Annotated in this window: 43 protein-coding genes and 1 riboswitch; of the genes, 23 read left to right on the forward strand and 20 right to left on the reverse strand. The window is 60.5% G+C overall.

The features are described from left to right. Positions 1-338: 338 nt before the first annotated feature. The 9 genes from ABWU19_RS06190 to ABWU19_RS06230 form a co-directional block, all read right to left on the reverse strand. Positions 339-1,346 carry an isocitrate/isopropylmalate dehydrogenase family protein gene (locus ABWU19_RS06190; protein WP_435900849.1) on the reverse strand — a complete coding sequence of 336 codons (1,008 nt, stop codon included), beginning with the start codon at positions 1,344-1,346 and terminating at the stop codon, positions 339-341. A gap of 189 nt (positions 1,347-1,535) precedes the next feature. After that, complete coding sequence (locus ABWU19_RS06195) at positions 1,536-3,308, reverse strand: PP2C family protein-serine/threonine phosphatase (protein ID WP_435900850.1); 1,773 nt, start codon at positions 3,306-3,308, stop codon at positions 1,536-1,538. Between the two features lie 2 nt (positions 3,309-3,310). Then, complete coding sequence (locus ABWU19_RS06200) at positions 3,311-3,865, reverse strand: FHA domain-containing protein (RefSeq protein ID WP_435900851.1); 555 nt, start codon at positions 3,863-3,865, stop codon at positions 3,311-3,313. After that, complete coding sequence (locus tag ABWU19_RS06205) at positions 3,862-5,724, reverse strand: protein kinase domain-containing protein (RefSeq protein ID WP_435900852.1); 1,863 nt, start codon at positions 5,722-5,724, stop codon at positions 3,862-3,864. The genes ABWU19_RS06200 and ABWU19_RS06205 overlap by 4 nt, the downstream gene beginning before the upstream one ends. Before the next feature lie 2 nt (positions 5,725-5,726). Further along, complete coding sequence (locus ABWU19_RS06210; protein ID WP_435900853.1) at positions 5,727-7,112, reverse strand: vWA domain-containing protein; 1,386 nt, start codon at positions 7,110-7,112, stop codon at positions 5,727-5,729. Between the two features lie 149 nt (positions 7,113-7,261). Then, entirely contained in the window at positions 7,262-8,710 is a 1,449-nt protein-coding gene (locus ABWU19_RS06215) for an argininosuccinate lyase (RefSeq protein WP_435900854.1), read from the reverse strand. 111 nt (positions 8,711-8,821) lie between these two features. After that, the gene (locus ABWU19_RS06220) at positions 8,822-11,095 is read right to left on the reverse strand and encodes a diguanylate cyclase (protein ID WP_435900855.1); all 2,274 of its coding nucleotides are present in this window, start codon (positions 11,093-11,095) and stop codon (positions 8,822-8,824) included. A 183-nt stretch (positions 11,096-11,278) separates the two neighbouring features. Then, complete coding sequence (locus ABWU19_RS06225) at positions 11,279-11,992, reverse strand: type I CRISPR-associated protein Cas7 (protein WP_435900856.1); 714 nt, start codon at positions 11,990-11,992, stop codon at positions 11,279-11,281. 2 nt (positions 11,993-11,994) lie between these two features. Continuing rightward, complete coding sequence (locus ABWU19_RS06230; RefSeq protein WP_435900857.1) at positions 11,995-13,653, reverse strand: S8 family peptidase; 1,659 nt, start codon at positions 13,651-13,653, stop codon at positions 11,995-11,997. A 60-nt stretch (positions 13,654-13,713) separates the two neighbouring features. Continuing rightward, positions 13,714-13,799, reverse strand: a riboswitch (cyclic di-GMP riboswitch). A gap of 550 nt (positions 13,800-14,349) precedes the next feature. Between ABWU19_RS06230 and ABWU19_RS06235 the strand changes: the two genes are divergently transcribed. The 6 genes from ABWU19_RS06235 to ABWU19_RS06260 all read left to right on the forward strand — a co-directional run bounded on the left by ABWU19_RS06235 (position 14,350) and on the right by ABWU19_RS06260 (position 19,586). Next, on the forward strand, positions 14,350-15,390 hold the full coding sequence (locus tag ABWU19_RS06235; protein WP_435900858.1) for an HD domain-containing phosphohydrolase: 1,041 nt from the start codon (positions 14,350-14,352) through the stop codon (positions 15,388-15,390). Positions 15,391-15,556: 166 nt separating this feature from the next. Continuing rightward, positions 15,557-16,390, forward strand: a complete 834-nt coding sequence (locus ABWU19_RS06240; protein WP_435900859.1) for a carbohydrate ABC transporter permease — start codon at positions 15,557-15,559, stop codon at positions 16,388-16,390. A gap of 118 nt (positions 16,391-16,508) precedes the next feature. Continuing rightward, a complete protein-coding gene (locus ABWU19_RS06245) occupies positions 16,509-17,303 on the forward strand; it encodes a carbohydrate ABC transporter permease (protein ID WP_435900860.1) in 795 nt (264 codons plus the stop codon). 97 nt (positions 17,304-17,400) lie between these two features. Then, on the forward strand, positions 17,401-18,600 hold the full coding sequence (locus ABWU19_RS06250; RefSeq protein WP_435900861.1) for an ABC transporter substrate-binding protein: 1,200 nt from the start codon (positions 17,401-17,403) through the stop codon (positions 18,598-18,600). 607 nt (positions 18,601-19,207) lie between these two features. Next, complete coding sequence (locus tag ABWU19_RS06255; protein WP_435900889.1) at positions 19,208-19,324, forward strand: hypothetical protein; 117 nt, start codon at positions 19,208-19,210, stop codon at positions 19,322-19,324. Then, a complete protein-coding gene (locus ABWU19_RS06260) occupies positions 19,305-19,586 on the forward strand; it encodes a DUF2442 domain-containing protein (protein WP_435900862.1) in 282 nt (93 codons plus the stop codon). Before ABWU19_RS06255 ends, ABWU19_RS06260 begins: the two co-directional genes overlap by 20 nt. A 67-nt stretch (positions 19,587-19,653) precedes the next feature. Here the strand turns inward: ABWU19_RS06260 and ABWU19_RS06265 are convergent, their stop codons facing one another. Then, positions 19,654-20,427 (reverse strand): tRNA (adenine-N1)-methyltransferase, encoded by a 774-nt coding sequence (locus tag ABWU19_RS06265; RefSeq protein WP_435900863.1) that lies wholly within the window; start codon positions 20,425-20,427, stop codon positions 19,654-19,656. Between the two features lie 318 nt (positions 20,428-20,745). On the opposite strand from ABWU19_RS06265, the gene ABWU19_RS06270 reads away from it, so the two are divergent. The 10 genes from ABWU19_RS06270 to ABWU19_RS06315 all read left to right on the forward strand — a co-directional run bounded on the left by ABWU19_RS06270 (position 20,746) and on the right by ABWU19_RS06315 (position 29,707). Beyond that, complete coding sequence (locus ABWU19_RS06270; RefSeq protein WP_435900864.1) at positions 20,746-21,252, forward strand: GspH/FimT family pseudopilin; 507 nt, start codon at positions 20,746-20,748, stop codon at positions 21,250-21,252. Positions 21,253-21,260: 8 nt separating this feature from the next. Continuing rightward, on the forward strand, positions 21,261-21,695 hold the full coding sequence (locus ABWU19_RS06275; protein WP_435900865.1) for a type II secretion system protein: 435 nt from the start codon (positions 21,261-21,263) through the stop codon (positions 21,693-21,695). Positions 21,696-21,704: 9 nt separating this feature from the next. Continuing rightward, positions 21,705-22,382 (forward strand): PulJ/GspJ family protein, encoded by a 678-nt coding sequence (locus tag ABWU19_RS06280; protein WP_435900866.1) that lies wholly within the window; start codon positions 21,705-21,707, stop codon positions 22,380-22,382. Next, complete coding sequence (locus ABWU19_RS06285; protein WP_435900867.1) at positions 22,382-24,118, forward strand: pilus assembly PilX family protein; 1,737 nt, start codon at positions 22,382-22,384, stop codon at positions 24,116-24,118. The genes ABWU19_RS06280 and ABWU19_RS06285 overlap by 1 nt, the downstream gene beginning before the upstream one ends. 63 nt (positions 24,119-24,181) lie before the next feature. Beyond that, the gene (locus tag ABWU19_RS06290; protein ID WP_435900868.1) at positions 24,182-25,171 is read left to right on the forward strand and encodes a sensor histidine kinase; all 990 of its coding nucleotides are present in this window, start codon (positions 24,182-24,184) and stop codon (positions 25,169-25,171) included. 52 nt (positions 25,172-25,223) lie between these two features. Continuing rightward, complete coding sequence (locus ABWU19_RS06295; RefSeq protein ID WP_435900869.1) at positions 25,224-25,808, forward strand: response regulator; 585 nt, start codon at positions 25,224-25,226, stop codon at positions 25,806-25,808. 202 nt (positions 25,809-26,010) lie between these two features. After that, a complete protein-coding gene (locus ABWU19_RS06300; RefSeq protein ID WP_435900870.1) occupies positions 26,011-28,062 on the forward strand; it encodes a pilus assembly PilX N-terminal domain-containing protein in 2,052 nt (683 codons plus the stop codon). Beyond that, the gene (locus ABWU19_RS06305; RefSeq protein ID WP_435900871.1) at positions 28,059-28,514 is read left to right on the forward strand and encodes a pilus assembly FimT family protein; all 456 of its coding nucleotides are present in this window, start codon (positions 28,059-28,061) and stop codon (positions 28,512-28,514) included. Before ABWU19_RS06300 ends, ABWU19_RS06305 begins: the two co-directional genes overlap by 4 nt. Beyond that, on the forward strand, positions 28,504-28,878 hold the full coding sequence (locus ABWU19_RS06310) for a type IV pilus modification PilV family protein (RefSeq protein ID WP_435900872.1): 375 nt from the start codon (positions 28,504-28,506) through the stop codon (positions 28,876-28,878). The genes ABWU19_RS06305 and ABWU19_RS06310 overlap by 11 nt, the downstream gene beginning before the upstream one ends. A gap of 7 nt (positions 28,879-28,885) precedes the next feature. Then, positions 28,886-29,707, forward strand: a complete 822-nt coding sequence (locus ABWU19_RS06315) for a PilW family protein (RefSeq protein WP_435900873.1) — start codon at positions 28,886-28,888, stop codon at positions 29,705-29,707. Here the strand turns inward: ABWU19_RS06315 and lepA are convergent. Then, positions 29,704-31,503 (reverse strand): translation elongation factor 4, encoded by a 1,800-nt coding sequence (lepA, locus tag ABWU19_RS06320; RefSeq protein ID WP_435900874.1) that lies wholly within the window; start codon positions 31,501-31,503, stop codon positions 29,704-29,706. The two genes, ABWU19_RS06315 and lepA, sit on opposite strands and share 4 nt — an antisense overlap. A gap of 88 nt (positions 31,504-31,591) precedes the next feature. On the opposite strand from lepA, the gene ABWU19_RS06325 reads away from it, so the two are divergent. The 4 genes from ABWU19_RS06325 to ABWU19_RS06340 all read left to right on the forward strand — a co-directional run bounded on the left by ABWU19_RS06325 (position 31,592) and on the right by ABWU19_RS06340 (position 33,772). Then, positions 31,592-31,828, forward strand: coding sequence for a hypothetical protein (locus tag ABWU19_RS06325; RefSeq protein ID WP_435900875.1), 237 nt, complete (start codon positions 31,592-31,594; stop codon positions 31,826-31,828). After that, complete coding sequence (locus tag ABWU19_RS06330) at positions 31,822-32,169, forward strand: type II toxin-antitoxin system PemK/MazF family toxin (RefSeq protein ID WP_435900876.1); 348 nt, start codon at positions 31,822-31,824, stop codon at positions 32,167-32,169. The genes ABWU19_RS06325 and ABWU19_RS06330 overlap by 7 nt, the downstream gene beginning before the upstream one ends. A gap of 197 nt (positions 32,170-32,366) precedes the next feature. Further along, positions 32,367-33,206 carry an ABC transporter substrate-binding protein gene (locus tag ABWU19_RS06335; RefSeq protein WP_435900877.1) on the forward strand — a complete coding sequence of 280 codons (840 nt, stop codon included), beginning with the start codon at positions 32,367-32,369 and terminating at the stop codon, positions 33,204-33,206. 338 nt (positions 33,207-33,544) lie between these two features. Beyond that, on the forward strand, positions 33,545-33,772 hold the full coding sequence (locus ABWU19_RS06340; protein WP_027876425.1) for a cold-shock protein: 228 nt from the start codon (positions 33,545-33,547) through the stop codon (positions 33,770-33,772). Positions 33,773-34,091: 319 nt separating this feature from the next. On the opposite strand, the gene acpP is transcribed toward ABWU19_RS06340, so the two are convergent. The 7 genes from acpP to ABWU19_RS06375 form a co-directional block, all read right to left on the reverse strand. Further along, positions 34,092-34,325: an acyl carrier protein gene (gene acpP / locus ABWU19_RS06345; RefSeq protein WP_027876426.1), complete on the reverse strand. Its 234-nt coding sequence runs from the start codon at positions 34,323-34,325 to the stop codon at positions 34,092-34,094. Positions 34,326-34,393: 68 nt separating this feature from the next. Then, positions 34,394-35,131 carry a 3-oxoacyl-[acyl-carrier-protein] reductase gene (gene fabG, locus ABWU19_RS06350; RefSeq protein WP_435900878.1) on the reverse strand — a complete coding sequence of 246 codons (738 nt, stop codon included), beginning with the start codon at positions 35,129-35,131 and terminating at the stop codon, positions 34,394-34,396. A 14-nt stretch (positions 35,132-35,145) separates the two neighbouring features. After that, positions 35,146-36,066 (reverse strand): ACP S-malonyltransferase, encoded by a 921-nt coding sequence (fabD, locus tag ABWU19_RS06355; RefSeq protein ID WP_435900879.1) that lies wholly within the window; start codon positions 36,064-36,066, stop codon positions 35,146-35,148. Positions 36,067-36,221: 155 nt separating this feature from the next. After that, positions 36,222-37,199: a beta-ketoacyl-ACP synthase III gene (locus ABWU19_RS06360; RefSeq protein ID WP_435900880.1), complete on the reverse strand. Its 978-nt coding sequence runs from the start codon at positions 37,197-37,199 to the stop codon at positions 36,222-36,224. Between the two features lie 293 nt (positions 37,200-37,492). Next, on the reverse strand, positions 37,493-37,684 hold the full coding sequence (gene rpmF / locus ABWU19_RS06365; protein ID WP_435900881.1) for a 50S ribosomal protein L32: 192 nt from the start codon (positions 37,682-37,684) through the stop codon (positions 37,493-37,495). An 89-nt stretch (positions 37,685-37,773) separates the two neighbouring features. Continuing rightward, positions 37,774-38,535 (reverse strand): SAM hydrolase/SAM-dependent halogenase family protein, encoded by a 762-nt coding sequence (locus ABWU19_RS06370; protein WP_435900882.1) that lies wholly within the window; start codon positions 38,533-38,535, stop codon positions 37,774-37,776. A gap of 176 nt (positions 38,536-38,711) precedes the next feature. Next, positions 38,712-40,208, reverse strand: a complete 1,497-nt coding sequence (locus tag ABWU19_RS06375; RefSeq protein ID WP_435900883.1) for a tetratricopeptide repeat protein — start codon at positions 40,206-40,208, stop codon at positions 38,712-38,714. Positions 40,209-40,322: 114 nt separating this feature from the next. Between ABWU19_RS06375 and ABWU19_RS06380 the strand changes: the two genes are divergently transcribed. The 3 genes from ABWU19_RS06380 to queA all read left to right on the forward strand — a co-directional run bounded on the left by ABWU19_RS06380 (position 40,323) and on the right by queA (position 42,783). Next, positions 40,323-41,003, forward strand: a complete 681-nt coding sequence (locus ABWU19_RS06380; RefSeq protein WP_435900884.1) for a hypothetical protein — start codon at positions 40,323-40,325, stop codon at positions 41,001-41,003. Between the two features lie 103 nt (positions 41,004-41,106). Next, a complete protein-coding gene (locus tag ABWU19_RS06385; protein WP_435900885.1) occupies positions 41,107-41,682 on the forward strand; it encodes an NYN domain-containing protein in 576 nt (191 codons plus the stop codon). 90 nt (positions 41,683-41,772) lie between these two features. Next, positions 41,773-42,783, forward strand: coding sequence for a tRNA preQ1(34) S-adenosylmethionine ribosyltransferase-isomerase QueA (queA, locus tag ABWU19_RS06390; RefSeq protein WP_435900886.1), 1,011 nt, complete (start codon positions 41,773-41,775; stop codon positions 42,781-42,783). 11 nt (positions 42,784-42,794) lie between these two features. Here the strand turns inward: queA and cysE are convergent, their stop codons facing one another. Both cysE and ABWU19_RS06400 read right to left on the reverse strand, forming a co-directional pair. Continuing rightward, complete coding sequence (gene cysE / locus ABWU19_RS06395; RefSeq protein ID WP_435900887.1) at positions 42,795-43,343, reverse strand: serine O-acetyltransferase; 549 nt, start codon at positions 43,341-43,343, stop codon at positions 42,795-42,797. A gap of 177 nt (positions 43,344-43,520) precedes the next feature. Next, positions 43,521-44,255, reverse strand: a complete 735-nt coding sequence (locus ABWU19_RS06400; protein WP_435900888.1) for a YebC/PmpR family DNA-binding transcriptional regulator — start codon at positions 44,253-44,255, stop codon at positions 43,521-43,523. Positions 44,256-44,468 lie beyond the last annotated feature (213 nt).

Here is a 44,468-nt window from a genome sequence, read left to right on the forward strand (position 1 = left end):
TTTGCCCACAACTTCAAGCGTCTGGCCAGCGTTTTGTAGGTAGCAACTTGGGTTAAACTACGTGTCAGTATAACACGGTAAATCTGCGTAGCAGCGGTCATATTGCTACTCTAGTCCAGGTCTTAACCTTTAGACGGTGCATTTGCACATCCAGGCTTAATAAAATGCCAGGGGCCGCGATTTTTGGCAGAAGCCAGCGTGTTATTTTTGGCCGGGAATTGGCCTGGCCCATGCCAGGGGCTTCACTCTTGCTGCGCTTCCCATACGCTGAACGCCCCGGGGGCACAATTTACCCAGTACAACAAAAACGGTTGTGCTGGGTATTTGTGGGCACCCCCTTACAAAGCCCGGGCTACAGCCTCGGCAAACTGCAGGGTGGTGGCGTTGCCGCCCAGGTCGGGGGTACGGGGGCCCTCCTCGAGCACCCTGTCTACGGCGCGCTCTACCCGCTGGGCGATTTCATGCTCGCCGAGGTGCTCCAGCATCATCACCGCCGAGAGTATAGTGGCCGCTGGGTTGGCAATGCCTTTCCCGGCGATGTCTGGCGCGCTGCCGTGCACTGGCTCAAACACTGCGTGCTTTGTGCCGATGTTGCCGCTGGCCGCAATGCCCAGGCCCCCTACCAGACCAGCGGTGAGGTCAGAGATGATGTCTCCAAACAGGTTGGTGGTAACGATAACGTCGAAACGCTCGGGGTTGCGTACCAGCTGCATGGCGCAGTTATCGATGATGATGTCCTGGGTCTTGACCTGGGGGAAACGAGCGGCCTCGGCCAGCACGGTGTTCATGAAAAGGCCCTGGGTCATGGGCAGCACGTTGGCCTTGTGGGCCACATGGAGCTGTTGGCGGGGGCGGCTGGCGGCCAGCCGGGCGGCGTACTCACCGATGCGGGCGCTGGCTTTGCGGGTAATTACCGTATCGGCAATGGCAATTTCGCCATCGAGGTAGCTGCGCTCCTGTTCTACATAAAGGCCTTCGGTGTTTTCGCGCACCACCACCAGGTCTATTCCTGGCCTCGAGCCCGGTACCGGATGGTGCTTGGCTGGGCGCACGTTGGCGAACAGGTCCAGCTTGCGCCGCATGTAGCGAATGGCCCCAAAAAAGCCCGGTACCTTTTGGGTGGGGCTGGTGGCCGCGCCGAATAGGGTGGCGTCGGTATGGGTTACGGCCTCGAGGGTTTCCTCTGGCACCGAGATACCTATTCGCTCGAAGGTCTCCCAGCCTGCCTGGGCCTCAACAAACTCGAGCTTGAGCCCGGTGGCCTCCAGTACCAGCCTGGCTGCTGGAATCACTTCGTGTCCGATGCCGTCGCCTTCAATTAGACAGATCTTGTAGGTCTTGCTCACAGTATCACCCTGGCTATTTTATATCGCCTTCACAGAGATGCCCATCGAATGCTTAGAGGTGGCACATTCGATATGAACCCCACCTGAAGCTTTCTGTGTTAGTTCAGGTCAAAACCGACTGTGCTGTAATGCCAATGCCTGGCGCTGCTTTGGCTGGGGCCCCAGCCAAAAGAATGAATCAAGGACTTCCTACACCTGGCGCCTCACGATGAGCGCGGTGGCGTTGTCGGGTGCCCCGGCCTCGAGCGCCCGCTGCACCAGGGCTTCGGCGGCGGCCTGGGAACTTTCGGCCTGATTCAATATCTGGGCCATCTGGGCCTCGCGCACCTCGCCCCAGACCCCGTCGGAAACGAGCAGCAAAGCCTCGCCGACCTCGAGGGTAGCTGAAAGCTGGCCGGTGGTGGCCTCGAGGGTTTCCACGTAGCCTTCCTGGGGTTGGCGCAGGCTGCCCAGCGAGCGCAAGACCTGGTTGCGGTCGGGGTGGCGCATGGCCTCTTCGCGGGTGATCATCTGGCTGGCTACCAGGGCAGCGACCAGCGAATGGTCGCGGGTGAGCTGCCTGAGCTGCCCCTGGCGCCAGAGGTAGATGCGGGTATCGCCCACATGGGCCACGGTGTAGCGTGCGCCCCACAGAATCACCCCGCTCAGGGTGCAGCCACCCTCCTGCCCCGCCAGGGCCTCGAGCACGGCCTGGTTGGCAGCCCAGACCAGCCGCACCCCCCAGTCGGACTGGGCCTGGGGGTGGTCGAGGGGGTGGGGCAGGCTGCCCCCGATGAAGGTCTCGACCGCGGCCTGGCTGGCCCGCTCGCCCGCGGCCATGCCGCCCATGCCGTCGGAAACGCAAGCCCTGAGCAGCAGGGTGCGGCCAAACTCCGACTGGACGCGCTCGAGGCGGTATGCGTAGGCGTCCTGGTTGTAGTGGCGGCTGGGGTTAAGGCCCACGCTGGTGGCCTCGCCCAGCTCGAGCACCACCTCCACCTCGTTTGGACGCCAAAGCTTTTTGAGCAGGGCCAGGGCTTGCCTGGGAGTGACCCGCTCCTCCAGGGGGGCCAGCATCTGCGCGAGGGCCTGGGGAACCCCTGGCAGCGGAATACCCGCCAGCAAAAGCTCGCTGGGTCCTTCTACCGGCAGCGCCGTGCCGGTCAGCAGCTCGAACAACAAAGCCCCCAGCAGATAGACCCCGGTCTTGCCGCTGATGGGCGCTTCGGCCAGCACTTCGGGCGGGGTATAGCCCTGCCGCCAGACCTTAGGCGGTGACTCGCCCAGGCGGGCCAGGCGGGGGGGCAGGGCGAGCCGGGGGCCCTGGTTGGTCTGGCGCAAGGCCTGGGGCTCGAGGTCTACCAGGGCCAGCCCCTTGAGCTCGAGGAAGTAAACCAGCTGGGCCAGCGTCTGCACCACGGCCAAAGCTGCCGGCAGCGCAAGGGGCGGTTGGAGGGGCTGGCCGTCCAGGGCCTCGAGGGCCACTCCCTCGGGCCCGGTGTAGACCAGCCGGGGCAGCAGGCGGTGGTGGTCTAGCCCGGCCAGCAGGCTGGCATCGTACCCTGGCCTGACCAGCAAGGCCTCCTCTGCCCGCCGGGCGGTCATCCACCCCCCCCAGAAGGGGCTGCCCACCTCAAAGGTCAGGGGGCCCCAGGTGTGAGCCGAGCCCGGCGCCAGGGTGGCGTTTTCCACTGTGGGGGGCAAAACGGTTTCCTCCAGAAATTCCCCTTCGGAAGCGGCTTTGGATGTTTGAACGCCGGGGGGTGGCAGGCCCACGTCGGGGTGGGTCATGCCCTCGGCCTCGGCCTGCAAAATTTCCTGGATTTCCTCTTCGTTGGGGCCCTGATCCGGCTTGGATGCTTGAACGCCGGGGGGCGGCAGCTCCTCCTGCGGTGGCAGGCCCATGTCGGCGTGGGTCATGCCCTCGGCCTCGGCCTGCAAAATTTCCTGGATTTCCTCTTCGTCGGGGTTCTGGCCCGGCATGGCTAACCCTCCTGGAAGACCAACGTGACGTTGCCAAAGGCAATCTCGTCGCCGTCCCGGAGTTCGGCAGGCTCCACCAGGCGGGGGGAGTAGGCCTCCTCGCCGGCCCGCTTGATGAAGACCCCATTGGTGGAGCCCAGGTCGCGCACCTTCCAGACCCCCTCGAAAAACAGCTCGGCGTGGCGGCGCGAGATGTTTTCGGCCCCCGGCGCCCCGGTCAGGTCAATCTCCACCGGGCCGGTAGAGGCATCGAAACGCCCCACCACCAGGCGCGGACCTTGCAGGGGAATGCTCTCGTTGGTGAGGGCGCCAAAGCGCTTGAAGACCAGCCGGGCCGGGCGGAAGAAGGGGGCAGGGGGTGGGGCGGGGCTGGGTTCGGGGGCGCTCGGGAGGGCCTCCGGGTGAGGGGCGGGTTCAACCGGTGTTGATGGGGGTGTGGCCGGGATCTCGGTAATTACGGGCTCGGGAGCCTGGCCTGGGGTGAGTTCGACCCCACAGCTTTCGCAGTACTGGGTTCCATTGGGGTTCTCGCTTCCGCATACCTTGCACACAATCATGGGTTACGCTCCTTTCTGCCTCGTTCGCGGGTTATGCGAACGATACCACCTAAACATAGAATAAGCACCGCCACGGCCAGGCCGCCGGGCTCGAGGGTTTCTCCCTGCGTGGGGTCGGCCCAGCGAAAAGCTGCCACCAGGCCCAGCAGCACCGCCAGGGGGATACTCATGCGTTCCAGGAGCAATACCCCCAGGTACACCCCCCCCAGAATGGCTGCAGCCAGGGCCCCTTGCTCGAGCGTGATCCGTTTGTAGTAGTACAGCACGCCTGCGCCCCCCAGCACCAGCACCAGCAACAGCCAGCTAAGCCGCGTTACCAGGAGGCTCAGGATGTAAAAGACGCCCAGCGCGGTAGCGGTATAGAGCCCTGCCCGCAGCCAGGGGAAAATTTCGGGGTAACCAGGCACCCAGGTGTTGAAGTCGCGTTGCAGCCGGTCATCTAGGGGCTGCAGAAGGGTCTGAAGGGTGATTGGGCGCACCTCGTAGAGCAGATAAAACAGGGCTGCCGAGGCCGCTAGCGTCAACAAGTTGAGCCAGAGATCGTGACGAGCAGCCCTTTGGGGAGCGGGGTTTGGATTGGGTGCCGGACTGGGTGTGGGGTTGGGCGAGGGTCGGGGGGGTGGAACGGGCGTAGGGGTGGGCTGGGGTTGGGGCGCTGGGGCCGGACGCCGAACGGGGACCAGGGTAAAGCGGGCCTCGAGGCGCCGCCCGGCCTTGAGCTCTACCCTGACCTGCTGGGGCTGGTAGCCGGGTGCGTCGGCATACAGGGTGTAGCTGCCTAGGGGGAGTCCATCCAGGTCGGTGTCGCCCTGCACCACCCGCTGAAAGTTATTGGGGCCTTTCAGCCGCACTGCGGTCTGGGGCGGGCTGACCCGGATCGAAAGGCTGCCGGTAGCGGAGGTGGGGGTGGGGACGGGCTGGCGCTGGCCCAGCAGAATGGCCCGGAACTCGGCCACGCTCTGGGGCCGCCGGTCTACCCGAATCTCCAGGGCCCGGTTGACGGCCTGCTCGAGGCCGTCGGGGGTCTCGCGTGGCAGCCGCAGGGGCTGGTTGTGCTGCACCCGGTCGGTGGCGGCGGGGGGTACCACCCCCATCAGCGCGTGGTACAGCGTGGCCCCCAGGGCGTAGAGGTCGGTGTAGGGGCCAAACTTGCCCGCCGTACCGTACTGCTCCAAGGGCGCATAGCCGGGCGTGACCAGCCGGGTGTGTTTTTGGGTTTTGCCCTGGGCAAACTGCCGGGCCGAGCCAAAGTCGATCAGCACCACCCGGCCATCCTGGTGCAAGAAGACGTTGTCGGGCTTGATGTCGCGGTGCAGCATGCCCGCTTTGTGCACCACTTCCAGGGCGTCCAGCAGCTTGAGGGCGATATCCTGCACCTCGCGGGCGGGCAGTTTGCCCTGTTTCTCGATGCGCTTGCCCAGGGTCTGGCCCTTCAGGAACTCCATCACCAGATAGGCGGTGCCGTTTTCCTCAAAAATATCGAAGACCCGCACGATGCCGGGATGGTCGAACTTGCTCAGCACCCGGGCCTCGTCTTCGAACTTCTCCATGGTCTCGGCAAAACCAGCCCCCAAGAGGCTGGTGGGGGGCACCACCTGACGGGTCTGGGGCCTTCGGGTAGAGCCTTCGGGGAAGAGCTCCTTAATGGCTACAGGGCGGTTTTCCTGGGTATCGGCCCCCAGGTAGGTGATGCCGAACCCGCCCTGCCCCAGCACCTTGCCCAGGGTGTAGCGCCCCCCCTTGAGCCGGGTTCCCACCGGCAGGTGATGGGCCCCGTGCACGTCCACGCCCATGCCGCAGGCCGGACAGGTGGCCGCACCGGGGGGAATGGGTGAAGCACAGTAGGGGCAGCGTTCCATCCTCAGGCGCCGGTGATCTTGCGGATTTCTTCATCGGAGGGCAGGTCGCCCCCGCTGGGTTCTTGCTTGAGCACCTGGGTTTTGGCCCCAATCTTGATGGTCTTGGCGGTGCCGAGGCTAATGGTCTTGCTGCTCTTGAGCTCGCCCACGGCCTGATCGAGGGCGCGGGTCATGGCGGTGTTGCCCAGCTTGACGGTCAGGTTGCGGGCCAGCTCGAGGGTTTTGGCGGCTTTGCTGGGGTCGGTACGGGCTTCCACGGTGGCCTGCTTGATGAGCTGCTCGAGGTTGCGTTGCTGCACCCACTGCATCACCTCGGGGTCGATGCGGGCCGCCAGGGCCTCGTCGGTGGTGAACTCCACCACCACGTCCATGGGGGGTACTTCGCCCCGGTAGCCCTGGCCCGGTACCTGGTAGGTCAGGCCCAGCTGGGCCAGGCGGATGCGCGCAGGGGGGCGGGCCGGCAGGGTGAACTCGAGGATAAACACCGTCCAGTCGCCCTTGGCTGCGTTGCCCAGGGGGTAGGGCGTTTTTTGCTCCACCTCGGCCTGGGTGGGATAGACCCGCGTCACCCTATCCAGGGTGACGTCCTTAACTGTTCGGACGGTCAGGCCAATGTCGGTGATGACCTCGCTGGCCGCGCTTTCCAGCTCGCCCAGAATAGCCTGGGGCAGCTCGCTGGCCTTGAGGCTGGGGGGCATGGGGTTCTGGGTGTCTGGCACGATGTGGAAGGGCCTGCCCTGGGTGCGGTCGGTAATGGCCATCAGGAGGTCGTCGTTCCAGTCGTCGCCCACGCCGATGGCCGTTACCGGGATGTGGGCCTCGGCCAGTTGCGCTGCGGCCTCTTCCACCAGCGGCTCGTCGAAAGCCTGTCCGTCGGTCAGCAGAATCATGCGGCGACTGCCCGACTCTTTTTGCAGTTGCTTCATGCCTTCCAGCATGCCCGCGCCCATGTGGGTTCCGCCGGAAAACTGCGGCAGCTGCTTTACGGCTGTCATCAAGCGGGCTTTGTGGGCGGCGTCGGTAAAGGGCTGTACCACGCCGGCGTGGTCGTCGAACTTGATCAGGGCCAGGCGGTCGGTGGGCTCGAGCTGACGGCTATTGAGCAGGCTTTGCAGCGCCTCCACCACCAGGTCCATCTTGCTCTTGGCCCCGCGCACCACCTCGTACTCCCTGCCGTCTACCCGCACGCTCTGCCCGGTGCGCTGGGTGGGCTCGGTCACCACCTCGCGCATCGAGCCGGAGGTATCCACCACAAAGGCAATGGCGAGCTGGGGTCGGGCGCTGGCGGCCTGGGCCTCGGGGCGCACCTTGAGGGCTAAAAACATCTTCTGGCCGGGCATATGGGCCAGCAGGTATTCGCGGTGGGGTTGTAGACGGGTCTCGAGCATACGCCTCCTGTATACCTACACAGCAGCGGGTTCGTGCTTGATGGGTCGGTTGCGCTTCAATGCGAGCACACTCAAGATTGTAGCCCATCGGCCAGACCAGAAGCCGTCTCGATTGGTTTTGCCTTTGGGGAGATTCATGAATAAAGGCGCTAAGCGCTCGAGGTTTGGGCAGGCTGTGTCAGCAGGCTCAAAGGCTCCTGGGCCAGCGTCCGCAAGGCCTTACGACGCCGACGCTTAAGCTCTTTGAGTTCCAGGCGCTCGAGCTTTAATCGGTTCAGGGCGAAGTCCAGGTAGACCGCCTGGGCCTCGGGGGCGGCCCCGCCCAGCACCTTGCGCCGGGCCAGGAAGCGCTCGGGCTCTAAAGCCTGCAACAGCTCGGGGTCGCCAAACCCCAGGTGGCTTTGCAGGTCGTCCAGGCCCAGCTCGGCCACGCTGCGGCCTTTGCTGCTCAGCTCGCGCAGCATCCCCTGCACCTTGGGGTAGGCCTCGGCCAGCGATAAACGCTTGCGGGAAACCAGCACATCTACCAGCTCAGAGGCCAGCACGCTGCGGTCGTGCAGCCCCTGGGCCAGCACCTCGGGCACAAAGCGGCTCTCCTGCAAGGCCACCCGCAAAAGCGCCACGGCCCCCTCGGCGGCGTAGAACAGGCTGTGCAGGGGCTCGAGCACCGCCGGGCCGTGGTCGTTGACATCGCCAAAGGGGGTGCTGTAGTTGAGGTGGCCCAGGGTGGTGGGGCCGCCCATCAGCTCGGCCAGGAAGCCGCGCACGTGCTCCAAAACCACCGGGTTGACCTTCTGCGGCATGATCGAAGAGCCCTGGCTGATTTTTTCGGCTACCAGAAACCCCCCTTGCTCGGCCCAGAACAGAAGGTCGGCCACCAGGCGCGACAAACTGGTGGCCATGCCCGCCAGGGCATAGGCGATCTCTAAAGCCCAGTCGCCTGCGGCAATGGCGTCGTAGGTGTGCTCGAGGGTGCCGCCAAAACCCAGCCAGCGTGCCAGGGCCTTGCGGTCTACCGGGTAGGGGCTACCGGCCAGGGTCGAGGCCCCCAAAGGGCATTTGTCGGTGGTCAGGAAGGCCGAGCGCAGGCGCTGGAAATCGCGCGAGAGTAGGTTTTCTACCCCGGTCAGGTAGTGTCCCAGGGTGGTGGGCTGGGCCGGGCGGTGGTGGGTATAGGCGGTCAGCAGGGTCTGGCGGTGGGTCTGGCCCAGGCCCAGCAGCTCCCGCCGCAGGTCGGATAAGGCGGTCAAAATGCGCAAGAGCCGCTCGCAGGCATAGGCGCGGAACACCGTCAGGTCGAGGTCGTTGCGCGAGAGGCCGCGCCTTAGCGCACCGGCCACCTCGGAACCGAAGCGCTCGCGCAGGTGGAAGTCTATGGTGAAAAAAACGTCCTCGAGCTGCCCGCTAAATCCCGGAATGGGGTCTTTGCGCAACTCACTCAAGGCCCAGGCAGCCTCCTTGGCCTCGAGGATGCCGAGCTTGCCCAGGCCCAGGGCATAAGCTGTGAGGGCATCGAAAAAATAATCGCCCAGATACTCTTTTGCAAAGCGAAAGTGCCTTTGCAGCACCCAGCGGCTATACAGCTTGTGCCAGCGCATTGCTCTCACCCTTACTCAAGGCTACACCCAGCCCCGCTTTGGGAGTGTGACTGTTTTGGCTGTGCCGATGATGTGGTCTGCGCCCAACCGATGCAAGCCTGGATCGCAAACTCAACCTGGTGTATCGAGCAAAAAGCCGGGCTCCTGCAAAACACTGAGGCGTCGCTCTTTTGCCGCATACATGCACCCATCTGCCACCCGCAGCAAAGTTTCCTTGTCGGAGCCATCCAGGGGGTAGGTGGCCACGCCAATGTTTACCCCCAGGACACGGCCTCTGATGCTGATTTCCTGGATGGCTCTGGCGTAGCGCTGGGCAGCATGTACGGCCTGTTCTTTTGTGGCATAAGGCAATACGGCGGCAAACTCATCCCCGCCAAAGCGGAATAAGCCGTCCGATTCGCGGCATGTCCTTTTTAGAGCCTCGGCCACTCTTATCAGGGCTTCGTCGCCCAGGGCATGCCCTAGCTGGTCATTTATGGCTTTGAAACCTTGCAGATCCATCAGCAGCAGCGAAAATGAATGCCGGTACCGCTTTGCCAGAGCCAATTCCTCGTCGAAAAATGCATTGAAGGCCCGACGGTTGGCAAGGCCCGTCAAGGAATCGGTCAGGGCTGCTTCTGCCAGGCTTTGACGGGTGTGCGCCTGGTGAAGCAGCGTTGCCACAGGGGTAACAAAAAAGCGAGCGACCTCTAAAGAATCCTGACCAAATGCCCGTGTGTCGTGGAAGTTGTCCAGATTGAGCAGGGCCAGCACATGCCCTTGATAAAGCACCGGAATGGCCAGGTTGGACTGGATACGCCTGGTATAAGCGGCCAGGTCTGCCCCAGCCGAGGAGCTCTTGACACTGTGTGCCTCGATGGATGCCCATTCATTGGATAGGATGCGTGGTTCGCCCCTATACCACCCCTCGAGGTTATCTCCGTACCACTGCTGGTGGTCCTGCTCAGTAAAGGTGATGGTGATGTTTTTGAGGTGCTCGAGTTCGTAGCCCACCGCAGCCTTAAAGTGGAAGTGCTCCCCCCGGCGGACGAGCAGACTGCCTGCTTCTGCACCTGGAATGAGCTCCACTGCCGAATCCAACACCTGCTGATAGAGGCTCTCTGAGTTATCCAGGGCGGCCTGGTGCGATAGATCGAGCACGGTTTCCAGGCGTTGCCGGGCCAGGGCGCCCTCCAGCGCCAGGCTAATAGAGCGGCAGGCCAGGTTTAGCAGGTTTTGTTCAGAAGGTTTCCATCGGTGGGGCTGAGGGTGGGCCAGGCCCAGCAGTACGCGGGCTCGAGGCATGTTGGGCAAGGTAATGGGATGAACTGCGAGGCTTCCGTGATGGTCGGCTAGGGGGCTTCCCTCCTGGGCCAGGTTGTCCACAAAAACAGGCTGTCCGGTATGGTAAACCTTCCAGAACAGGCGCTCGCTGGCGGATGTGGGGGGACTCCAGGCTTCACCAGGGGTTTGCACTGCCTGGTATTGAGCTAAAGTGCGTAACTGTTTGCCCTGTTGCTGCAAGATGACGCCGTGTGGTGCGTTTAGGCCCGAGGCCAGCAGCACCAGCGCCCGCTCGGCAAGCTCCTCTACCGAACCAGCAGCGGCCAGTGAAATGGAAAGCTGGTGAAGAAGCCGGGCTTCTGCTTGCTCGGCAATCCAGGTAAGGCGGTTGCTTACGGTTTTGGCGAAGCGATCGAAGCAGACCTGTTCTCGAGGCTGAAAATCTCGGCGGCGCTTCAGGCATACCACAGCAGCAACCTCATCGTGCTCGAGGAGGGGAATGGCCATACAACGGCTGGGGGGTTGCCGGTCTGGTGAGGTTTGTCTACCTGGGCCGCGCATGGTTTTGGCAAGCACCCGCTGTAGCCAGCAAGGCCTGTGGGGGGTGCTTGGCATCTGCGAAAACCCTTCGGTTTCCTCCTCATACGCGATGGAACCCTGCACATAGGCCCGCTGAGCTACGGCCTGCTCGAGGGCGCTGACTGCCGACGGGGTGCTGGAACAATACAACTGCAATCGGTCTGTTTCGGGCAGCCATACCGTGATGTGCTCTGCTTGCTGCTCGAGCAATTCGGGCATAGCCCTGAGCACCTGCTCGCGACTGGTAAGGGTCGACAGCACCTGCAAGGCGTTGACCAGCAGGGCCAGCTGATTGGAGGTTTCCTTCTGGCCCCAAAGCAGCTGCTGCCAAACCTGCCTGCTCCTGTACGAGAGGAAAGCTGTACTGCCCAGCACCAGCCAGATCCACAGGGGCGAAGCCAGGAAGGAGTGGTGCCAGAGCAGTAGAATCGCTACCGCTGCCAGCAGCGATACGGCCAGTAGGCCCCCGCGCAGCATTTTTGCTAGATATGGCTGGGTTTTTCCAGAGAGGGGTTTGGCGTTGATAAGATCTCCAGGCTTCATAGGAGAACCTCTACAAAGCAGTTATCTACATGTCTGAGCTCCGTAAACCGAAATCGTCTGATTTGGGGTTCTGAATCTGTAGGCAGCCCGCTACCAAAACAACGCATATAGCCATCCCGAGCGTTAGCGGGCAAAAGCCTGAGCGAAACCATGGCTGAGCGAAGCCTGATGGGCATTGGAACCTCAGGCAAGCTGGGTTAGAAACACGCTGGGCATGGCCTCGAGCCTGCCCGGGGGAGGAGCCTGGATGGAATAGTCTTCAAATTTTTGGGCCTGACATTTTAGGGCTGGGGTTTGCACCAGGTTGAACAACTCCCTGGAGGGGATGGGCTCTTTGGCCTGGTGGGTAAAGACCCACAAGCCCCGCATGGATGCTTCGATAGGCCAGCTCGAGGTATCTGGTGTAAACACCCTGGACAGCCCTTTCCAGAGCAGCTCCAAATCCGACGCGCTTACACCGTTTTGCTTCCCGGCGGTGGGGGTGTAGTATCCGTGCATGCGGTAAAGCCCATAGGCCGCATTACGGCCCGAAGTGAGCGGGAAGATGGGATCAACCGAGCGGGCCAGCGAAAAGCGAACTGGGCCCGGAATCAGGGTGTGCCCTGCGGGGTGGACGAGGCCAAACATCCGCAGGTTGTAAAACCCTGCACACAGGGCCTTAGCCCCCTTTGCGGCGTAGGCTTGCTCAATGGCCGGCCATTTTCTGAGCACGGGCAGCGATTCTTTCTCAAAGTACAGGTTTAGCGCTTCCCTGATCGCCTCATCGAACACCAGCCCATAGCGCACATCCTGGGCGAGCTGGTGGGGGCTGCTCAGAAAGGACAGGTCGAGCGGGCTGGCGTTTTTGATCTCAAAAAGCAGCACAAACTTGTGATGTAGATCTGGGTTGCAGGTCATGGCTACTCCTTAGGAAAACAGGCGGCGTTGTTGGGATCCACCACCTTGGCCAGGTCCACGAGTCCGTAGCCGGTTTGGCTGTTCCAGGCCGAAGCGTTTTGCCCAGCGCTTTTCAAGCAGTTGCGTACCTGGGCCAGCCGGTCTGTGTGAGATTTGCCAAGCTGCTGCTGCTGTAGGAGATACAGGCCGATGGCGCTGCTGATGAAAGGTGCAGAGGCGGAAGTGCCATAGGCCAGGGCGTAGTCGTCCTTGCTGGGCCCGTGGGCTACTGGCACACCGCTGCCAGGGGCAACAAACTCGAGCTCGCTGCCATAGTTGGAGCCATAGCCGCTAAACCACCTGGCCCGCGCCAGGCTGGCATCGGCGGCACCAACTGCAATCACAAAAGGCGAGGATGCGGGGTAGCCCACCGAGGGCTGGTCTGCGTTGCCGCTCGAGGCCACCACCACCACCCCCTGCTGCGTAACCTGCTCGAGTACCTGCTCGAGGTAGGGGTCGCGAAAACCCGGCTTGGAAATGGAAAGCGATAAGTTGACAACCTGAGCCGGGGTGGGGTTGATGAAAACCTGCCCGGCGATTTGGGTTGCCCCAGCGGCGTACTCCAGCGCCTGGGCCACTTGCAGCGTACCGGCCTGCCGCTTGGCATCGAAAACCTTGATGGGCAGTACGCGCAGCAGGTTATAGGCAGTGCCAGCCAGGGCCGAGCCGTCATTGGTAGTGGCCGCGATAATGCTCGCCACCTGGGTTCCGTGGTTGGCGCCGGTGCCGGGTTTTGGTTCTACTGCACCTCGGACGGGGCGGGGGTTTTCGATCTCGTCTCCCACTACGTCCAGCCAGCTATTTTGGGGAGTCAAATTGGGCGCCAGGTCGCCCCGCTGGGTATAGAACCCAGTATCGACCACGGCGACTACCGGTGCATCGCACCCTGGCTTAACTGCACCAAGCTTCTGCCAGGCTTGTTCGATGTTCATCAGCCCAAACACAGCCGCTTGTTCTAGCTGGTAGCTGCGGTTATGGGGGGGCACGGCCAGGCTGTCGGGCTGGTAGAGATACTCAGGCTGCACGTACTGGCCCAGCCCGTGCTGATACAGGCTTTGGGCCACCTTGGCCTCTTGGCCGGGCTGGGTGCGGTACAGGTTCCAGCCACCCCCCAGATCCCGCGCCCACTGGGCCCCCAGGCTTTGGGCGCTGGCGATGTGGCTTTGCAGGCTTATGCGGTTTTTGCTATAGACAATCAAGCGCCCCGCTACGTGGGGTACATCAAAGTGGCCCAACCCTGTCGCTTTTAGCACCGATTTGGCCGCAGGAAGCTGCGCTTGCGATTTGATGCTGCTGGAGCAGACCGCCTTTCCCTCTACGCGCAGGTTGATGACGATGCGCTCGAGGCCTTTGGGAGTATTGGCCTCAATAATTACCTGATAACTTTTAGGGTTGGGGCTCTGGTTGCTCTCGAGCTGAATGCGGGCTGAAGAGCTTCTTGTAACAAAAGGCAGGCCGGGCAGCGGGGGCTCGCTACGAACCGTATAAAACTGGGCCCCCTCTATATTCCAGCTAAGATTTACCTGCCCCCCCACATAAGGTACGGCTTGAGGCGTAACTTCAATGCCTACCTGGCTTTGATTCGATGAGCACGCGGTTAAGGTTATTGCAGCCAGAACCATCAGTGCTAATCCAAGGAGCTTCTGTTGTATAGGGGCTATCCAGTGCGCAGCAGTAACGCCATAGCGTTCGGCCGGTTGCACCACTGGCTCCCCGTTTCCCTTGGTGCCCAGATTGGGAATCACGGATCATCACCTCCGAACTTAGCTTTTCAAACGAGATATTGAGTCCGGCAGCATTTGCTTTAGCCGGACTGCTTCTCAGGCTCCGACTGTCCTCAATATCCCGCAGAACAGTCTTCATAGCCGCCTCGGTCAACCCTGTACCCCTGCACCTTGACACCCGTATGGGGTGGGGCCTGGTCTGGTTTGAGTGTGCAAGCGTTTGCAAAGCTGACCACCTGTCACGAGCTTAGGCAGGCCGGGTCGGGTGGTTTGGTTCAGATGGCACAAACTTGAAGCGAGGGCTATAAACCTCGTCCCAAACACTATATTTGCACCAACGTACCCCACCGCAGCCAAGCCATAGGGGCTGTGCGAGAATCCCAAAAAACTCGCCCAGAACGCACTTATCTACAACCGGGCTGCTAAAGTGCAAATAACCCACATTATTTTGCCAAGCATGGTATACTTCACAAATTACCCATAAGCATTGGACACATTGGTTGAATTTGCCAACGTTTTTTTGCAGGCGCTAAGGTTAGTGTCGGGGGATTTGTTTTGGCCATGAAGGATGGAGTACCCATGCAATTGGAAAACATGACCGTTTTTGTTGTGGATGATGAGCCGGCAAACGTGGCTTTGCTGCAAAGAACCCTCGAGCGTGTGGGGTTTTCTCGTATTTACGCCACCACGGACCCAACCCGCTTCGAAGAGTGTTTGAGCAGATTTCAGCCCGACGTGATTCTGCTGGATTTGCACATGCCCAAACGGAATGGCTTTGAGATACTCAAGTACCTGCAGGAGCGCCAGGTGGACGGCGAATACCTGCCGGTGCTTGTGCTTACTGCCGACCCCACAGCCGAAGTCAAGCACCGAGCCCTGAAACTCGGGGCTGAAGATTTTTTGCAAAAACCCTTTGACTTACTCGAGGTGGCCTTAAGGGTGCGCCGCTTGCTCCAGACCCGTTACCTGCACTTGCAGCTAAAAGATGAGAATTTGCGACTGGAGGCAGCCGTGCGGGCCCGTACCCAGGAATTGCACGAAGCGCATCTGGATGTGCTTCGACGCCTGGCGCACGCTGCCGAATTTCGCGATGACGATACGGGTGAGCACGTGCACAGGGTTGCCGAAAACGCCTGCAAAATTGCACAGGGCTTGGGCCTGGAGTCCGCTGTGGTGGAAGCGCTTCGCCAGGCGGCACCCCTGCACGATATAGGCAAAATTGCAATACCGGACGCCATACTCCGCAAATCTTCGCGGCTTACCCCAGAAGAGTACGAGCTCATGAAGAGCCATACTGTGGTGGGTGCTTCGCTGCTTGAGGGGGGTAAGTCGGTTTACTTACAGATGGCCAGCCGCATCGCGCGCTCGCACCACGAACACTTCGATGGTGGAGGCTACCCAGACGGCCTCAAAGGCGAAGCCATTCCCCTGGAAGCCCGAATTGTGGCAGTAGTAGATGTCTTTGACGCCCTGGTGTGTAAACGCCCGTACAAACAAGCCTGGCCTGTGCCACAGGCCGTTGCGGAAATTAAGCGCCAGGCGGGTTCTCAGTTTGACCCCGATGTGGTCAGAGCATTTTTACAGTGCGTCCACGAAGGGGCCTTCTTATTGCCCGCGCCGCTGGTGCAAGGCTGAGCGGACACAACGAGCGGCGGCGGGCTAGAAACATGTGTTGGCACGGGAAAGCAGTGGCGCTATTTTCGAAAACTCCAAAAAAACAAAAGTGCGTTGCAAACACCCGTACAGGAGTTTTGGTATAGTACCCTGGTGTTGTTTAGCTATTGCTGGACAGGGATGAAACATGGGCCGCAATAACGCTTTCTGGTTCGCGCTCCCAGCAGTTGCTTTGCTGGGGCTGTTTTTGTTGTACCCATTTTTGGATGTGCTGCGTTTTTCAACCTGGGACTGGACGGGGTTGTCGGAGCCTGCACCCATTGGCCTTGAAAACTACCGAAACATTCTGCGCGACCCGGATTTTTACAACAGCCTACGCATCACCTTGATTTTTGCAGTCATGACCCTGGTTCCTTTTGTCTTGCTTTCGGTGCTGCTGGCCTTAGCCCTGGATGGCCAGCCCTACGAGCGCCCCATCAAGGCCCTGCTCTTCTTGCCAGGGCTGGTCACGCTGGGGGGGGCTGCGGTGGCCTGGTACACCCTGTTTTCGCCCGAGTACGGCGCACTGGCTTCGCTGGTTCCGGTGCCGCGCTGGGATCAGAGTCCGTTTTGGGCCCTGGTGCTTGTTATGCTTTTTACCATCTGGCGGCATATCGGCTACGGGGTGCTGGTGGTCTCGGCGCGCTTGAAGGCCATTCCCAGGACGTTGCTCGAGGCCGCCGCCGTAGATGGGGCGACCCCGGCCCAGGCCTTCCGCTTTATCACCCTGCCCCTTTTGCGCCCGGCCATTACCTTTTTGGTGGTGATTGGCACTGTTTTGACCCTGCAAGGCTATACAGCGGTGTTCCTGCTGACCCGGGGGGGGCCGTTTGGCGGTACCGAGGTGCTGGGTTACTACCTCTACAAGACCGGTTTTGAAGCGGGCCGCCTTGGTTATGCGGCTGCCCTCACGGTAATCATTTTGTTGTTGACGCTGTCTTTTGCCCTGGCCCAGGCCCGGCTTTTGCGGGAGGAGAAATGAAGGGGAGAGTTATGCCGGTTGCCTGCTCTGAACCGCACATTTCCCCTGGGCTCGAGCCAGGCCGGGTCGGGCAGGCTGCCCGTAACACCCTGTCCTGCCCCTACCTGGAGGTGTGTTTGTGCGCTGGCTAGGGCATTTGCTGGTTTGGACGGCGGCCTTCCTGGTGGCCCTGCCCTTTGTCTGGATGGCTTATGCGGCCTTCATCCCGCCAGAAGCGGTCTTTAGCGGCGACATTTTCGGGAAACTGGGCTTTAGCCTGGCCAACTTCGAGGTGCTGGGCCGCGACGGCTTTTGGGAAGGCTTTTGGGGGCGCCTGGTGTTCTCGGTGCTCCTGACCGGGAGCGTAACCCTGCTTCAGCTCACCACCGGCTTTTTGGCGGCCTACGCCATTAAGGAAGGTGCCAGGATTCTGCCGTTCTTTCTGGTGCTTTTGGCTATTCCCGTCGAGTTGTTGTTGGTTCCCCTGTATGGCCTGCTGGTAGGGCTCAAGATTTTAGACACCATCTGGGCGCTGGTGCTGCCTTTTGCTGCCAGCCCCTTCATCGTGTACCTGCTTTTCCAGGGGATGCGTACGGTTCCAGAAGAACTGCTCGAGGCCGCCCGGCTTGATGGGGCCGGCCACCGCATTTTGCTGACGCGCATCCTGTTGCCGCTCCTGCGCCCCCAGCTGATTGCGGCGGGGGTACTGGCTTTTGCTGCCCACTGGAACCTGGTGCTCTATCCGCGAATTGTGGCTGGCAGCAAAGAACTCAAAACCGTGCAGACCTGGATCACCGACTTGCAACGCCAGAACCCCGCCGACTGGGGGCCCCTGTCGGCGGCGGCCCTGGCTGCAACCCTGCCCCTGGTCATCATCTATTTGCTCTACGAGCGAAGAATTGTGGAAACCTTTGAGGAAGGCCTTAAAGGGTAAGCCAGCCGCTCTTGGTTGGATCGAACTTTTTTCTCATCCAGGGTGTGGCAAACTAGGACGGGGTTTGCCCAGCAGTAAACCCTGGAGGGTAAAGCAGATGCGTTTTTTGATTGTGCTGTTGGTTGCGCTGGGATGGTCCCTGGCTCAGCGCCCGGTAGATATCCCTTTCTGGCACACCGCGGGTCCGCCAGGCCAGGAGCCTTTAGAGGAGATGATCCGCGAGTTCAACAGTCGACAACGGGACTACCGGATTGTGCCCAGCTTTGTGGGAGACTACCGCGAGGGGGGCCTGAAGCTACTGGCCGCACTGCGTTCTGGGGGTGCGCCAGCGCTGTTTCACGCCGAAATTTCCTTTCTGGGGCGGATGGCTCAGGACAACGTAGCCCTGCCTTTGGACGAATACCTGGGGAACCTGCCGGGCGATTTTTATCCTGGATTTTTGGAGACCGGTAAGCTGCGGGGCCGTACCTACGGGCTGCCCATCGGCCTCTCGATTCCGGTACTTTTCTATAACGCCGACCAGTTCGCCTCCAAAGGGCTGGGTGCCCCACGCACCTGGGACGATGTGGCCACCGCTGCCCAACGCCTGACCACCCGCGCGGCAAAAGGCTACACCGTCTCGAGCGACATCTACAGCTTTGCGGTGCTGGTGATGAGCCGGGGGGGGTCCATCGTCAACAGCCAGGGCCGCCCCGACTTTACCAACCCCAAAGCGCTGGAGAGCCTGGAGTTCCTGCAAGACCTGGTTCGGAAGAATATTGCCCAGAGCCGCAACATTGCTGAGGCCCAGTTCTCCGTAGCCGACTTTTTGCGCACCAAGACCTTTATGGGTATTGCGCCCATTACCCTGTGGCCGCTGATTGAAAACCGTGCGCCCATCCCCTTCAGGCTTGGCGTGGCAGCGGTTCCCCGCTCGGAGGGCGGGAAAGTGCCCCTGGCTGGCGGTACCTTGGTGGTGCTCCGCGGGGCCAGCGAGCAGCAAGCCCGTGGTGCAGTGGCCTTCTGGCGCTTCCTGATGGAGCCCGCCAACATTGCCAAATGGGTCAAGGCCACCTACTACATGCCCATGCGTCGGTCGGCCCAGCCCCTCCTGGAAGACTTCTACAAGGAAGACCCCCGCCGCCGGGTGGCTTTTGGCCAGGTAGAGCACGCCGACGTTTGGTTACAAGACCCCGAGTTTACAATCTGGTACAGCTTTTTAGAAGATGCCCTCGAGCGGGTTCTGAAGGGCAACGCCAGCGCCAGGCAGGTGCTGGAAGAAGCCCAGCGCCGCGCCAACAGCGTTGAACGCCGCTAGTACAACTTGAGCCAATACCCAGTAGCGCTGCAATGGTTGGGAGCCGCGAGGGGGTTTTTGGCGCTTATTGCGCGCAGAGATGGTATAGAGCTAGCTGGTCTTGCTGCTGGGCTGCCAGCCTGAACTCGGACAATCACAGGTGAGACGCTAAGTGAAGCAAAATAGGGGAACCAGTTTTTAGGAAGAGGAGGTTCCCCAGATGCAGCTTATCACAGTCGGCAAAGAGGTCTTTAGGGGCGCTAGGAAAGCATATCTTTTGGATGCTTTTTTTGCTGTGGAATCTGATAAAATCTGGTGATGTAGTACAAGTTTGACAGCTCGATACTACGGGGGCGCACGTCCCAGTTGTGGTGCTGAACTCCAGGATGCGCTCGAGCAGATACGGCGGGCCCTTTCATCGACCGTACATTTGCAGCCCGCCGCGGAGCCCGATTGATATGCGCATAAATGTGTGCCTACGGTCTTGCGACTGGGCCCTTATCGGTTTTTCTTCTATGCCAACCAGAATGACGAGCCTGCCCATATCTATAACTCAAGTTGCCACCTAGACATTCCGAGCTAGAAAGTTCAGCGAGACCGCGCTTTGGCAAAGTTCTGGCTTAAACCTGTGGCCTATGCGAGCAGCAGTGGCTTTTCGGCGCAGGAGCTTTCGAAGTTGCTTAGGCTTGTAGAGGAAAACAGGGTAGCGTTTGAGGAGGCGTGGAATGAGTTCATTGGCCGCTAAACCTATTCTTGCTAGCGCTGTCGAGTGTACCGAGGACGAACTGATCGTCACACTGTCTGACGGCCGCCGCTTGGCTGTACCTATCGTTTGGTTTCCGCGGCTAGCAAAAGCCAGCCCGCAAGAGCGCGCCGAGTATGAGTTGCTGGGCACTGGAGAAGGCATTCACTGGCCCAAAATCGACGAAGACATCTCCGTTGCGGGTCTTCTTGAAGGCAGGCCTTCGGTCGACAGCGTAAGGCATAACACGCGCTACCAGGGATAGAGCCAAGCTATTGCCGAAAGCCTAAACCAAGCCGATCATGTCTAGGTTGCGCTGCTGAGCTTTGCCATTAGCTCTCCCCAACCCGCCTGAGCTGCACCAGAAAGGCCGTATGCCCCACCTGCTGAAACTTAGGGTGGGCGATGGGCGGACGCACGTCCCACTCGCGCTGCTGTACCTCCAGGATTCGCTCGAGCAGATAGGGCAGGTTCTGGGCTTTGAGGTGCTCCAAGAGTGCGATGACCTGGGTGAGGTTGGGCAGGTAGCAGGCCAGAAAACGGTCTATCTTGAGTGCCGGGGTGATGGAATGTAGCACCGTCCAGGGCTCCATCAAATCCAGCGCGATGCCGTCAAAGGTGCTTGGGGGCAGCTCGGCCTGGGCCAGGTCGGCTTCAACCCAGGTGACGTTGCCCCAGTCTTCAAAAGCGCCTAGGTTGCGCCGGGCCCGCTCGAGGTGCCGCAGGCGGGCCTCGTAGCTCCAGACCTGGCCGGTTGGGCCCACCGCCCGCGCCAGGTACATTGTCAGGCCGCCCGAACCCGAGCCCGCTTCCAGCACCTGCATGCCCGGGGCCAGGTCGAGCAGAAAGCAAATGGTGGCGGCGTCCTTGGGGTAGGTGGGGGTGGCCTCGCGGGGCATGTGGAGCACGTAGTCTTCCAGGGTGGGGCGGTGGATGGTAAACAGCTCTCCCTGGGGGGTGGCAATTTTCTGGCCGGCCCCGGCCTGCACGATGGCCTCGTGGCGGATAGACCCCCGGTGATAGTTGAATGTGGCGCCTTCCTGCAAGCGAAACAAATAGGTGCGGCCCCGCCGGTCTTGCAGCAGGGCCCAGTCGCCGTAGGTCATGAGCTTTAGGGTAGCGGGTGGATGGGTGTGTTTGTCAAACCTGAGGCGTTATTACAGTAGCCCCGCAGAATCCCCCAATTGGGGGGGTGGTTTGTTAATTTCTAAAGCCATCCAGGATGTAGCTTTGCCTTATCAGACGTCAGATTGCTGTTAATCAAAATTCGTTTTTTTCTTGTTCTGGACACAGTTTTTGGGTTATAAGTCACTTGCACAACCCCAGTAAAGCGGTAAGTTGTCCGCAGGTAGTGGGCAGGGGGTGGTGTTGTGAACGAGGCGGGTAGCCCTCAGACACCGGCTGTGTTTGGATAAGGGGGTCTTGTGAAGCGTGCGTGCGGAATGAGCGTGATTGAACTGATCATAGTGATCACCATCCTGGGCATCCTGATTGCCCTGGGGGGTGGGTGGTTTAGCTCCGACCGGATGCGGGTTAACCAGGCCGCCCAGATTTTGAGCGCCGACGTAACCCGGGCCCGCCTCGAGGCCCTTCGGCGCAACGTGCCGGTGGGGATTCGCTTCGATTTCAGCCCTGGCGCTAACCGCTACGAAATAGTAGAAGACGCCGACCAAAACGGCCTGGACAGCGGCGACCCCGTCATCAGCCGTACCCAGCTTGGGGTCGGCGAGTGGGGCCGGGTACAGGGTAGCTTGCGGCAGTGCACTAACGCTGACGCAGCCGCTACCAGCAGCGCCGAGGTGGTTTTCGACGCGCGGGGGGTCTACCAGCTTGCCACCAGCCGCAGCGTGCAGCTTTCCATCGGCTCATATAGCCGCTTTGTCAACATCAACCAACAGGGTCGTGCCCAGATTCGCACGTCCTGTCCATAGGAGCAGCTATGCAGAACCGAGGCGTTACCTTAGTGGAGTTGCTGATAGCCCTGGCCGTGATAGGGGTGGCCTTTGGGGTGCTGGTGTTCTCGCAAGCTACCAACTACCGTGTTACTGCTCGAGCGGGGGTGGTGAGCCAGGTGAAGGATACCGCCACGCAAATTCTGGAGAACCAGGTGGGGGTTGTACTGGCTAATTTTTCCCGCTACTACAATGGCTGCCCCACCGGGAGCGAAGCCGGCTGTTTTGGAACCGGCTTCATCATCAACAGTGGTATTGACGAAGGCCTGGATGGCGAAGGGCAAATCCTGATTCAGTCCTCCGCGGCCAGTCAGGGCATTGTGGTCAATCTGACGACCAAGGTTTCGTGTTACGACAGCTTTGCTTCGCGCACCGCTGCCATCGGGGCGGGTAGCCTCGAGCCCTGCCCCCGTCCCAACTAGGAGCCTGCTATGCGAAACCAAGGTTTTACAATCCTCGAGCTACTGGTGGTGCTGGTCATTTTTACTGGGGTGCTGACCATCGCGACCCGCTTCCTGGCTAGCCAATCGCAGGATACCCGTATCGTGCAGGAGCGCAACGAGGTGCAAGACCGGGCCCGATTGGTCTTGCAGCTGGTGAGCCAGGACTTGATTCTGGCAGGCTCGAGCCGCTTCATCCGGGGCAGTGAGGTGCGCTTTGATGAGGCCAATTGGGTTTCCTGTGCACCCGGAACCCCCTGCCTGACCGGTACCGATAACAGCGAGCGCGATACCTTTGTGACCCGCTACCACACCAGCCTTTATCCCAACGGTCAGGAGTGCCGCGTTGTGGGCTATGCCTTCAACGGAACCACCCTTTTGCGGGCGGATGTGCCGTGCAGCCTGGCTCCGACTGGGGCCATTCCGGCCAGCAGCTACCGCGAGTTTGCTGCCAATATTACCCAGCTCAACATTCGCTATGTCTGCGGGGATGCGGCAGCCACCGAAGTGGGTCTGCCTAGTGGCTGTGCCGCGGTGCTCAACCCCACCGAACGTTTTGTGCGGGCCGCGCTGGTTACCGTTACGGCGGCCTCGCCCCAGGGTACCTACACCTACACCATTGCCCAGCGCGTACCAATCCGTAACCTGAAAACCGACGAGGTGCTGTGATGAGACAACCCCAAGGAATTGCCCTGGTCGTTACGTTGGCCATCCTGGTAGCCGTTGCGCTGCTGGCTTTTGCAACCTCGGTGACCACCATGCTCAGTCAGTGGAGCGCCCGCAACGAGCGCGGCGCAACCGAGGCCTACTATGTGGCCGAGACCGGCCTGCAACAGTGGAAAACCCGCCTGTTCCAGGCCTACCGCTGGCAGCTTTACCAGACTGTGAGCAACACGGGGCAAAGTCGCACGCCCAGCCGCAGTGAATGTGGCAACGTGCTGGCGGGCGGGGTGGACTGGAACCGCAACGGAACCATCGAAAGCAACGAGACCCTGCCTGCCACCCGTACCGGAACCGTTCCAATGGGTGCCAGCACCGGCACCTACACCATCACCGTAGCCCAGGATCCCACCCGTCCGCGCTTTATGCTGGTGCGTTCGGTAGGCCGCTTTAATGGCTCCCAGGCTATAGTCCAGGCCACCTTCGACCTCTCCAACACCGGGCCCTGGAACTATGCCATCTTTAGTGGAGCTGGGGCTGCCAACAGGCACCTCAACGGGGGTGCCACCATTCGGGGGGGCCTGTATGTGCAGGGTCGGAGCAGCGACCCCAACCGGATTGTGATTGATTCCAGGGGCGATTTTGAAATGCTCAACGAATATAACTATAGCTCCGATGCTGTGCTGGGCAACCGACTCAACAGCGACATGCGCAGCCTTTCCAACCTCTGTGCAACCCTGCGGGTGCAGTATGGCCGGGTAGAGGTGGGGGGTAGTGCGAGCTTTGGTAAACCCAGCAACAAGCTCCTGGGCGCTTATGTGGGTGATGCTGCCGACGATATTTACGGCAATACTTCCGGTGTATGCGAGAATAACAAGGGTGTTTGCACCGATGACCGGGGGGCCTTTGACCTGCCCCCTGCCCTGGCCCCCAAATTTCCCGAGTTCAACACCACCCGTTGCACCACCGACCCCAGCAAGACCTGGGCAGCCTGCGTGCGCGACGAGGCGGCGGCTCGAGGGCTCCGAATAACCAGTACAGCAGTGCTTTTCCCTGTGGGCGCAATTCCAACCAGCCCGCTGTCATGCGTGTTGGGTAACCTGCTTAGTAGCGGCGAACTGCGTTTTGGCAGTACCAGCGTGGACTGCCGCTATACCCTGAACGGCAAGACCGGCGGTTTCCGCTACACGGGTGGCAACCCGGGTACGCTGGAAATTTATGGAACCTTACATACCAGCGGCATTAACGTAAGATTCAACAATGCGGTAAACTACCGCGCGTTCGACTTTACCGACCCCACCAAGCGCAACGCCTCGATATTTGTGGAGGGGGGCAGCATAACCCTGAGCGGCGACCTTCTGCCTGATGCCAGCTCGGCCACCTTCCCTGATCAGGTGTTGGGTCTGCTGGCGCAGAACAACATCGAGCAGCTCACCGACAACGCCATGGGCATCTTCTATGCTGGAACCCGCTTCCGCACCCGGAAAGACCAGCATACACTGGGAACAGTGGTATCCAACGAGTTCTGCACCACCAGCGCAGGTGGCGGTGGTAATAGTGGTGGTGGTGGTAATAGAGGTGGTGGTGGTAATAGTGGTGGTGGCAATAATGATGACGAATGCAGTGCCGGCCAGAAGGCCAACGTGACCTACGTTCCAACCATGGGGAACCTCCCGGTAGCTGTCCATATCCCCGAAGACACCGGCATTGCCTCCTTCAAGATTATGTCCTACGAACGGCGCTAACCCTGGGCTCGGATGGGTGGAGGGAGGCTTAGCATCCATGAGGCAAGTCAGTAGACTGAAACCATGCCGCTCAAGCGCCAACTGGCCTGGGTCATTGGTTTACTGGCTTTTATTCCCAATCTGGTAATCGTGCTGACCTTCTGGGCCTCGGCCCGGGGGCAGTCGCTGGAAACCTCGCTGTTCTTGCTGGTCTGGGTGCTTGTCCTGGCCCTGATTGCGGCGGGGGTGGGCTACTTGCTGGCCAACACCCTCCTACGGCCTATGGACGAACTCACCCGTAGCCTGCACTATTTGCGGGGCACTGACCGTACCCTGGCCGAGCTTTCCCTGCCTTCGCCCCAGCAACGCCCCCCTGCCGAGATAGAGCAGCTTCGTGAGGGCTTCGAGGAGCTGCTCGATCACCTGCGGGAACTGCTGGAGGCGCGCGAGGCCACCTACGCTGCTTTAACCCACGACCTCAAGACCCCCCTGCTGGCCAGCCTGCGGGCGCTGGAGTACCTCGAGGAAGCCGATAAAATTGGGCCGGAAAAGCGCAAGGAGATGTTGCGTAACTTGCGGGACGAATTGAACCGGAGCTATCTGCTAGTAGAGAACCTGCTTACGGCCAGCCGCCTCGAGGCCCAGCGCATCCAGCCCGAAAACCTCAACCTGCGCTCGATTCTGGAGGACTTTCGCCTGCGCTACGCCCAGCAAGCCCAAAGGCGTGGCTTGCATTTAGAGATTGAGGGTGCTGGACAGGCCCGTGCCGAGCGGCTCTTGCTTGAGCGGGCCTTAGCCAACTTAACCGAAAACGCCCTGCGTCATGCAAAAAGCCGAGTGGTGCTGCGGGCAGGAGATGGCTGGCTCGAGGTCGAAGACGATGGGCCGGGCCTGCCCGATAGCTTAGAAGCCCTCACCCAGCCTTTCCGCAGCCAGCGCCTGCGGGGGGTACGGGCCGGCAGCGCTGGGCTGGGCCTGTATGTGGCCCGGCGGGTGGCCGAGGTGCATGGGGGTCAGTTGGAAAACCTGGCTTTGCCGGGGCAAGGAACCCGACTGCGCATTCGGGTGTCATGAGCAGGTTTACTAATGCTGGTTGGGGACGAGAGGGTCTATAGTTGTATAGGAAATGCGCCTCCTCATCGCCGACGACCACCCCCTGTTTCGTATGGGCTTACGGGCCGCCCTCGAGCGCGAGGGATTTGAGATAGTGGGGGAGGCCGGCGACGGCCAGGAGGCCTTGAAATTGTGCCTGCAACTGCTGCCGGATGGGGTGGTGCTGGACGTGCGAATGCCCCATATGGACGGCATTACCGCAGCGCGACTGTTGCGAGAGCAGCGCTACAGGGGCCTTATTACCTTACTGACGACATTTGGCGAGCCGGTTTTGCTGCAGCAGGCCGCCCTTGCCGGGGCCGATGCCTACTGGTCGAAAGAACTGCCCCCCGAGGCCCTGGCCGAGCGCCTGCGTCGGCTTAGCCAGGGACTGGAGCCGCGCCTGCGTGCTCCTGAGTTGCCCAAACTCACCACCCGCGAGCAGGAAGTGTTGCAGTGGATGGCCCAAGGGCTCTCCACCAAAGAGATCGCCCGCCATCTGCATATTTCCCCCGAGACAGTTAAGGATCACCTGGTGCGGATATACGAGAAGCTCGAGGCCCGCAACCGCGTCGAGGCCCTCGAGCGGGCCCGCAGCCTGGGCCTGTTGAGTGCATAGGGCCGCATTTGCTCCGGACCTTTTCTATTGCTAGCGGTGGTGGAAGGAAAGCCAGTTGGCCACCGGAGCGTTTAGGGTATGTCCTGTCCTTGATTAGGGGCTATAATACAAGCCTACTTCGCATCAATCGAGCAGGTCTGTTAGTGGGGGGTATTCCATGCCAAGCAAGAAGGGAATCGCGTTAGTATCCACCCTGGTATTTATGTTCATCGTCATTATTCTGGTTAGTATTGCCACGCTTACCTCGCTCTCCAACCGCCGCAATGCCCAGGATGCCCTGCGCACCTCGCAGGCCCAGTTCGCCGCCGAGGCGGGCCTCGAGCGGGCCGTGGCGCGGTTGTGGCACCAGGTGCTGGCCAGTGCGGCCTCTCCCAGCGTAAGCGCCTATGCCGCGGAACTCAACCGCATGGGCCTGACCAACGGCATCACCCTGGCCAGCCTGTTTGGCGAGCCGCAAAGCCTGGGAGATGGCTCCAGCTTTGTGGTTCAGGTCTCGCGCCAGGACGATACCAGCACCGACCCCGATGCCATCGTGCTCACCCTCACCTCCACCGGCACCCTGGCCGATGGAACCACCCGGCGCCTGCGGCAGGTTTTCCGGGTGGAGCGGGCCTTCTTCCCTTTCGACTACGCCCTCCTGACCAACAACGCCGAGTGCATTTTCTGCCACCTGGACATAAAAAGCCTGGACGCTTTGCGGGGTAACCCCACCAGTGACCCCAGCACCTGGTGGCGGCGGGTCAAGGTGGGGGTGCTGGAAAGCCTGATCATGCGCGACAACGAAGAGGCCGGGGTGGTACACGGCTCGCTGGTAACTCGAGGCACCATTAGCCAGCAATACAGCGGCACCATTGGCCCCTCCAACCGCTACCGCACCACCATGAACCCCGGCGATACCCGCATACGCTCCACCGCCCCGATCAGCGCCACCCCCGCCGACTGCTCGATTCCCAGCAACTGCACCACCCCGCAGAACCTGTACTACAACTACCCAGACAGCAGCAACCTCTCGGCCTTTGGCAACCGTTTCCCCGATGGTGAACTGCCGGATCGCTTCCCCTTGCCCATCGCCGATACCAACAACAACCGACTCATTGAAGATGCCGAGTGGAGTGCTGAGGTGAGCTCGAGCCTGGCCGGAACCCACGAGAGCTACAGCCCAGGCTCCATCACCGCCGCCATGCGCATCAACCCTTCGGGCAGCATTGCCTGGCCTGGCGGCAGCTCGGTACAGACCCAGACCTCAGCCGATCTGGGCCAGAGTCCGAGTAATGTGATTCTGGATGGCTCGGTTACGCCCATCAGCCTGAGTGGTACGGTTTTTATTAATGGGGACGTGGTGATCCGGGGACGCGTTCGCGGCAATGGAACCATCCTGGCCCGTAACAACCTCTACGTGATGGGCGACCTGACCTACGATTGTGGCACCGGAAGCACCCTGGCCGCCTGCGACTACAGCAGCCCCAGCCGCCTGCCCCAGCTCCACCTGATTGCAGTCGGGAACGTTGTGGTGGGCGACTATATGACCATTCAAAGCGACGTGGATGAGCTCACGCCTGAGGATCTGCTCAGCGTTAGCTACAACCAGCCCACCCTGAGCTTTTGTCGAACCAACCCCAGTAACCGCGCCTGTTCTGTGCGCCCACGGCCCAACCTGGCCCTCACCGAGATCGCCAACTTTAACCGCCGGGAGCTTCAACGCTACCTGCGTGATAACACGTACCGACCTCGTTTCTACACCTTTGGTGAGGATCTGGTCTATTTTGCTCCGGGCTGTAGCCACCAGCCGCAAGACTACGGACGCTACAGCACCATTACGGCAGGGGCTCGAGTCTCCTTTTGCCAGGGCGATACGGAGTTGAGTGCCACCACCCTCACGGCCACCCAGGCCAGCAGCATACTGGCCCGCGCCGCCCGTTACGAGGTGACCTCCAGTACCTTCAACAACGCCACCCTCAAAAACCTCTGGGCCAGTTTTATGAACGCTCGAGGTACCGGCGCCCTGCGTACCGACGGGCTGCTCTACTCGGCCAACGCCATTTTTGCTCTTGCCCAGCGCAAATATCCCAAGCTAAACGGGCGCTGGGATCTGCGGGGGGCACTGGTTGCTGCCGACACTGGCATCTTAGTGCCGGGCTCCGGAGATGGTTCCGCAGGTCTAATCATCTACCACGACAACCGCCTGCGCCCGCGGCTTCCCGGAGGGCAGCAGGCCCAGCTTAGAAGGGGTATATGGGAAGTGGTGGGCCAGTGAAGAGACCTTCGCCAAAGGGCATCAGCCTGCTGGAGCTTCTGATCGTGCTTGCAGTGCTGGGCATTCTGCTGGGGGTGGGTTTTGTCTCGCTGCGCTCCTACCAAGAGAGCCTGGCCCTCCGCGAGGCGGCTACCCAGGTGGCCACCGAGTTACTGAGCATCCGCCAGCAAGCCCGGCGACAGTCGCTCGACTTTTCCTTTCAGGCCAGTGCCAACAGTCCTGCCTACAAGGTTGGTCGTAGCAGTGATCTAGCCTCTCTGGCCGACAAGTCGCTGCCTCAGGGCGTGGTCTTTCAGAGTGTTCCCTCTGGTGGGGGCAGAGTTACCTTTACGGCCCCCTACGGCGTCGTCAGTGCGCCCAACCGTACCTTTAGGCTGCGGGGGCCAGGTAACCGTATGCTCGAGGTGCACATCGTGGGCAGCACCGGCAAGGTGGTGGTGCGTGCGCCGTAGCGGATTCTCCTTTGTAGAGGTGATGGTGGCGCTGGCCATCCTCTCCCTGACCATTCTGATACTGACCTACTTCGGCTCGAGCTTCTCGCTTACCCGCAATGCCCAGATAGACACCCAGGCCCAGGCCTATGCCCGCAGCTACTTCGACAACCTGCGGGCCAGCTGGTCCACAAGAGCCACCTACAATGCGGCGGTGCTCCCATCGGTAAACCCCCCCAGCGGCTTTAGCAGCCCCACCGTTGCGGTGGAAAACATCCAGCGCATCGGAACCCAGGTGGTCTTGCGCCGGGTTACCCTGCGTTTCACCGGCCCCCAAGACCGACCTTACCGTTTTGCCACCGAGGTGGCCCTTCCGCCCCAGTAGAGGCCTTATGCGTAGAGCCGGCATCACCCTCATCGAAATGCTGATCGCAGCCGTTGTTGGGGTAGCGATCCTGGGTCTGATTGCCGCCGGGCTTCGCAGCGGCAGCGACAGCCTGCGCTTCGTGCAAAACGCCCAGCTTCTTACCGAAGACCTGCGCAACGCGGGTAATCTGGTGAGCGATTACCTCTCCACAGCCGCGTTTATTTATCCCCCCGGCACAACCCTCAGCATTGGCAGTGCGAACGGTTATACAGTGCGAAATCCGCGGAATGGCACGAACACCTGGCAAATTGGCCAGGATCCCGCCATTGCCCTGCTCCAGCCCCCCCGGATGGAGGGGGGGGTGGAGGTGGTGAAGTTTGTGATGATCTACCCCCTCAACCGGGGCTGGGTGGTGTCGCGGGCTACCGGAGCCGAGAACCCCGGCCCCGACCCCGCCAACAACAACAAGTGGCTGCTGTACATCTACGAGCGCAACCTGACGGTGGGTGGCAACCGCCTGCCCAACGGACTGCCGGCCACCATCCCCACCACCATTCCAGACAGCAGCGGCAACCTGCTGGCCGACTACGTGCAGCCGGGTGGTTTTGTGGTCAGCTACCCCGACTGCCTGGGTTTCGACGAGGGGGGCCTGGCTACCCTGGTCCCTTGTCCTAGCACCGCCCCGCTGCCCCTTCGGGCTGAACACAGCGCAGGGCGGGTGCGTTTTTCGCTGCAAGGTGAAATAAGACAGGGCGGGCGCGACTCCCGCGTGCCCGCCAACCCCCTGCGTTTCGAAGTGGCCCCCCGCAACCTGCCCCAGCGGCTCACCGAAATAAGCCCGAACTAGTCGCGCCCTGCCGACAGCACCGCCAGGAAAGCTTCCTGCGGCACGTCCACCTTGCCGATGGCCTTCATGCGCTTTTTGCCCTCTTTTTGCTTTTCCAAGAGCTTTTTCTTGCGGGTGATGTCGCCCCCGTAGCACTTGGCCAGCACGTCTTTACGCAGGGCCTTGACGGTGGCTCGAGCGATAATCTTGCCGCCGATGGCGGCCTGGATGGGCACCGCAAACTGCTGGCGGGGGATGACCTCGGCCAGCTTGTCCACAATTTCGCGCCCGATGCCATAAGCCTTGTCCTTGTGGGCGATGAAGGCCAGCGCGTCTACCGGTTCTTCGTTGACCAGGATGCTCACCTTGACCAGCTCGCCTTCCTGGTAACCCATCTGCTCATAGTCCATGGAGGCGTAGCCCCGGCTGATGGACTTCAGGCGGTCGTGGAAGTCGTAGAGGATTTCGCCAAAGGGCACTTCATACACCAGCTCCACCCGCTTGCCGATGTAGTGCATGTTGCCCATCTTGCCGCGCTTTTCCTGCAAGAGCTGCATGATGGAGCCTACGTATTCCTCGGGGGTATAGACGGTGAGCTTGACGTAGGGCTCGTAGATAGCCTCGATTTTGTCGGGGTTGGGCAACTCTGAAGGGTTGTGAATCTCGAGCTCAGAGCCGCTGGTGAGCTTGACCCGGTAAATCACGCTGGGGGCGGTGGAGATGAGGTCGAGGTTGAACTCGCGCTCGAGCCGTTCCTGCACGATCTCGGCGTGCAAAAGCCCCAAGAAGCCGCAGCGGAAACCGAAGCCCAGGGCCTCCGAGGTCTCCGGCTCAAAGGAAAGCGCGGCGTCGTTGAGCTTGAGTTTTTCCAGGGCCTCGCGCAGCCGGTTGTAGTCCTGGGTGTCGGTGGGGTAGAGGCCAGCAAACACCACCGGCTTGGCCGGTTGGAAGCCCGGATAGGGGGCCTGGCAGGGGTTTTTGGCTAAGGTGATGGTGTCGCCTACCTGGGCGTCGCCGATTTCGCGGATGGAGGCGGTAATCCAGCCCACCTCACCGGGGCCGAGCTGGGTTACGGGTTCCAGGGCACCCGGTCGGAAGACCCCCACCTTGTCCACTTCAAACTCCTTGCCGGTAGACCAGATGCGGATGGTGTCGCCGGGCTGGATGCTGCCGTCCATCACCCGCACATAGGGGATCACCCCCTGATAGGCATCGAATATGGAATCGAAGATGAGGGCCTGGGTGGGGTTTTCGGGGCGGCCCTTGGGGGCTGGGATGCGGGCCACGATGGCCTCGAGGATCTCGTCTACCCCCTGCCCGGTCTTGCCGGAGGCGAACACGCACTCATCGGCAGGAATGCCCAGTACCTCCTCCACTTCCAGGGCCACCTCGAGGGGCTGGGCACCGGGCAGGTCGATCTTGTTAATCACCGGGATAATGGTGTGCTCGTGCTCCATGGCCAGGTAGAAGTTGGCGATGGTCTGGGCCTCTACCCCTTGCGAGGCGTCTACCACCAACAAGACCCCCTCCACCGCCGCCAGGGCCCGGCTCACCTCGTAGCCAAAGTCCACGTGGCCGGGGGTATCGATCAGGTTGAAGATGTAGGTTTGGCCCGACTTGCTCTGGTAAAAAAGCCGCACCGCGCTGGCCTTGATGGTGATGCCGCGCTCACGCTCGAGCTCCAGCGAGTCTAAAAACTGCTCGCGCATCTCCCGCTCCGAGACCGCTTTGGTCATCTGGAGAATGCGATCCGCCAGCGTAGACTTGCCGTGGTCTACGTGCGCGATGATGGAGAAATTTCGAATCCGTTCCTGCACAGCCTACCTATTGTAGCCGATGCCGCAGGAAAGTCTGTAATTGCTGCGGGCGCTTGAGTATGGGGTATAACCAAGTTATACTCTTCCCATGAAGACGGCCATTTCGCTGCCGGACAAGACCTTCCAGGAGGCCGAGAAGCTGGCCAAGCGCCTGCGCATTTCGCGCAGCGAACTGTATACCAGAGCCCTCGAGCACTTCTTGCGCGCACACGGCGAACAGGCCGAGATCGAAGCCTTCAACCGCGTATACGAGAAGGTGGACAGCCAGCTCGACCCGGCCCTGCGGCAGGCCATCAAGCGCCGCCTCGAGGCCAGCGAGTGGTAGAGGTTCGGCGAGGCCAGATCTGGTGGGCCGACCTAGGCGAGCCGAAGGGCTCGAGGCCAGGTTTGCGCCGTCCGGTGCTGGTAGTCCAGCGGGACACCGCCAACCAAAGCCGCCTGGTCACCACCATCGTGGCGGCCATCACCTCCAACCTGGCCTTGCGTCAGGCCCCAGGAAATGTCTTTCTGGCCTCGAGCGACTCAGGCCTGGAGCGCGACTCGGTCATCAACGTCTCGCAGCTATATACCCTCGACAAAAACGACCTCGAGGGCTACGTGGGCCCAGTACCACATGGGGTCATGTCCCAGGTAGACGAAGGCCTGCGGTACCTACTCTCGCTTTAGAGCGCTCTTCACAATTATTGAAGCGCTCGCAGCTGGATTGCTTTGTTCTGCACAGTACAGTTGCCTCCCGGATGGGAGTCAACGTCTGTGAAGAGTGCGATAGGTTGGTGATGTCAAAGGGCGTCCTCCGTTGACACCCTCCTTGGGGTTCAGTAATGTTGAGGACAACGTTCAAATGCAGCAGTAGGGAGGTTTCCATGAAACGAATCTGGGTTTTGGGTTTGGTGGTGCTGGCCTCGTTGGGGATGGCCCAGAGCAAAATTGGCAACTGTGAGGTAACCGGCCCCAAAGGCCAGTTTCCCATCCGCCCGGTCATTGCGGGCCAGCTGACGGTGCAGACCAACCTGCCGGGGCCGGGTTTCTGGAACGGTGACAGCCCCGCCACCATCAAAGACGGCTTCGAGTACTGCCTGGCTGCCAACATTGCCCACCGCGCCGGGCTGGACAAAGTGGTGGTGCAGAACGTGGCCTGGGATGCCCTGATTGCCGGCCAGACCCGCAACTTCGATTTTGCCCTCTCGCAAATCACCATAACCGAGGCCCGCAAAAAAGTGGTGGACTTCTCGAGGCCCTATTTCTCCTCGGATATCGGGGTGCTGGTGCGTGCTGCCGATAAGGCCAAATACAACTCGCCGGCCAGCCTCAAGACGGCCCGCCTGGGCATTCAACAGGCCACCACGGCAGCCAAGTTCCTGAGCGATACCCTCAAGCATCCCCAGAACCTGACCCGGGTCTTCCCCGATGTCGCATCTGGCTTCACTGCCCTTCGGGCCGGACAGATAGATGCTTTTATCATTGATACCTCCATCGTACTCTCGGAAGCGGCCAAGTCGGGTGGGGCTTTGGTCGTGGTGGGCCAGTTCAGAACCGGTGAAAACTACGGGGCGCTTTTTTCTAAGGGCAACCCCAACCGGGCCCAGGTAGACAAGATTTTGGAAGCGCTGGAAAAGGACGGTACCCTCAAAAAGCTTTCCCAGACCTACCTGGCCAAGGCATGGGGCATTGATCCCACCACCGTGCCGGTCTGGCAGCCCTAGCGAGCAGGTTTTTAGCGGGGCTTTAACAACCCCATAGGCTGGGGTTGGGATGTGCCGATCTGAGATAGGTAAACACCCGCCGTTTTCGGAGGGTGTTTTTTTGTTGTGGGGGCCATTTTGCCGCCAGGATTGGCGATAAGCTAGACACGAATCGCCTGATGGTGCTATCTTGAGGCGTCTGGGAGTTTTCTGAGGTGGCCCATGCTGTTTCGTCCACGGTTTGGCTATGGCTGGTTTTTACCATAGCTGGCGGTGGTCAGATGATGTTTGGGTAGTTCAGCGCCTTGGTCCTGGGCCGGGTTACGCTTGTTGCAGGGTTGCCCGTGATAAGGAGCAGTATGCAAAAAGGCAAAGTGAAGTGGTTCAATGCAGAGAAGGGCTATGGCTTTATTCAGCGTGAAGAAGGGGAGCCGGACGTATTTGTACACTACAGCGCCATCCAGTCCCGTGGCTTTCGCACCCTGAATGAAGGCGATGTGGTTACCTTCGAAATCGAGCCGGGTAAGAACGGTAAAGGCCCTCAGGCTGCCAATGTCAATGTGGTAGAAGCAGCCAAGCGCTTTTAGAACGCTCTTTACAGATACGGAGCTGCTCATACCAGATTCGGTTAGTTCGTTACCGTTCGGTGACGAACTAACCCGACCGAAGGGATACGCTGTTTTCGCCGAGCGCAGCGAGGGGTGCGCTCTAGGGTTCAAAAAGATGGCCTTTCGACGTTTTTTGTTTGAAGATTATCATTTTGAATCCGGTAGCACAGCTTGACTGCTTTGTCCTGCACAGCACAGTTGCCTCCCGGATGGGAGGCAACGTCTGTGAATAGTACGATAAAAAAGCACCCGCGGGGCGGGTGCTTTGAGATTACCAGGCTGGTGAAAAAGAGCAGTTTCAGGCTTGCTTGCTTTGGATGAAGTTGATTGCATCCTGCACGGTGCGAATCTTTTCTGCCTCTTCATCGGAGATTTCCAGGCCAAACTTGTCCTCCAGGCCCATGATCAGCTCTACGGTATCCAGGCTGTCGGCGCCCAGGTCTTCGATAAAGCGGGCTTCGGGTACTACTTTGTCGGCATCAACGCCTAGTTTGTCTACGATCACTTCTCTTACATCGTCCAGGATTGCCATATTTCAACCTCCATAGGTCAGGGTTTGCTCTACCGTGCGGGATTCTACCACATCAAAACCCGCTTGATTCAGTGTGGGGTCATGCCCCCATCCACGCACAGGGTTTGCCCGTTGATGTAGGCTGCGTCGTCGGAGGCCAGAAAAGCTACCGCCTTGGCGACCTCCTCGGGTTTGCCCAGGCGCCCCGCTGGAATCTGCTTGAGGTACTCGGCCACTATGTTCTCGGGCAGTTTGGCGGTCATGTCCGACTCGATAAACCCTGGCGCTACCGCATTTACGGTGATGCCGCGGGTGGCGTACTCTTTAGCAACCGATTTGGTAAAGCCAATTAAGCCCGCCTTGGCTGCCACGTAGTTGGCCTGGCCCGGGTTGCCCAGAATGCCCACCACGCTGCTGATGTTGATGACCCGGCCCCACTTGGCCCGCATCATGATTTTGATGGCCTCGCGGGTGGTGTGGAAGATGGCGCTCAGGTTGGTGGCGAGCACCGTATCCCAGTCTTCGTCCTTCATGCGAATCAAAAGGGTATCGCGGGTGACGCCTGCGTTGTTGACCAGAACCTCGAGCCCCCCCAGGGCTTTGCTGGCCTCGGCCACCAGCTGTTGGGCGGCCTGTGGGCTGCTCAGATCGGCCCCCAGAACCACCACCTGGCTTGCACCCAGGGCCTGGGCCTCGGCGGCGGTCGCCTCGGCGGCAGCCTGGTTACCGGCATAATGTACAGCCAGCGCATAGCCCCGCCGGGCCAGCTCCAGCGCGATGGCCCTGCCAATTCCCCTCGAAGAACCCGTTACCAGTGCTTTCCGCATGCTTCCTCCAGACTTTAGCCCTGTGCCACCCTACCCAGGCTCTCGGCAATCTCCTGGGGGTTGGTAAGGGCGCGGGCCTCGACCCCCTCCAGTGTTCGCCCTACCAGGCCGGTCAGTACCCGCCCCGAGCCGAACTCGAGGTAGGTCTTTACGCCTTTTTCCTTCAGGTGCTGCAAAATTTCTACCCAGCGCACCGCATGGGTAATTTGCTCCAGAAGCAACTCCCGGATCATGGAAGGGCGGGCTTCGGGCTGGGCCAGCACGTTGGAGTATACCGGAAAACGGGGGGGGTGCAGCTCAACCTGGGCAAGGTCGGCGCGCAGTCGCTCCCGTGCTGGTTGCATCAGCGAGGAATGAAAGGGAGCCGAAACCGCCAATGGAATGACCCGGGCTTTGTGGCTTTTCAGCACCTCGGTGGCCTGGGCCACCCCCACAGCAGTACCAGAGATGACCGTCTGTTCGGGGGAGTTGTAGTTGGCTACTTCGACCCCGGCAATACCGGCGAGGAGCTCCTGGATGGTCTGGGCCGGAACCTTCAGGACGGCTGCCATGGCCCCTGCCCCCACCGGCACGGCTTCCTGCATGTACAGGCCGCGTTTGCGCACCAGGCGCAGACCATCCTCTAAGCGGAGGGTTTCGGCGGCCACATGGGCCGTCCACTCGCCCAGGCTGTGCCCTGCTGCAAAGCTGGGGAGTGGCCCGCCCGCTTCTAAATAGGCCTGGAAGGCCGCATAGCCCACAGCCAGCAGGGCCGGCTGCTGATTGGCGGTGAGCTTGAGCTCTTCTTCGGGACCTTCCCACATTAGCTGGAGCAGGCCCGGCAGGGCGGCCTCGGCCCGCTCGAGGGCCTCGCGAGCCGCCCTCGAGCCTTCGTACAGCGCTTTGCCCATACCAATTTCTTGCGACCCCTGTCCGGGGAACAAAGCTGCAATCATCCAATCGCCTCCAGTATCACAGGGTTTTGCTCATCATAAGCAATCTGCTTGATTCGTTTTGCTGAAGCAATGGCGGTTGGTTTTGACCTGAACTAAACCGAAAGCTTCAGACGGGGTTCTCAGCTGTACCTGTTTGTGCCTGGCTGCTTGCTGCCTTAATCCGGCTGCCACCAGGTCATCACGCTGGCTGCCCAGGTAAGTCCAGCGCCAAAAGTAACAAAGAGGATATGGTCGCCGTTGTGGATTTTCCCTGCATCCAGGGCTTCCCGCAGCGCAATGGGCATGGAGGCCGTGGAGGTGTTGCCATAACGGTCTACATTGACCCAGACCTGCTCGGGGGGCAGCCCCAGGCGTTCGCGGGCGGCTTCGATGATGCGGGCATTGGCCTGGTGGGGGATCAGGTACTTGATGTCTTCGGGCTTGAGGCCCGCTTTTTCGATGGCCTCGAGGGTCGCGGTGTTCATGACCCGCACCGCAAACTTGAAGACCTCCCGCCCATTCATGTAGGCACGCTGGCTCATGGGGCTGCCATCGGGCAGCTTGTCGGCGATGCAGCGCAGCATGAGCTCCTTACCGCCAGAGCCGTCAGCCCCCAGCACAAACGACTTGAAGCCATAGCCCTCCGGTACCGGCCCGATTACCGCTGCCCCAGCCCCATCACCAAACAGCACCGCGGTTGAACGGTCGGTGTAGTCGAGGATTTTAGATAGGGTCTCGGCGCCAATGGTCAACACCTTGCGGGCCAGGCCACTATGCACCATGGCGTGGGCCTGTGCGATGGCATAGCCCCACCCGGGGCAGCCTGCCAGCAGGTCGTAAGCGCCAGCTTTCAGACCGAAGTGGTTTTGTACCAGCGCTGCCGTGGCAGGAAAAAGGGCATCGGGGGTATTTGTGGCTACAATCACCAGATCTACCCCGTCCAGGGCAGCTTGGCCGTGGCGGCGAATCAGGTCTTCGACCGCTTTAAAGGCCAGATGCGAAGTGAACTCCCCCTCGGCGGCCAGGCGCCGCTCGCGGATGCCGGTGCGGCTGACAATCCACTCGTCGGATGTGTCCAGGATCTTTTCGAAGTCGTGGTTGGTCATCACGCGCGCGGGGGCGTAGGTGCCAAGGGCAAGGATACCGATATTCAACTTTGCCTCCTATCGCGGTCTTCGCTATTTTTACCACTGCTCCCAGCGGCAAAAATAAGCCTCGAACAGCACTTGTTATGCTCGGGATTGTACCATCCTCCCTGAAGACCACTCTAAAGTTGCCCAAAAATATAGGGCACTTCAACAAAGATAACACCCCCAACGCCCCCTTGTGCCTGAATGCAGCTTGAACCAAGTTCAGATGTCAGTCCTTGGGGCTCATATAACCCCCGCCCAAAAAAGACAACCCCAGACGACAAGCCCTGTCGGTCTGGGGTGAGGAGAAGCAAGGCTCAGGCCTTGACTTCCAGTATTTTCTTTCCGGCATAATAGCCGCAGCTATCGCAGACGATGTGGGGCGGGATCATGGCCCCACAGTTGGCGCACTTGGTGAGGGTGGGGGCCGTAAGGGTGGAAACGGCAGCCCGGCGGATGTCCCGACGGGACTTGGATACTTTTTTCTTAGGTACGGGGTGCTTGGCCATCTTGGGTCACTTCCTTTTGGAATATCAACCCCTCGCTGGGGTTGTGCTCAGCAAACCGTTCTCCAATCTACAGGCTGAAGGCCAAAAGGTCAACCCAAAAGCTCTACCCGGTCGCCCTGCTTCAAGCCAAGCTGCTCGTGGGCATTGCCCAGGTGTATGGCAACCTCCAGCAGTCCGGCGCTGCCCACATAGGCCAAAGCGCTTCCCACCGGAACCTCGGCATAATGGGAGGCTACCGGAATGCGATGGTAGCGGATACGTACGGTCTTGCCGCGTATCTGAGCGGGAGTGGCCAGCAGGGTGGTAATGGCATTGCCGAAGCGGTCGAAGGTCAGAATCTCGCCGTGGGTGCCAAAGTTCAGGTGAATGGGCAGGCGTACTAGCTCGGAAACCGGCAGCTCGGGGCCAAAGTGGGCGGGTTCGACCCCCGATGCCAGGTGGGCGGCGACGGGCCCAAACACATCGCGTCCGTGGAAGGTGGCCGATTTTCGGGGCAGATGGTAAGTAGGGTTCTCGAGCAGGTACGCTTTTCGGGGTGGGTCTTGCAAATAGGCCAGGGTGAGCAGGCCATTATCCGGGGCCACATAACAAAGCCGTTGTCCAATTACCAGCACGGCCCGGCGGCTCGAGCCCACCCCAGGGTCTACCACTGCCAGCACCACCGATTGCCGCGGCAAATAAGGTACCGATTCGTACAAAATGTAGCTGGCGCGGTTGAGGTCGCCGGGAGGAAGGTTGTGGGCCAGGTCATGAATCATCACCCCTGGCGCGATTTGCCGCATGACCGCCTTGACTACCGCAGCGTAGGGATCGGCCAGGCCAAAGTCGGAAAGGAAGAAGATTTCCTGCATCTGTAAGCAGTCTATACAAAAAGAGATTGCTGCACAGCCTGCGCTATAAGTGTCTACAGGGTATGGGTGCTGCTGCCATCAACAGCGCGAACCCTGCCCCGGAACCTTTTGTGCGCTTGGCGGGAAGGTGCAGCACAGATGCTTGCTCGCGCAGCGATTCTTTGGGTACAGCAGGGTCAGCCAACCAGCAACGTTCGTACAAAAGGCATATTGGCCACCAGCGCCAGAATCAACCCAGCCAGTACCCAGGCTGTAGCTCCAGCCAAAGCACCCTTTGTACGCATATACAGCCACCCCAGAAAGAGACTTGTCGCCAGGAGGAAAACTGTAGGCCCAGGGATTGCCAGAGCAAACAGCAGCGGAACCATAAAGGCGCTTAGCTCCTTGTAGCGCTCCTTAAAAATCGGATGACCCACCCCCCGGATGACCACCTCGAGCAAAGCCAGTCCAAAAAAGATGGGGTACATGGTGCCAAGCCCGCTCAGGCCCAGGGGCTTGGCAAGGTAGGAATACAAGCCCAGTAAGGCCAGCAAGACCAGCCCCGCCCACGTGCCTTCAACCCAGCTCGACCTTGGCCCCAGTGCCCGCACCATGCCTTCCTGCCCCACCATCTGATAGGCAATCAGCAGGGCAAAAGCCCCCAGCAAGAAATAAAAAACCGGACGCACAACCTGGCCCTGGAAGGGGGTAAATGCGGCCAGTAAGTTCTGGTAAAGCACCTGTCCGATTCCCACACTGGCCAGGCCTGCTAAAACAAGGGCCAGTATTAGCCACAGGTGGAGGGAGCCAGGCCCAAAGCGCCGCTCATTGCCCATCTCTACAGTACGCATGGGCTCAATGCGGCTCTCGCCGTACAGCAAAAGTGCCAGATAAAGCAAAAATACCAGCAACCAGGGCCAGACCTTGCTTAATAGGCTGCTGGGCAGGCTCATCCTTGAGGAGAGCTGACGCAAGACCAGCGCACCTTTATCAAACTCTCCCAGACCGTAGTAGACCATTGCCAGCAAGCCCAGGGTTCGGGTGTAGTCCCCCTCCAAAGGCCCCAGGCGAGGCAGAACCTCCTCGAGGGCCTCCGCCGCGGCGCGGGTTTCCCCCGAAAGCCACATCAAACGGGCTTTTACGAGCTGCTCTTTGGGGCTGTTGCCCAGTATGCCCAGGGCCTCCTGAGGCCGTCCCAGCCGCTCTGCTAAGCGGGCTGCGCCCAGGCGGGCCTCTTCCGAGGCGGTTATCCGCCGGTAGGTGGCATAGGCCTCCTCGTAGCGGCCCAGCGCTTCGTTAATCTGCGCCCGTAAAAGCACCGCTTCGGTGTTCAGGCCCCTGGGCAGACGCTGTAGCGCCTCGGAAGGTCGGCCCAGCAATAGCAGATAACGGGATTCTAACAGGGCTACCTCGGGATCTTGCGGCTCGAGCTGCTTCATTTGCTGGAGGAAGGGCTGGGCTGCGCCAAGGTTGTTTTCCTCCAGGTAAATGCGCCCGAGCAATTTGATGCTGGGCAGGTGGTTGGGGTTGGCTACCAGCGCCAGCTGGCAGGTGGCCCGGGCACTATCGCGCACGCCCTGGTCGTAGAGGGCCTTGCACTGGGCATAATAGCCTTCAGCGCCAAGTTGGGCGCTGGCCGTGAAAGCAAATAAGGCGATTCCCACGGCAAAAGGAACCGCTCGTAACGCTATCATGGGGGTAGTGTAACATGCCCGTTCGGGGTTGTTGCCCGCAGATGCACATCCGGTAAAATCCATGCGGCTTCGTGCTGGTTCATGAGCCGTTAAAAGGAGGAATCTGTGAGGAATATGCTACTGGGACTGGCGTTGTTGCTTTCCATGGGTTTGTCCCAGAATGTTGCAGCGGTTGACAAATTGCTGGATGACGGAAAGTTTCAGGAAGCCTACGAGGCAGGATTACGACTGGGCAGCGCCGAAGGCTTTGTCCTGGCCGCCAAAGCCGCCAGCTACTTTGCGGGTTATCAGGCCAAGGACAGCGAAAAAGCCGACTGGTTTGGCCGGGCCGAGTCTGCTGCCCGCCGTGCGATTCAAGCCGATGCCAACAACGCTGAGGCTTATTTTGAACTGGCCCGGGCCCAGGGTCGCCTTTCGCAGTACCGGGGCATTCTGGAGAGCCTGGGGCTGGCCAGCAGCATCAGGGAGAACCTGGACAAGACCCTGCGCCTGAACCCCCGCCATGCCGGGGCCAAGGTGGCGCTGGCCCTTTGGCATCATTCACTCATTTCCAAGAACGTGGGCTGGCTGTATGGGGCCAACGGCAACCAGATTATGCCGCTATTCAACGAAGCCATTCAGCTCGAGCCCCAGGCCATCATCCACAAAGTAGAGCTGGCCGGGGTGCTGGCCGCCCAGGGTAAGAAAGAGGAGGCCCGCAAGCAGTACGAAGCAGCCCTGGCCCTTGCCCCTAAAACCAGCGCCGACCGTTACGACCTCGAGCGGGCCCGCCGGGAACTGGCCGCTTTGCGCTGAGGAGCCAGGCCAACCGGGTGTACACACCCTGCGTGGTGGGTTTGATACAATTCACTGGGCGATTAGCCCAGGTTTTTAAACCCGACTTTCAAAAGGAGCTTTTATGAACGACCCTTTTGGCCGTATCCCCGGTTGGAGCCCCCAGCAGCGCGTAGGCCTGTTTGTGGATACCCAAAACCTCTACCACTCGGCCCGCGACTACTACGGACAGAACGTCAACTTTGAAAGCCTGATGCGCTTTGCCATCGGCAACCGCCAGCTGGTACGGGCCACGGCGTATGTGGTCGAGCGTGAGCACGACACCTCGGCCTGGCCCTTCATCTACAAGCTCTCCACCATTGGCTTCCGGGTGCGGCGGATGAACCTGACCCTCAAGGAAACCACCGACGAGGGCAAACCCATCTACGAGGGCAACTGGGACATGGGCATCGCCGCCGACATGGTGCGGCTGATGCACACCCTGGACGTGGTGGTGCTGGGCAGCGGCGACGGCGACTTTGTGGACATCGTGGAGGTGCTGATGGAGCGCGGCATCCGGGTAGAGGTCATCGCCTTCAAGGAGACCACCTCGCAGAAGCTGATAGACGCGGTAGACCGCTTTATCCACCTGCCCGAAATCGAGAATGCCTTCGTGCCCAGCAAAGAACGGGAACGAACCTTGATACCGCGAACGGAGTGACAAGCCTTAAGGAGATGCTCGCCGCCTGACAGGCTTGCTCAAGCTCGAGAGCCAAACCACCTGAAGCCGGCCCGCCCCTAGATCAATCCTATGAACCTCGAGGACTTTGACTACCACCTACCCCCCGAACTCATTGCCCAGAGCGGCGCCGAACCCCGGGATGCGTCGCGCCTGATGGTGGTTGACCGCAAGAGGGGTGAAATTGAGCACCGCATCTTCCGCGACCTGCCCCAGTACCTTCGGGCGGGCGACGTGCTGGTGCTCAACGAGAGCAAGGTCATTCCGGCCCGCACCTTTGCCACCAACCCCCACGGGACGGCGCTCGAGGTCCTGCTGGTGCGGGAAGTCGCTGCTGGCCAAGGGCTTTGGGAGGCCCTGCTCAAGCCCGCCAAACGGGCCAGGGTGGGCTCCAGGCTGACCTTTGCCGATGGCCTTACCGCCACCGTGGAGGCGGTTGAAGAAGACGGAACCCGCTTGCTGCGTTTTTCCGGCAATGTGTGGGAACACCTGGAACACATCGGAAAAACCCCTCTTCCGCCCTATATTCATGCCTCGGTAGACCCCGCCCGCTACCAGACCGTGTACGCCAAAACCCCCGGCTCGGTGGCTGCGCCCACCGCAGGGCTACACTTCACCCCCGAGCTGATGAACAAGATCCGAGGGCTGGGGGTGGAGATTCACTACGTCACCCTGCACGTAGGCCCCGGCACCTTCAAGCCCGTCCACGACGACCCCGACAAGCATGTGATGCACCTGGAACCATACGAAGTTTCGCCCGAAACAGCTACAGCCATAAACCGCGCTAAAGCCGAGGGACGGCGGGTGATTGCGGTGGGGACTACCGTGGTGCGGACGCTCGAGACCGCCTGGAACGGAACCCAGCTTCAAGCAGGCCAGGGCGAAACCCAGCTTTTTATTCGCCCTGGGTTCCAGTACCACGTGGTAGATGCCCTCATCACCAACTTTCACCTGCCCAAATCCACCCTGCTGATGCTGGTCTCGGCCTTTATGGGACACTCGCTTATGCAGCGGGCCTACCAGACCGCCGTGGCGGAGCGGTACCGGTTTTATAGCCTGGGCGATGCCATGCTGATTCTGTAGGGGCAACAAAACTAGACTTCGACGGGCTCGAGCGGCCTCTCCCGCACGACAATCTGCGCGGGATTGCCGATGGCGGTGGCGCCGGGAGGTACGGGCTTGGTCACCACGGCCCCTGCGCCCACTTTGGCATCGTCTCCTACCACAATCGGCCCCAGAACCACCGCATGTGCCCCCAGCAACACCCGGTTGCCAATGGTGGGGTGGCGCTTCTCGCGGGTGAAGCCCGTACCCCCCAGGGTCACCCCGTGGTACATCAGCACATCGTCGCCTATCTCGGCGGTTTCGCCAATCACGATGCCCATCCCGTGGTCTATGACCACCCGGCGGCCAATGCGGGCCCCAGGGTGAATCTCCACCCCCGTCAGCAGGCGGGTGAAGTGGGCCAGAATGCGTGCCAGCAGCTTGAAATTGGCCCGCCAGAGCCAATGGTTGAGCCGGTGCATCCACAAAGCATGCATCCCGGGGCTAAAAAGAATGGCCTCGAGGGCTCCTCTAGATGCCGGGTCTCTCTCGAGCACGGCCTGTATATCTTCTCTAAAGCGTTCGATAACCCGCAGCATAGCTTGAACCCACAGCCGACCTTATACACACCAAGGGTGGCTTCCAAATAGGCCAAGATTAACTCACCTGCAGCAATAAAGCTGTGAGCCGGTAGCCTATTTTTCGCCAGGGCAGACAGCAAAAGGTGTTTTATGGCCCCACCCAAAGCGTTTTTTTATTCAGCCATTTGGCAACCCTCAAGCTATAGAAACGTTGTCGAGGTTCAGGTTGGTGTACACGTTTTGCACATCCTCGAGCTCTTCTAAGGCTTCTACCATCCGGAGCACTTTTTCGGCTTCCTCCTGGCTCAGGCGCATGGTGTTTTGTGGCACCATGGTGATTTCGGTATCCTCGGGTTTGAAGCCTTTGGCCTTGAGGGCGTTGGCTACGGCGTAGACCTCGTGGGGGTCGGTATAGATTTCCAGGCCTTCTTCGCTCTCCTGGAAGTCCAGCGCCCCGGCCTCGATGGCGGCTTCTTGAGCGGCCTCGGTGTTGGGTTCAATCCAGATGTAACCCCGCCGGTCAAACTGCCACGAGACCGACCCAGTAGCCCCCAGGCTCCCCCCATGCTTGTTGAATACATGTCGTACCTCGGAGGCCGTGCGGTTGCGGTTGTCGGAAAGGGCCTGCACGATGATGGCTACCCCACCCGGCGCATAACCTTCGTAGACCACCTCTTCGTAGTGGCTGCCCTCGTCATCACCACCGGCCAGGCGTTTCAAGAGGCGCTCGATGTTGTCGCTGGGAACGTCTGCGTCCCTGGCAGCTTCGATCAGGTTGCGCAGGTTGACGTTTGCGGCTGGGTCTGCGCTACCGCCAGCTCTGGCCGCGGCTGCAATCAGACGCAGGTATTTGCTGACAATCTTTCCCTTTTTTAGGTCGTTCGCGGCTTTTTTGCGCTTAATTTGAGCCCATTTGCTATGGCCAGCCATAAATCACCGTTCTTTAGTATACGTGAGTAACAATAACCCAGAAAGGGCGCTCGATGGTCTGGGGGGCGGGATTTTGGTTTTACAAACGAGGCTGCGCTGTGCCCAAAGGGGGCCAACCGCAAGTAGGGCTCCTAGAGTGCGATAAAGGTTGGACTTATACCAAATCTATGTAGATAATAACTCATGCCAAGCAAAGCCATAGCCCTACACGCC

This window comes from Meiothermus cerbereus, assembly GCF_051297115.1.
In the GTDB taxonomy this organism is placed as follows: Bacteria; Deinococcota; Deinococci; order Deinococcales; family Thermaceae; genus Meiothermus; species Meiothermus cerbereus_A.

What these genes read in the sequence shown, in the direction of transcription:
- ABWU19_RS06280 (WP_435900866.1), top strand. Translation starts at nt 21,705, where the DNA reads ATGCGAAACCAAGGTTTTACAATCCTCGAGCTACTGGTGGTGCTGGTC.
- ABWU19_RS06295 (WP_435900869.1), top strand. Translation starts at nt 25,224, where the DNA reads ATGCGCCTCCTCATCGCCGACGACCACCCCCTGTTTCGTATGGGCTTA.
- ABWU19_RS06220 (WP_435900855.1), bottom strand. Translation starts at nt 11,095, where the DNA reads ATGAAGCCTGGAGATCTTATCAACGCCAAACCCCTCTCTGGAAAAACC.
- ABWU19_RS06370 (WP_435900882.1), bottom strand. Translation starts at nt 38,535, where the DNA reads ATGCAGGAAATCTTCTTCCTTTCCGACTTTGGCCTGGCCGATCCCTAC.
- ABWU19_RS06215 (WP_435900854.1), bottom strand. Translation starts at nt 8,710, where the DNA reads ATGCGCTGGCACAAGCTGTATAGCCGCTGGGTGCTGCAAAGGCACTTT.
- ABWU19_RS06205 (WP_435900852.1), bottom strand. Translation starts at nt 5,724, where the DNA reads ATGGAACGCTGCCCCTACTGTGCTTCACCCATTCCCCCCGGTGCGGCC.
- ABWU19_RS06400 (WP_435900888.1), bottom strand. Translation starts at nt 44,255, where the DNA reads ATGGCTGGCCATAGCAAATGGGCTCAAATTAAGCGCAAAAAAGCCGCG.
- ABWU19_RS06195 (WP_435900850.1), bottom strand. Translation starts at nt 3,308, where the DNA reads ATGCCGGGCCAGAACCCCGACGAAGAGGAAATCCAGGAAATTTTGCAG.
- ABWU19_RS06230 (WP_435900857.1), bottom strand. Translation starts at nt 13,653, where the DNA reads ATGGTTCTGGCTGCAATAACCTTAACCGCGTGCTCATCGAATCAAAGC.
- acpP (WP_027876426.1), bottom strand. Translation starts at nt 34,325, where the DNA reads ATGGCAATCCTGGACGATGTAAGAGAAGTGATCGTAGACAAACTAGGC.
- ABWU19_RS06260 (WP_435900862.1), top strand. Translation starts at nt 19,305, where the DNA reads ATGAGTTCATTGGCCGCTAAACCTATTCTTGCTAGCGCTGTCGAGTGT.
- fabD (WP_435900879.1), bottom strand. Translation starts at nt 36,066, where the DNA reads ATGATTGCAGCTTTGTTCCCCGGACAGGGGTCGCAAGAAATTGGTATG.
- ABWU19_RS06380 (WP_435900884.1), top strand. Translation starts at nt 40,323, where the DNA reads ATGCTACTGGGACTGGCGTTGTTGCTTTCCATGGGTTTGTCCCAGAAT.
- ABWU19_RS06250 (WP_435900861.1), top strand. Translation starts at nt 17,401, where the DNA reads ATGCGTTTTTTGATTGTGCTGTTGGTTGCGCTGGGATGGTCCCTGGCT.
- ABWU19_RS06315 (WP_435900873.1), top strand. Translation starts at nt 28,886, where the DNA reads ATGCGTAGAGCCGGCATCACCCTCATCGAAATGCTGATCGCAGCCGTT.
- ABWU19_RS06325 (WP_435900875.1), top strand. Translation starts at nt 31,592, where the DNA reads ATGAAGACGGCCATTTCGCTGCCGGACAAGACCTTCCAGGAGGCCGAG.
- ABWU19_RS06300 (WP_435900870.1), top strand. Translation starts at nt 26,011, where the DNA reads ATGTTCATCGTCATTATTCTGGTTAGTATTGCCACGCTTACCTCGCTC.
- ABWU19_RS06275 (WP_435900865.1), top strand. Translation starts at nt 21,261, where the DNA reads ATGCAGAACCGAGGCGTTACCTTAGTGGAGTTGCTGATAGCCCTGGCC.
- fabG (WP_435900878.1), bottom strand. Translation starts at nt 35,131, where the DNA reads ATGCGGAAAGCACTGGTAACGGGTTCTTCGAGGGGAATTGGCAGGGCC.
- ABWU19_RS06225 (WP_435900856.1), bottom strand. Translation starts at nt 11,992, where the DNA reads ATGACCTGCAACCCAGATCTACATCACAAGTTTGTGCTGCTTTTTGAG.
- ABWU19_RS06265 (WP_435900863.1), bottom strand. Translation starts at nt 20,427, where the DNA reads ATGACCTACGGCGACTGGGCCCTGCTGCAAGACCGGCGGGGCCGCACC.
- ABWU19_RS06235 (WP_435900858.1), top strand. Translation starts at nt 14,350, where the DNA reads ATGACCGTTTTTGTTGTGGATGATGAGCCGGCAAACGTGGCTTTGCTG.
- cysE (WP_435900887.1), bottom strand. Translation starts at nt 43,343, where the DNA reads ATGCTGCGGGTTATCGAACGCTTTAGAGAAGATATACAGGCCGTGCTC.
- ABWU19_RS06240 (WP_435900859.1), top strand. Translation starts at nt 15,557, where the DNA reads ATGGGCCGCAATAACGCTTTCTGGTTCGCGCTCCCAGCAGTTGCTTTG.
- ABWU19_RS06340 (WP_027876425.1), top strand. Translation starts at nt 33,545, where the DNA reads ATGCAAAAAGGCAAAGTGAAGTGGTTCAATGCAGAGAAGGGCTATGGC.
- ABWU19_RS06375 (WP_435900883.1), bottom strand. Translation starts at nt 40,208, where the DNA reads ATGATAGCGTTACGAGCGGTTCCTTTTGCCGTGGGAATCGCCTTATTT.
- ABWU19_RS06285 (WP_435900867.1), top strand. Translation starts at nt 22,382, where the DNA reads ATGAGACAACCCCAAGGAATTGCCCTGGTCGTTACGTTGGCCATCCTG.
- ABWU19_RS06290 (WP_435900868.1), top strand. Translation starts at nt 24,182, where the DNA reads ATGCCGCTCAAGCGCCAACTGGCCTGGGTCATTGGTTTACTGGCTTTT.
- rpmF (WP_435900881.1), bottom strand. Translation starts at nt 37,684, where the DNA reads ATGGCCAAGCACCCCGTACCTAAGAAAAAAGTATCCAAGTCCCGTCGG.
- ABWU19_RS06200 (WP_435900851.1), bottom strand. Translation starts at nt 3,865, where the DNA reads ATGATTGTGTGCAAGGTATGCGGAAGCGAGAACCCCAATGGAACCCAG.
- ABWU19_RS06210 (WP_435900853.1), bottom strand. Translation starts at nt 7,112, where the DNA reads ATGCTCGAGACCCGTCTACAACCCCACCGCGAATACCTGCTGGCCCAT.
- ABWU19_RS06335 (WP_435900877.1), top strand. Translation starts at nt 32,367, where the DNA reads ATGAAACGAATCTGGGTTTTGGGTTTGGTGGTGCTGGCCTCGTTGGGG.
- ABWU19_RS06385 (WP_435900885.1), top strand. Translation starts at nt 41,107, where the DNA reads ATGAACGACCCTTTTGGCCGTATCCCCGGTTGGAGCCCCCAGCAGCGC.
- queA (WP_435900886.1), top strand. Translation starts at nt 41,773, where the DNA reads ATGAACCTCGAGGACTTTGACTACCACCTACCCCCCGAACTCATTGCC.